Below are 56,743 nucleotides of genomic sequence, written 5' to 3' on the forward strand. Positions count from 1 at the left end.
TTTTTGTTATGGTCTTTCTTTTCCTCAGACCACGCGTATCTTTTTATCCAGGACTTTAAGGTATTTATTGAAATATTGTATTTATCGCATATATCTTGATATTTCATTCCTTCAAAATAATCCTGTTTTGCATTTTTTCTTATGTCATCCAACGACCACCACCTACTTATTTGTTTGTTTTATTTTTGAATGTTTTGGAAAGAAAAAAGAGCCTAGTGGCTCTATAAGAATAATTCATTTGCTTTTTTCTTTTCAGATTTTAACTCTTTATCAATTATACTTTTTAATTTTATGCACTCTTGGTAATTAGGTATTTGTAATCCATAAAGACTATCACTTGCATAGTAAATTAAATAACTATTAACCAATGGAAAAATGTCTTTATTATTTAGAATATTTAATGGATTATCATCTAATATATATTCTCCAACCAAAAGAGCTTTTACAAATTCTTCTTGGTCAGTCATGTTATCATCATATGTGTTATAATTATCTACTAAAGGAGAATTTTTGTTTTTTAGTAGTCTTAGTAAAACATGATATCTATATTCGTTAGCAAATCCGATGCAAACCTTAGAGCTACTCATCGATAGCCGAGATATATATTCGATGCTATTTCTTTCCCATCCTTTAAAAGCTTCATCAAACCTTTCGCCATGATCAGCAATTTTAGTAATCTCTTTATAAGATTTACTGTCAAATTTTCTTATATAGATTTCTTTGTTAATAAAATCTAAACCTCTCCTGATATTTAACTCTTTTTGATCGTAGTCTTTATAAAAGTCATCGTTGTAACTATTATTACAATAGTTGGTGAATTCTTCTATGAGAGAATAAATTATTGTATTTCTAAGCTCCTTATAATCAATATCATAACAAAAATCAAATACATTATAATACTTGGATATATTCTTGTCTTCCATCATCTTTAACAAATATTTGCTTTGCTTTTCTTTTGAATCAAAACAAATATAACTCGCTGCAAAATATTCTTGAAATGATTTGTGTGCCCATCTATATTCAACCCCATCCTTTATAAATAATGGTACTGAATGGATGATATCATAAATAAAATCATTTTCCTTGAAATATAAGCCTGTAACTGTGGTCTTTGCTTGAGCTATATTTTCAATAAATTCTTCTTTACAATAACTTACTCCCTTGTTCAATGTAATAATCCCTAATGCCCTTAGTAGTTTATGAAAATCTTCTATATCTAATTTGCTCTTTTTTTGATGCACATATGCCCCACCCTTTGTTCTATCATGATCTTCAAATAGTGCGTCATATACTTGTCTGTAAAATATTTGCTTCTTGTACGGAACTGTTCTTTTATACTCGAAAGCTTTATATAGTAGTGAAACCATTAGGGGATTTATTAGAAACTCCTCTATTATTTTAAGATTTTCTTCATTTTCAAGTTTCTCTATCAATTCACTTGATAGTTCTCCACTATTATCATATTTACGAATTAATTCATATGCCTCTTCTCTATTTAAAGGTTTTATATCAAATCTCTGAAAATCCGAAAAACAGCTAAGTGAATTTTCATCTCTAGAAGATATTATGAAGTTATTATTCAAGTTTCTAGAACTTGTAGCCTTTGAAATAAATTCCTGCAAATTTTCTGTGATTTCTTTTTTATTCTCATCTATTATTTCATCATATCCATCAAAGAAAAATATAAAACTCCCTCCCTCTATCAAATTCAAAATCTCTTCCTTACTGAAGTCTTCCTTTATTCCATTTATTTCATTCGTAATGAATTCAATTATCGAAGAATTTTTGACTAGTCTTCTTAATTCTACTAATATCGGAATACCTTTATTTTCTGTAATAGAACTTAAATATAGATACTTTAATATTGTTGATTTTCCCATTCCTGCGTTATCTACTAATAAAACTTTATTATACCTAGGTATAAACTCATCTCTAAATTTATTTATTCGAATATAATCATCACTATCATTATTAGGTGTAGATTTTAGGACTGTTAATGGAATATATAAATCATTTATTGTTTTTTGCTGATTTTTAAACACTATTGTACTCATATATAAATTATTATTATATGTCCTCTTAATATATTCATCAATATTATCCTTGATTAAAAATACTTTTTTATCTGCTATAATTTTATTTTGCCCACTTTCTAATAAGGGCTTGATGTATGTTTCAATAGCTTTCTTAGTGCATTCAGCTACAGTTGTAGTTGCAACCAGTTTTAATCCCTCATTAATTATAGTACTCATATAATTTCCCCCTTTCAACTTATGTATAACAATTCGACATAAAAAGGGAAAGTCCTTCTTTTTTAGATAAATACTTTTTAATAATAATTATTGCATGAAAAAAGAGCCTGGTGGCTCTTAACTTAACTATCTCATTCTTTAATATACTAATTTTCTGGGTAAGTCTTTCTATTACAAATAATTATTTCTTCTAATCTTCTAGCTCTCTTTTAATGCAATCCGTACATACAATTTCTTCATCATCCTCATAAAGAACATTTCCACATCCATTTACACAATCTCTTACATATCCTTCAAAACCACATTCTTCATTTTCACATTTCCCGATACCGTTTTCCACCCATAAAGTTTCACCATCGCACTCTGGACATATCCTTTCACATTCCATCTTTCTTATCTGCTCATTTTTAGCTTGACCCATGGCTATCACCCCCTTTCCTTTATATATTACTATAATAAAGGGGAAAATCCTTCTATAATCTTTCGACATATTATGACAATCTGAAGGATTTTAATTGAGTTGTAATTATATTAATAATGAGATTATAGTTGCTATTGCTACTGTAAATATTAGTATTGGTAATAAGCATCCACTTGGTCTTGTGTAATATCTACCATATCTACTTCTACCCCTATAATATCCTCCATGCTTATTCTTATATCTATGATATCTCATAAATCTCTACCTCCCTTATATATTTATACTACACAAGATGAAAGAGTCCTTCTTTTTTTTATATAAATATCTTTCTGATTTTACAAATGTGTATTTTTAACTATTAAATGAGGTTGCTCCACCGTTGAGGGAATCTACTTATTGAGTTGTTCTGTATATGTGTTTTTTGAAAGAAAAAAGAGCCTGGTGGCTCTTACTATTCTAAATCCTTTTCTGCTTGTTCTTTAAATCTTTCAAATTGTCTAAGTTTATTTTTAAGTATTCTTATTTCCTTTTCTAGTTCATCTATTTCATTTAATAATTCGTATGGAATTTCCACATCTCTATATCTTTTGTCATTTAGAAAAGCTAAAAAATCTTTTTCAAGCTCTGCTGTATAATATTTTTTCTTAATATTTGCTAATACTTCTTCTTTGCTTTTAATTTCATTTATTAATCTTTGTTCCATTTCTTCCAATGTTTCTTTTTTTATAGCGCTGTTTTCTTTTGACATAATATCATCCCCTTTCTCTTATATACTTCTACAGAAAAGGAGAAAGTCCTCTATTTATCTTTAATTTTTTATCGACAATTTCCGACATATACTATTTTATTTGTTTAATACTGCCTCTCTCTCTCTTATAACTTCTCTCCTGCATGCACTCCTTAACACTATCATAAGCTCCTGTTACAACTATATTTTTATGGCCCTTGAATGGACAACTAATGTAATTTCCTTTATCTTCATTATGCTTAGTTTCCTCTGCAAGCAATATAAAGCTGCATCCACAAATTTTACATCTATATGTTATATATTCTTTCATATCAGCAGCTCCTTTATTGGTTGATTATCATTTATGATAACATCTGTTTAGATTATATAAAAATCCCACCTGAGAAACTTGCCCCAAGCAGGATTTACTATATCTAGCTTTTATTTTAATTAGTAATTAGTTATAATTAATTCTTTATATTTCTTTCTTGCTTTCATATCCTTGGATACACTATAAGCTACTTCTACCTCTTTAATGTTGAAATCTTTATACCATTCTTTTGTACTTTCATGATCATTAATTGTTAACAAGAATTTACCTTCTAAGTTAATCAATCTATCTCTTAATAATAAATGATGTTCCTCTCCAAACTCACTCTCATATCCTGTGGTCTTAAAATAAGGTGGATCTATAAAGAAAAAGGTATTTTTTCTATCATACTTATCTATTACTTTTTCAAAACCTAGATTTTCTACATAAGTATTTCTAAGCCTTTCCTTTAAGTCACTTAATATATTTTTATAGAATATTTGCTGAGATGGTATTTTATTAGTCCCATATCCATAGTGCTGCCCTTTCCCTGCGAAAGACTGAGTTATTAAATATAAGAACCTTACTGCTCTATTTATTTCTGTTAAATATTCAATAGTATAGTTCTTATATTCCTCGAACATATCCCTACTACTCAATTGATATTCTAGCATTCTTTCTATTTCAGGAGCATGATACTTAATCATTTTAAATAGATTTATTAATTCCTTATCTATATCATTTATTACTTCAACTTTAGATGGTTCTTTCCCAAAGTATACCCATCCAGCGCCAAAGAACAGTTCTACATAACAAGTATGCTCTGGTATCATATCGATAATTATTTTTCTTAACTTGCTTTTTCCTCCCATTCGACAGATTGGTGGTTTTAACATATTAAACATCTCCTTTTTTTAATATTGGGTTAATAGATACACACCGCCCATCACATCAAAAGGAGTATTAAAAATCCCACCGGGGAACTGGTGAGACTTTTAGTGTAAATCCTTATTTAATTTTACTTTTCCGACACATGACCTTCTGAAAAGTTCCTACAATATCATAATATCACATTTAAAAGTCAAAAACAGGTACAAAACAGGTCCTTTTCAGGTAATTTATGGGTAATTTTCAGTCTTATAGTGTTTTGAACCTATTATAATAAGGTTCCAATATATTAGTAAGTAGTTCTATAGATTCCTTATTTACCTTTTTCAATCCTTCATAAGTAATATAATTCTGTCCCCTAAACTTATCATTGAAATTAATTTCTATATCTCTCCAAAACATGTCCTCAAAGTATTTACACTCTACTATATGTCTTTGCTGCTTAGTTAGCGCTCCTAAAGCTGCATCTATTTGTTCTTTTTCTATTTGGTATGGATATATTCTAGATTGGTCATCCTTTATCCATTCATTTAATAACTCTATTGCCATCTCTTTATTACTTATGGCAATTTCAACAGAACTTCCACCACTTCCTCTAGGCATTCCTGGTTCTCTTGATGTACCTAGTAATACATGAGAAAACGAATCAGGGTCCTCTATTGCCTTTTTAAATTGTTCTATTCTTAACAGTGTAGTTTCTATGACTGATTTCTTTCTTTTATAATCTCTTAGTGCTTTCTCTATTACTCTAATGTCCATATCCTACTCCCCTTTCCTCTCTGCCTCAATCTGTTTCATGACTATATCTATATTAAGCTTGGTACTATATATAAATTGCATATTTGACTCATATAAAGTCTCAGCTATATCTCTATTCATCTTCAACTCTGCTATCTTCTCATTTCCTCTACATAAATCAGATGTTATTGTAACTGGTATACCTTCTGCTCTTAGCAATAATATTTGTTTGCCTAATGCTACTCTATAATCTCTCTCAGCTATCGCCTTATTCTTTCCCCTCTCTTTTATAATTGTAATAGCTTTATTCAAGTCACTTCTTAGTTTATTTAATTCTATCTGTAGATCCTGCATATCCTCCCTCCCAAAAAAAGAAAAACCCAAGGACTTTTCCCTGGGCTTCTAGAGCCTCTAATATATTTAGTTAACTTTAATGAATATAATTCTTGTTATGCGACATAAAAATACCGTAAAAATCTTTTCAGAATAATACGGTATTTCAATTAAATATTTAGTTTTAATAATTATGATTTTAATAAAATTATGTGCAACGATATTAAATTTTAATTAATCTTGATATGTATATATCCGATTTATTAATCAATTCAGCTATACCAGATTTCTGATAAGGGATTAATTTATCTGCTTTTGAAATATCTATCCATTCTATCTCGGAGATTTCTTCCGGGTTTTTAATCAACATATTTCCACCAGTAACTTCGCCATACTCTTCATTTAAAAGCATTATGAATCGCCCAAAGTACAAACCAATATGTTAACGGGTATGCACTGCTACCATCAATAACATTTTCTCTTTCCTTATAGCTTCTCACAATGTTATACTGGTCACCATCCATAATAAACGGATTTTCATAATTCTTTCGCCACAATGGGAACAAAGAAAAAGAACATACGCTCTTAATTCTAAATTCTTTTATTGGACTAATTATATTTTCTTTGTGATCCCATGGGTTACCGTCAAAATCATAATAATTTACTTGAGCGGTATTTGTTTTAAAATCTACAATATACTCTGTTAAAGTTCTCCCCCACGCAGTTGCATTATAAGTTATCTTCGTCATCTGACTCATCATTGCAATAGATATAGTAACAGCCAATATATAACAGCCAATTGCCATCAATATCGCATATCTGAAATACCTTTTTAACTTTCCAGTTTTCATAAGCTTCTCCTTTTATTAATAAGCTGTAGCTTAAAACAGTTCCATGATTTCATATTTGTCAGTAGATTATATAAACAATCTTCTGGTTCGTATTTATCTACGCTTACGATCTATTTATTTGATATATTGTAGCATATATATTATATAACACCAATAAATTTATGGGAATATTTTACTTTCTAATACCGTATTATTCAGTTGTCAATGTTCAATATTTGAATCTTCATTTTCAACGCTTAAGCCGCATTAATAACATTTTGTTCATTGAATTATTTTAATTATCTTTCCTGGTATCGCATTTATTCTCAGTCTTACATCTTGGGCATATTATTTCTGCCTTTCCTTTTAGTTTTAAAAGCAACTTGCCACATTTAATACATCTTATCTTCTCCATAGCTGCCCCCTATTTTTTAAATAGTCTATCTTTACTATAAGTCCTCCCACATTTAGTACATACTAAAGCCCTATACTCCCTACCTCTTCTATTTACAATCATTACTTGCACCATATCCCCTAAGCATCTAAAGCAAAGCATACTCTCCCCCCTATTTAATTATTTTTAAACTTAAATCAGGATATTTATATTCAAATAGCTTTTTTTTAATTTTAAAATCTTTAGTTTCTACACCTTTTACATCAATTACCTCTGTAGTTCCATCATTGTTTACTACTACAAAATCAGCTACATAAGTAATAGATCTATGGGTTGTCCCATTTTTCCTGAAAGTAGGTTGTAATTCATATCTAGGTTGTAGCCCGAAGTCTTTAATCTCTCCTGCTTGCTTCAATATCTTTAATTGGCAGTAATATTCTGCCTCTCTCTTGCTATCAAATGTAATTCCATCTACTGTAGTTTTAACATTTCTATATTTACTTTTCTTTTTAGGTTTAGGAGACTTTTTATTTAAAAACTCTTGATACTCTTCTTCCGTCCATCTCATAATTAATTCCCCAGGATACTACTTGCTATATATTCTTTTAATAATGTCCCTCTAATTAACTTTCTCCATCTTTTCAATGCTTTCATTACTAATCATCTCCTTTGCCCTAGCTATAGCTCTCTTATATGTCCAATCAGGATTTTCTCTTAATAATCTTGCAGCTTCTTCTACTGCAGTTGTTATTTGTTTCTTAGTCATAATATCCCTCCTATAGAGCTTCATTCTTCTTAGTTCTCTCTGAATACTCTCTTCTTTTTCTAGCTGCTACATCTTCTAATTGTTCAGCAGTATAACCATCTGATCTCTGCTCAAAGTTATGAAATCTATTTTTTTTAGCTGATACTACCTTAGGTTGATTATTACTAGTACTTAATTTCATACCACCACTTCTATTCCAGTTCTCAAGTATACCTTTAACATATCTAAGAGATCTTTTGTTTGACTCTACCGCTATTTTCATAGCCCCCAATATCCATTCAGTAGAGTATAATTCCAATAGCTCTATAATCATTTCTTTGACAATACCATTAATGCTGCCAAATCCATTATCTTGAAATGATAGAGCAATTTTAGATATATCTTCACTACTAGGACCACTATCTTTAGTAGTTTTATCTAATATACTTTCATCTTCTTTAATTTCTTTTTCTTTAATATCATTTACTTTAGTTTTATTTACTTTACTTTGGGGATTAATGTTAACATTAATCTCTCCATTGTCTTGGTTAATGTCATCATTAATACTTACAAGAGATAAATTACTGTATGCATTAATTGTTTTCTCATCTAAAAGCAAGAATTCTTTTGCTATTTCTACCTTTTGTCTTCTTTTTACTGCTTCAAAATATCTCTTCTGGATACCACTAGAAGTTAATAATTTATGTTCATTAAATAGTCTTTCATCAAATAAACCCCATTTAACGCAATCATTAATGATTACATTTACTTCATTAATGTCTACATTAACTCTTTTAGAAAAAAGTATCTGTTCCTTATCAGTCCAATCGTAATAATATCCTTCGTTATATATTTTCATTAACAATTTTATTACAATAGAAAATCCAACCATTCCATGTTGAGCTTCTATTATTGCAACTTTGTCATCTTGATCTATATCTGTATCCAGTGGAAAGTAATCCAATCCTACCTTCTGTGGCCTTGCCATATAATCACCTACCTTTGAGAACTTTTTGGGGGATTTTCTCCCCCTAATCAATTATCTAAAATGGAGTATCTTCTCCAAATGGTGTATCTGAAAAATCTACATCATTCATATCACTTTGAATTTCACCAGTTTCTATATCTACTTCATCTATTACATCATCCATTTCTGCATCTGTTTCTGCTTTTTTAGCAGCTACAAGTTGTCTTGTTCTTTCACATACATCTTCATACATAAATTTAGTAATATCTAAGCTGCCTTCAAAACCAAACTCATCCAAAACTTGTCTTACAATTTCCAAATCATTTTTAGCTAGTGAAAATAATGCCTTAGCTTGATGCTCTGAGATATTTATTTCTTCTTTTTCTTCTCCATTATCAATTTCTTCTTTAGTTACTAATCCATTTATTCCAAATGCTCTTTTTAATACAAATACTTCTGCTACTTTCTGAATCATTGCTGAGGGATAACTCTTCCAGATACTCGTGTTTTTGTTATATTCATTAAATTCTACATAAGCTATAAAAGGTTTCTTTCCTTTTCTATCGCACCTGGACCATGCTCCTAAGATAGGTCCTCTATTAGCCCCAAACTTATGTGTTACTTTATATTCACTGGCATCTATTTCAAAAACATCTCCTTCTCTCACTACGAAGGACATAAGACCCTCAAAGTCCTCATTCATTTGTGCATACTTTAAATATCCATCCCTACTTGTCATAATTGTAGTTTGTCCACCAAACTTCATAAACCATATTTCTTTTTTAAATGGATCTAAATTATATTGGTTTGCCAAATACATAAACATATTCAATTCATCTGCAGTAGCTCCCTTTGCTACTGTATTTTTTATCAGCTCTACTTGCGAAGAATTAAACCCAGTACTTACTTGATTATTTATTCCCACTATATTGGTCATTCCTGTTCCCCCTTATTTTTTACTTAAATCTACTAATTGAAATTCCTTATATAATTCAATCAACATTAAATTAGCTCCACACTTGCAAATGCACCGTTCATATTTTTTTAGCTTTAAATTTATTTCACTTTTGCAAGTAGGACATTTCATGCTATCCTCTTAATTGCATTTCTAATATTTAATCTAGCTTCTGAGAAATTAATTTCTTCAATTCTCTCCTCGTTATCTACTGCTTTGAAAAACTCTTCTTCTGTTATCTCATCAGTCACAATAAATCCGTCATATTCCGATGCATATGCTTTTTCTATTAGATAGTAATTTTTATCTTGATCAACGACTTTAAGATAGGTTTTCCTCACTAAATCTATACGACTTCTTTTCAACTGTTTAAATTTCATGTATATTTCCTCCCAAATATGATATAATTAATCTATTAAAATATTTTTTAGTACCTTGAGCTTTTCAGATGGCCGTCTGAGAGCTCTTTTTCCTTTTTGGCTTTGTATCTCTTAATTCTTTTCAATATATCTGAATCACTTACTCCATAAATTTCCCCTATGGCTCTAAATGTTGTCCCTTGTTCTCTTAGAGAAATCATATCTTCAGTATCATTATCATTCAGTTTAAACTTTTCTTCTGATATAATTGAAAAAGCTTTTTCTGGTAATGTGTATTTTTCAGAACATATAGCTATCGTTAATGCTGCAATATTATACCTAAGATCTAATGCAGTTTCAGTCAAAATTTACACCTCCTACTTTTCTTCTAAGATATGTCTTAATAAATTTATCTCTATCTTCAATGTTGCAATCATCACTTCTTTAAAATGCCTTTCTCTAAGGTTTAATTCTGTATTTTCATCTTCTAATTCTTTGATCTGTTTTTGTTTATCTCTTAGATATGCATTTACAACTCTTTCACTCCTCACTCTTCTCCCACCTCTCTACAATAAATTGAATTTAACTCCCTTTCTATTGGTATCCCTATCTTTTTAACTTTGTTTTCCCACTCTTCCCATTTTTCTGCTGTATACTGGAAACCCCATTTATCACCATACTTTTCAAACATTTTTCTCCTAGCTTCATTGCTATCTTTAGCGAATACTGGCTGATAATGATTTTTTAATGGATGATCACCGCAAAATGTAAATATGAACTTTTTCATCATTTCTCCTCCTAACTGGTCCAAAATTCAGTATTAGATAATTTCACCGATAATTCCTTGTCTTCTTCATCTGTTCCATGGATAAAATAATCAAAATTATCTTCTTTAAATAGTTCTTCTATTTTGGTTACACAAATATTTATATTGTCAAAAATCAAATCACCCCTAGTTACATAGAAATCATACATTTCTCCTACTTCTATACAGTCAACTAAATAATTTAATTGGAATTCTAGATTATTTATGCTTAGAGCTTTTGCATATCTAACCCATAAACGATCTTCATCCTGTTTATAAAAAATTGATTTTATCATCTTAACACCTCTTTCTTACCCTTCACCCAATCAACTGGGATTTCTCCTGTTTCTTTAATGAGGTTCATAATACCTTCTGCTGCTGCTTCCTTCGTAACTTCCTCTTCAAAACAAAATGTAAGAGTATATTGTTTGTATGCGTCTAATGTTGGAATTGGATTTATATATCTAGATTTCACTTCTCTCCCTCCTTATCTAGAAAATACTACTGATAGCGCTGCACCTGCTAACTCTCTGACTTCTTTCGTTACTTGATCCCATCTGTGAGTCTCATGGTCTTCTATCATTCCATCACAAGCTATTTTGACCATACAGTTTTTTACATCTTCTACATCTGATGATTCCTTTTGCAAGACTAATACAGATTTTGCTATATCGTCTATACTAATAGGTGGTAGTATTTCCATACCTAAATTTGTTGATTGTCTTAAATGTTCGTATCCAAGCCATCTAGTTCCATATACTTCTGTCATATCAGCTACTACATCTCCATGAGGGACTGTAATCCCAGATTCATAATTCCCTAATGCTCGTACACTTACGCTTAACTTTTGTGATGCCTCTAATTGAGTTAAACCTGCAACATTTCTAGCTATTTGGTATATGTTTCTGCAACTTTCATTCATTGTTTTCACCTCCCACTATGATAAAATTTAATTAATTAATAAACTTATCTATTATCTATTCCTCACCTCCCTAGCCTCGTTTCTAAGTACTTTTTTTGCTACTCCTATGCAATCCTTACCTTGTCCTACTAAAATCCAAAATAGAACGATTAAAGGCAAGATAAGGATTGTCCCATCCACTCCAGTACTAACTATTTTTTCTATAATCTTTATTAGTGGATTTAACATTATTTTTCTTTTCCTTTCTCTTCTATTTCTTTAGCCTCTGCTACTCGGACCAAATTACCTAAAGCATTGAAAAGGCTTTTCTCTAATGCCTCATAATTTTCATCATAGGCAGCTGCTATTTCTTCTGTAACCAAATCTGGTAATCTACCCATAATCCCACCCCTTTCCATTTACTCCAATAGTTTCCGCTATTTTTGAATATATTTTTATGAGATAATTAAGTTGTACTAAGCTGTATGGTTGTTGTCTCTAGACAACGGTGTCCTTAAAAAAATAAACTGGCTTATTTCTATTTTATTTTTATTACAAAAGTCAATTAGTCTAGAAATAAATTTATTTCCTCCATTGACTTCATTTTTCAATACTCTATATACATATGAATAATCAAGTCCTAATTCTTTAGAAAATCTGTAAGATGTCCAGTTGTTTGTATTTATATAATCATTTATAGCTTCAACATTTATTAGTTCATTCACTATTTTCACCTCCCAAAATCCAACCATTGTTTTTAGACAACACTTGTTTAATAACAATATACCATAAGTATTGTTTTTTGACAACACTTATTTTGAAAATAATTTCACTCTTATTGTTTATTAACAATATATGTATTAACATATAGATATAAATAAAATATAAAAGGAGGGATAATATTGTCACAATTTAATAAAGAGGAATTCTCTGAATTACTGCAAAAGGCTCAAGGCAACAGATCGTTAAATCAATTCGGATTGAAATCTGGTGTTGATCCAGGATATATTTCAAGATTTATTAACTTGCTTAGAAACTCCCCTCCATCTCCTGAGATATTACAGAAACTAGCTGATGCAGCCCACAATGAAGTGACTTATGCTGACTTAATGCAATCCGCCGGATATATAGAAAAAGATATTGATAATAAAATTATAAAAGGCACTCCCGAAGAACAAGACATAGTCCCTGAAGAATTCACCAATGCTGATGAGGCTCGTGCATATGTAAATAAGCATCAGATATTTGGTTCTGGAGGATTTGATGCTGATAAATTAGATGATGAGGAGATTTTAGAGTTTGCTAATGCTTTGCTAGAACAAATGAAGATGGTTAGTTATAAATATAAAAAGTAGTAATAAATAAAATATAAAAATCGGAGTGCTAAAATATGAATGATAACAATCAATTATTTGAATTAATTAGTAAAATGTACGGTGAAATGCAAGAAGGTTTCGGAAAAATTAGAACTGAAATGCAAGATGGATTTAAAGAAGTAAATGAAAGACTAGACAGAGTGGAAAACAGAGTTACTATTATGGAGCAAGATCATGGAAAAAAACTAGATTTATTATTCGATGGATATAAGCAAAATGCTGAAATATTAGAAAGAATTGAAACAGAAGTATCTAAGCATGAAGAAGTAATAATTAGAAGAGTAAAATAGTAATAACCAAAATATAAAAAACTAATGTTATTACCAATGGCAGGTGATTATATGGATTTAATTTGGATAGATGAATATGTTGATGGAGTAATAGACTACTGCTATTCTAGAGATATTTTTGAAATATATAATACACTGGACATAAGCATAAAAAGATTAGATAAAGATGATCTACTCCTCCGGGGTAATGAAGCTCTTTATATTAGAAACTATTTTGGATTAGAAGTAGTTTTTATTAAGAATAATCTTCCTTATAAGTATGAAAAGTTTGTTTTATCTCATGAACTTGGACATGCTCTATTACATATAGAGATAGCTCAAGCTGCTTATAATAGTAAACTTATAAACAAGGGTAAGTTAGAAAAGCAAGCTGATTATTTTGCCTTAAAGCTGTTAGATATTGAGATAAATAATGTAAATTATGAAGGTCTTACAACAGATCAAATAGCAAAGAAATTTTACATCACTGAAAAAAGTTTAGGTTATGTTTAATAATAAAATATAAAATATATTTAGCTCAAATTTAGAGATTTGAGTCCTTTTTAAACCTTATGGTCGAACTGACATTCGACATATTTCGACATATTTTTTATTATTAATACTATTAAATGAGGGGGATAAAATTATGATTTATGGTAAAAAGATAAAGTTAAAAAAATACTTATTTAAAAACAAGAAAAGCTTCACTACTTTTTTAGAACAATTGAATTCATATGTGAATGATCAAAATGTTCAATATGAAATTGAATTATTTAATAATAATTATTCTATGGAGTTCAACAGTTTTGATACCTTAATCGAAGCTGTCAATGCCTCAAACATCATTTACTATTTAAAGATTTTTTTGATATCAGATAAATCACAGGCCCCTAACAAAATTGAATTAATTTATCATAACATGGATGATTTAAAGCATAAAACAAATATTAAATTATCCTCTAAGGATGCCAATTGGATAGAAACTACTGAGCAAGAAATTCTAGAATTATTAGAAGATAAGAAAAATTCCTGGAGTTTTCTCACTAATGACTTTATTACCATGTTAATGGCAGGTCTAATTTCAATTTTGTATTTCTTTGTATTCTTTAATGCAACAGACCTTAGCAATATATCTAACTTGCTTAAATTTATGATTATGTATTTATTTATATTCTTCGTTTATGAGGTGTTAATGCTGTCACTAATTCCAACTTTTAAGATTAAATGGAAATTACCACTTAATCCAGTTATTAAATACTTAAGGAACAAAATTACCGATAACATAGTTAATACTATTTTAAGTGGAATTACAGGAGCAATAATCACCATTTTTGTTGCTAGATTATTTCGCTGAGATAGATATAATAGTTTTTAATAATAAAATTAAGGGGGATATCAAATGAAAAAAAGAAGAATTACATCATTTATGCTAGCTGCAGTAATAGCATTAACACCTTCCAGTGCACTTACGCATAGTGGTAGAACTGACAGCTCTGGTGGACACAAGGATAACAAAAATAAAAGTGGTCTAGGTTCATATCATTACCATTGTGGTGGCAACCCTCCTCACTTACATAAAGATGGAGTTTGCCCTTATATTAGCTCCACTACTTCTACATCTACTACTAAAACTAGTACAAGCAGTACAAAAAAGACTTCTACTACATCTACCTCGACTAAAAAAGCAGAAATTAAGAAGGTCCAGGAAAAACTTAATGAATTAGGCTATGATTGTGGTACTCCTGATGGAGTTGCTGGAAAGAAAACAACTGCAGCTGTTAAGAAGTTTCAAGAAGATAATGATCTTGAAGCAGATGGGATTGTAGGATCTAAAACTAAAGATGCATTGGGGATATAAGCCTACTAGTTTAATGACTACTGACGAAAAATTCAGACATAATAATATTGTTTGAATTCTTCATAAAATTATAAAGGGGGATATTATGATACAAATACCACGAAGCTTTTTAGACGAAAATGAGTCTTATTTAGTTATACCAGTATTAAGGAGATTTTGTTCTAAATATAATCTTAGACAGTTCAATGTTAGAGAAGAATTACTAGATGAAATATTAGATTTTGCAAATATGAATGACAATAATAGAATTATTTTTTTAAACTGGCTAGAAGAAAGTCTAAAAGAGGGTAATAAACATATATATATAAGAGATATTTTTTCAAATAATGAGCAATTTGATGAACTAAAAAACCTTGAAACATGTGAAGAAATTTTAGCTACTATATATGAGGATTGCCCAAATAATTATATTTCAGAGGCCACACATGAAATTGAAATAAAGTTACAAAACTACCGTATACATCATCGTGATAACATAGTTCATAAATTATCTTTTAATTTTACTATAAAACTTCTTTGTGGTGATAGCATAATGGATGTTGGCAGATATATTATTTTTCCTGTTTTTATAGATGTTGACATTGAAAACAATTATATATCTGGAAGAGCAAAGCCTAAAACTAATTTATTCAAAAAAACTGATCCTACTAATGACACTTTAATTCAAAACTTAAAAGTTAGCAATAAAGAATTAATCATTGAAGCTATTAAAAAAATTAAGAATGATTTAGATCTAGAATTTAGAGATAACTATGAATCTCATACAATATTTAGGAATAAGCTATTTAATTTATTAAAGTATTATACATTTACACCTGATGAAATTCAGTGTAAAATTAATAGTATGACCAATAAAATTGATAATTTCATTAATGATGTATTTAGTGAGCTTGAAATTCCGTTATTAAGCAATTTCGATAACGCTAAAGAAGATTTAAATATTTTTATTGAGAAATTTATTTCAATAAATTATGATGATCAAACAATTTTTACAAAAGACCGTGATGCTTATCCTGTTAGGTTATCAGCCACAGATTCGGAGTTAACTAAAATTTCCGAAGCCAGTGCTAACAGGGAACCATTACAACACAAAGAAAAATACTTTGACAACAAGAAATCAATTGAAAGAGATGAAAGTTGTGATGGGATGATGTTGTGCTTCAATAGGAATAATACTAAATATTTCGGCAATAATCCTTTTGTAGTATCTTTAGAAGTAATACAGGGATATTTATCGCTAAAATTTCCCCAATATGTAGAAGAGGAGGATATTCAACATGTTTTATCCAGAGCTATCGAAGATAGTGAATGATTTGTTTTCAACTGAATTAATAGAAGAATTAGATGTTTGGTTCGCTTCTTTACCAAGAAACCATAAAGATAAAATTACAGCTTCTAAAATATCTATTAAGTTTGATATAGATTTTAATATTTCTATTATTCTATTAGAAGAATGCTGTGGAGTTGGTATTCTCAAAAAAAACTATGCAATTACATGTCCGATTTGTGAACATGTGCTAAAGATTTCTAGTGATGATAAATTATATGAAGATATAAGCAACATAGCATTTTGCTATAATTGTGATGAATCTAAATTAGGCTTTACATCAGATAATATATTAATATTATATAGTCTCATAAAAAACCCAACCAACAACCCAGATAAAGTAAAACTATTGACTAAAAAATATATTGAAGAATCAAAAAAACACAAAGGTATCAATACTTCTACTTTAACAGATTATTTATCTAAGAGCGATTGTAATCCAAATTCAATTTTTTACAATCCAAATGAGAAAGAAACGGAAGAATTAGCTACATTATTATCTAATTTAACAGGGACATTCGATAACACTACAGATAAAGGTAATGCTTTAGAGGATTTAGCTGAGTTCTTACTAAATATTGTCAAGCCTTTTAAAGTTTCAAGAATAATAAGGACCCCAACCAATCAATTAGATGTTGTAATAAGAAATCAGTTACCCCTTCCAGGGTCTATATTTCTTATCATGGGAACGCATTGTATCGCTGAATGCAAGAATGAAAAAGAAAAGCCTGATAATACTTACTATCACAAACTAATAAGTATTTTAAGATTAGCTAGTTCTAATTTCGGGATAGTTTTTTCTTTTTTACCTGCTGCAGCTACATGTAAAACAATTGCCCGTGAGACATACCTTCAGGATAAAACAATAGTTATTAATATTCATTATGAAGATTTCAAACTAATCATAGAGAAAAATATGAATTTTCTAGACATTATTGAAAGCAAAGCTTTAGATATCAAAATGAACTCAACAAAAAACCTCTATGAAACAACATTATTTCAAGAAAGTGGACATGTTAATATCTAATTTTAAAGCTACTTAAACCGTAGCTTTTTTTATATCCAAATTTCAATTTACTTTTCTTTTTGCTTCCAAACTAAATAGTATATGCTATAATAAGTAAAAGAACGCTTGTTTAGAAGGGGGATAATTTATGGCTATAACTGTTAGACAAATGAAAATAATTGATGGTGCTCCTCTAGCTGCAATATATACTAGAAAATCTAAAGCTACAGAGACTGGAGAATCAATTGAGAATCAAATAGCTAGATGTATAGCTCTATGCGATTATAAAGGCTGGGGATACATTGTTTATGTTGATTATGACTACAGCGGAAAAGATACAGATAGACCTGATTTTTTTGAGATGATAAAAAAGGTTAAGAACAGTGAGTTTGATTATGTTGTTGTATACCATATTTACAGATTTGCTAGAAATATGAAAGACTTTACTGTGTTAATGGACGAATTGCAGGATTTAGAAATAGGGTTTACAAGTATCAGTCAAGACTTTGATACATCTACACCTACAGGTCGAGCTGCAATGTATATGACAGCAGTTTTTGGACAACTTGGTAGAGAAGATACTGCAATGCAAGTAAGAGATAATATGATTTACCTTGCCGAAAAAGGCCGCTGGAATGGTGGTCCTATTCCCTATGGATTTGATACTTATTCTGAATTAATCGATTATAGAAATGATGAAGGAAAGAAAAAAGTTACTTATCTCATTAAAAATAAAAAAGAATCAGAGATAATCGAAATGTTTTATGAATGGTATCTAGCCTCTGATGGCTCTGTAAGAAGTATTACCACTAAAGCCAATGAGTTGGGTTATAAAACTAAGAAAGGCGCTTACTGGTCCCATAATCAAGTTTCAAGGATATTACAAAACCCTCTATACTGTATTGCTGATGAAGAATCTTATAATTATTTTAAAAGTAATACTGAAGTTAATATTGTTGATGATAAAGAAAAATATAATAGTGAAAATGGCCTTATGTATTACAACCGAAGAAGACAATATAAAAAAACTAGTAGATATAGAGAAGAATCTGAATGGATACTTTCGATAGGAGAACATAAAGGATTTATTCCAGGGGAAGTATTTACAAAAGTGCAATTAAAACTTAATGAAAATAAAAATACCGCTCCTAGATCTGGCCAAAGTTTAAGATCCCCTCTTGTTGGTCTAGTGAAATGTGGTCGCTGTGGTTCTAGTATGTCTATTTATGGTGGTACTAAGAATCCTAATGATAAGTCTAAAGGATATTATCATTATTTCAGATGTCTCACTCGTGAGCAAAAGGCTAGAATTTTATGCGATAATAGCAATGTCAGAGCGGATGTTTTGGAAGATTTAATCTTGTCCCATATTAGTGCCCTACTTGATAATGAAAACTCCTTAAAATCGATTTTAGAGGCCACAAATAATAATATTGCAGATAACATTGCCCCTCTTACTACTAAAAAGAAAAAAATAGAATCTGAATTAAGTAATATTGATGATGAAATAAATAATTTAGTTGAAGCTCTCTCTAAAAACATTCTTCCTTCACTTTTGATAAAAAGAAAATATAAGGACCTTGAAAATAAAAAGGTTGAGATTAGAAATGAATTAGAGAAAATCAATATTGAATTAAGTAATAATTATTATGTAGAGAAATATAATTTTGATACTGTAGCCAAACATATTAGAAATTTGAAGTATAATTATAGGCTTTTGAATTTTGAACAAAAAAAAGAACTTCTTTATAGTATTGTAAAGGAAGTTTCAATAAATAGAAATAAAGTTAAGCTGGTGTTGTACTTTCTGCCTGGGAAATCACTTCAAGAGTATAATGATTTGTCGGATTGCTTACGCAAGGACAAGGATTCATACTAGCGATAAGCATAAACTTTGATGGATATGTTAGACTTGAATTTGCCCTTGATATAGTAACGGTTCCGTCTTCCAAAGGCTGACGTAAAACTTCTAAAACAGATTTTGGAAACTCTGGCAATTCATCTAAAAATAGTACACCATTGTGAGCTAAAGAAACTTCTCCCGGCTTGGGGACTCTACCCCCACCTATTAAGGATATGGCTGAAGATGTATGATGTGGCGATCTAAATGGACGTTCATGCATAAGAGATTTGGACGAAAGTAATCCAGAAATACTATAAATTTTAGTTACTTCAATTGCTTCTTCAAAGGATAATTTAGGCATTATAGTAGGTAGGCTTCTAGCTGCCATAGTCTTTCCCGCACCCGGAGGTCCAATGATAAGTATGTTATGTGAACCTGCAGCAGATATCTCTAAAGCTCTTTTTAGACCTGCTTGTCCCTTTATATCCGAAAAGTCAATAGAATAATCAGTCCGTAATTCTGCAGAATTGGTACCATGGTTTTTATATGGGTCTATATGTAATTCATTGTTTAAATAATCAACTAATTGGCTTAATGTACTAACAGGAATTATATCCATATCTTCAATCATACTGCATTCATCTTTATTTCCATAGGGGATTATACATTTTGATACATCAAAGTCTCTCATAGAGATGACCATTGGCAGCGCTCCTTCAATGGGATTAATCTTACCATCTAATGATAACTCTCCAATAAAAATTATGTTTTCAAAATTCCCACCTTCTATAACTCCTGATGATTTTAGTAATCCCACAGCAATTGCTAAATCCATTTGTGACCCTTCTTTTTTAAGATTTGCTGGAGCTAAATTTATAGTAATCCTACTTAGAGGAAATTCGTATCCACTATTCTTGATTGCAGCTCTGACCCTTTCCTTTGACTCTTTTATAGATGTGTCTGCAAGCCCAACAATATTAAATACTGGTAATCCTCTCGATAAATCAGTTTCAACTTCAACAATGATACCGTTTAACCCCTGTAATACGCAAGTATTAATTTTTGAATACATAAAAAAACCTCTTTTCCATATGTATTTATCTTATTCCCTGGGTAATAGTGAAAATACGCAATTTTCCAATTATTATCAACAAAAAGCATTATCTATATGATTTATTTTTGTATTTCCTGTCATATAAACTTCAATTATGTCATACCTTGTTTGATAGTTATCTAACTGATTTTGTTGTAGATATATATATGAGCAATAGATAATCTTTTCTTGTTTTTTTCTATTTACAGCCTCATATGCATATCCATAGTTAATATTTGTCCTAGTTTTAACTTCAACAAATACTAATATATCTTTATACATAGCAATAATATCGATTTCTCCAATTTTATTTCTATAATTTACATTCAAAATATTATATCCTTTTGATACAAGATATGATTTTGCAATAACTTCCCCTTTTTTCCCTTTATCAATATTATTTGTCATATAATCTTCCTTTTTTTATATCTAAATTATATACATAAAATATTATCTCAGCCACAGCCTCATATAATTCAACAGGAATCTTTTCATTGATTTCTAGTCCAATCAAACTATTTACAAGTTCTTTATCTTCATATACAGTTATATCTTCCGCAACAGCTTTTTCAATTATATTTCTTGCTACAATTCCCTGCCCCTTTGCAATTATCTTAGGCGATGTTTCCCTATTATCATAAGCCAATGCTACAGCTTTTTCAAGATTTTCTTTGGATTTGCTTTTATTGTTTTCCATAATTTTATACCTTTAAATCTAATATATAAGTTGGATTAGGATTGGAGATCATAGTATCAAGAATTTGAACAATACTATCGGTTACAAAGTCAATCTTGTTTAAAACATATCCCAGTGAAGATATTTTTTCAACTAATAAATCCTCTGCTGATTGGAATAGTTCTAAATCCTCCCTTTTTATACTAATCTTTGCATTAATTAGGTCCCCTAATAATTGACAAGAAATGCTAACCTTACCAAGATTATTGGTATTTAAATTAATAAAGATATTAATATTTTCATTAGATCCTTTTTTCTTTCTTTTATCCTCTAGAAAAGTTAGTATGCCATCAAGATTTTCTTTTCTATGATGAATTGGTAAAAAAACAAGTGACAAATCACTATTCAGTTCTCTTAAAAAATCGATTTTATTTTCCAAACTCTTAAGTTCATCCTTTTGCTGTAAATTTGCATTATTACTTAAATTCCTTAATAATACTTGAAGTTCTTCTAATTCATTGTCTCTAAGTGGCATATAATCATTCAGGATGTCCTTGTCTTCTATATTTAATAAAGCTCTATCAGGTTGCATATTTTCTATTCTGTTAATTATTGTATTTACCTTTTTAAAATCATTAGCAAAATCAACAGGATTATTATTTAACTCTCTCAAATTTTTTACATTATTAAGTGAAGGTTTAATATTGTTTTTTATCAAAAAACTAGTTAATTTAAGAAATTCTTCTTCTTTATTAAAAATAATCTCATTATTAACATTTTCATTGTCGCTAGTCATCTTTTCAGTATTAATACTAGTATTAATTTCATCCCCCAAAAACTCTTTGACTATTGAACTAATCTCTTTCATATTTTGATAGTCATTTTTATTTGCTACTAGCATATATTTTATATCCTCTTTTTCTATAGGAATATAAGTATTCACTCTATTTAATTCAATTGTCAAAGGCCTTTTTGCTTCTATTTGAGAGTTAGATTCATTATTGATTTGGGGATTATTCTCTGAGTAGCCAATGTTCTTAGTATTAGGACTAACTAAAACTACTTTTTCTTCATCTTTAATATTTATCAATTGAAGTAATTTCTCAAGAATCTTAATTCCTTCGTTAAGTTTTTGCTCGGTAATAGAGTCATTATACTTCATTAGATTTTCTACTAGACCAATGGATAATTTAGTTTCTTTAATATTTATACTTTGAAGTAATTTAGAAATAGAGCGATTTTCTTTAAAATCAATCTGAAGGCTGTCATCTTCATTTATTGGTTTTAGATTAATTACACTATCTTTTATAGATTTAACTAAAAAGGAAATTTCATCGTTTGTATTCATCTTCAAATCTGTTTCAACTCTAGCCTGAATAGAACCATGACCCTTAACTTCAATAATTGCTATTTGATCTAAAAATGTTAAAATCTTTCCTTTTAAAATAGACCCTTCTTTTAATAAAAGATCTTTATTATTTAATAGTAAATTATTTAATAAGTGATTTTCAATTTTCAATGAAATCATCCTTTATTATCCTATTTTATTATATTCTTCAAAAATGTCAGTCTATGAATAGGAGATGGGCCAATTTCTTTTATATACCCTATATGTTCCTTAGTGCCATATCCTTTATGCTTCTGTAGATTATATCCCTGATACTGTTGATCCCATTCTATGCATAGCCTGTCTCTGAACACCTTTGCAATAATTGATGCACATGCTATTCCATGAGATTTGTCATCGCCTTTTATAATTGCTTCCTGTGGTATATTTACATCAATTGTTTCAGCATCAATGAGTAGAAAATCTACAGTCACACTTATTCCATTTCTATCCTTAAGATTTTCCACTGCCTTTTGCATAGCCAAACGAGTACTCTCTTTTATATTAATTTTGTCAATTACTGCTGAATCCACTCTACCAATTCCATATGCTAAAGAATTAGTCAATATTTCATCATATAGAGACTCCCGTTTCTTTTGTGTAAGTTTCTTAGAATCTTTTACACCGTTTATTCTTAACCCTCTAGGCATAATAATAGCACAGGCAATTACATCTCCTGCTAAACACCCTCTACCTACTTCATCTATACATGCAATAAAACTATATCCTAGCTCATAAATTTTCTCTTCGATTTCTAGCACACCAACAACTCCTATTCTTGGGGGAATTCTAGTGTTACATTTCCTATTATACCTCTTCTAAACTCGTCTAAAACAATATGGCTAACCTTAGTATAATCAATTTCTCCACCCTTAATAATGCAACCTCTTCTTCTACCAATGTCTTCCATTATATTCAAATATGATTTACCCTCAATTTCAATATTATAACGATTATTCAAAAGGTTTGGAAAATATTTTGTAAGTCTTTCTATTAACTTGAGAGCTAATGTTTCAATATCTAAAATCTCGTCTTTTATGGCTCCAGTTAAAGCTAAATTTATACCAACTTCTTTATCTTCGAATTTAGGCCATAGGATCCCAGGAGTATCTAATAATTCTAGATTCCCTTTTGTCTTAATCCATTGATTGGATTTTGTTACTCCGGGTCTATTGCCAGTTTTAGCACCTTTTTTACCGGAGAGAGTATTTATTAAAGTTGACTTCCCCACATTTGGTATACCCAATATCATTGCTCTTGTTGGTCTATTTATTACGCCACGCTTCTCGTAAGCTTTTCTTTTAGTATCTGTTGCTTCATAGGATAACTCAAGTAACTTATCAATTCCATTTCCCTCTAGGGAGTTTAAAAAACAAGTTTTTATTCCCTTGCTCATAAAGTGATTCTGCCACGCTTTATTTCCATCGCTACTAGCCAAATCCGATTTATTCAATATTATAATTTTGGGTTTCACTCCAAGTATAGAGTCTATAATAGGATTTTGACTGCTTATAGGTATTCTAGCGTCAATTAATTCAAAAACTACATCCACCATAGGAAGGCTTTTCTGTATAGATTCCTTAGTTTTTTTCATATGTCCTGGATACCAGTTTATATTCATAATCTCACCCACTTAAAAAAATTGGGACTATACAAGTCCCAATTATTAGTAATTTCTTTTCTCTTTAACTTTAGCTGCCTTACCTTGTCTGTCTCTTAGATAGTAAAGTCTTGCTCTTCTTACCTTACCTCTTCTAGTAACAACTAATTTTTCAATTCTTGGTGAATTCATTGGGAATGTTCTCTCAACACCTACTCCATAAGATAATCTCCTTACTGTAAATGTTTCTCCTACTCCGCCACCTTGAATTTTAATAACTGTACCTTCATATAACTGGATTCTCTCACGAGTTCCCTCAACAACTTTGTAATGAACTTGAACAGTATCTCCAACATTAAAACTAGGTAAATCATTTCTTAATTGCTCATCTTCTAACATTTTTATAATATCCATTGTATAGACCCTCCCTTCTCATTAGATGTTCTTGCTTAATTAGCAGAGGACCATCCCTAATTCCATACGATATGAATTATAGCATATGAATTAATTAATTTCAACTAATTTTTATCTTCTAATTGGCTATTTACTTTATCTAAAATAACCTTTTCTTCTTTAGTAAATATTCTATCTTTCAACAAATCAGGTCGTTTTTTTAAAGTTGCTTTTAAGGACTCTTCTCTTCTCCAACTTTTAATTCTTCCATGATTGCCTGATAGTAAAACCTCTGGTACACAGTGTCCGTTAAATTCTCTAGGTCTAGTATACTGAGGATACTCTAATAATCCATTATAATGGGAATCCTCTATAAAAGATTCATCCGTTCTAAGAACTCCAGGTAATAATCTTATAATAGAATCTAATAATACCATAGCTGGAATCTCACCGCCAGTAAGTACATAATCACCAATAGAAACCTCTTCATCTACATAGTTTTCAATAATTCTATTGTCTACTCCCTCATAATGACCACAAAGTAAAATTAGATGAGTTTCTTTAGATAGTTCATTAGCTAAACATTGATCAAAGCTCTTACCTTGTGGTGATAAGTATATCACCCTAGAGTTGGGACTTTTTACACTGCTAATAGCATCGAATATTGGCTCAGGTTGCATTACCATACCTGCTCCTCCTCCAAATGGATAATCATCAACCTTCTTATGTTTATTCTTGGAAAAATCTCTAATATTTATACTATTAATTTCAACTATATGTTCATCACAAGCTCTACCTATTATACTCCAGTCCAAAATTGTAGAAATAAATTCAGGAAATAATGTTAGGATATCTATTTTCATTCTATCATTCCTTCAATAGGGTTAATTATTATTTTTTTATCAACTATATTGACATCAATAATAAATTGTTTTACTGCAGGTATGAGATATTCCTTATTTCCTTCTATGTTTTTTATTACATAGACATCATTACTAGCACCTTGTATTACATCTTTTATGGTGCCAACTATATTTGATTCAATATCTATGACTTGAGATCCTACTAAATCATAAATGAAAAAATGGTTTTCTGGTAATTTAACTAGTCCTTCTTCATCAACAAAAATATAATTGTCCTTAAAAGAAAGAATCTCATTTATATCATTAAAACCATTAAACTTTAATATAACAAAGTTTTTATGGTACTTGACTTTTTCAATCTGAACTCTTATTTTTTCTTCACCAATATATGCGATCTTTAAAAAATCGAATCTGTTAATATTATTAGTCAAAGGGAATACTTTTACTTCACCTTTGATCCCATGAGTATTAATTATTTTACCTACAATTGTATAATCCATTTTTTCACCTAACTTATAATAGTAAGGGATTAGTCTCCTTATCCCTTACTGAATGATTTCAACTATAACTCTTTTATTGTCTTTAATAGCGGCTGCTTTCACAACAGTTCTTATGGCTTTTGCAATTCTACCTTGTTTTCCAATAATTTTACCCATATCCTCTGGAGCAACTTTTAGTTCAATCATAATTGATTGGCTACCTTCTATTTCATTTACTGTTACTTCATCAGGATTATCAACTAGGGATTTAGCGATAAATTCTACTAATTCTCTCACTACTATCACCTCCTAGATACTATTCCTCAGTATTTATTACAGTTTCATTTTCATATAGGCCATTTGTCCTAAATAATCTGTCAACAGTATCAGTTGGTTTTGCTCCATTTTTAATCCAGTTCATTGCTTTCTCATTATCTATCTTAACTGTTTTTGGTTCAGTTAATGGATTATAATACCCAATTTCTTCTATAAATCTACCATCTCTAGGAGCACGGGAATCAGCAACAACTATTCTATAGAAAGGACTTTTCTTAGCTCCCATTCTTCTTAATCTAATTTTAACCGCCATTATTTTCACCTCCTTATAATATTCATAATCTATTTAGAAAAAGGGGAATCCTAATTTCCCTTTCTTCTTCATTGTTTTTTCCATATCTGTAAACTTCTTCATCATTTTCTTTGTTTCTTTAAATTGTTTAAGAATCTTGTTTACATCTTGGACTGAAGTACCACTACCCTGAGATATCCTTTTTCTTCTACTACTATCAATAATATCAGGATTTTCTCTTTCTTTCTTTGTCATCGATTGAATTATAGCTTGTATTCTTGCAATATCCCTTTCGTTCACATCCAAACCCTTAAGAGCTTTTGTATTCATCCCAGGAATCATACCCATTAATTGATCTATGGGTCCTAATGATTTCATTTGTTCCAATTGGTCTAAGAAATCATCAAAAGTAAATTGCTGACTTCTTATCTTCTTTTCTAATTCAATCGCCTTTTTTTCATCAATATTAGCTTGAGCTCTCTCAATAAGACTGAGAACATCACCCATGCCTAATATTCTCGATGCCATTCTATCAGGATGAAATGGTTCTAACTGATCAAACTTTTCTCCCATACCAACAAATTTTATAGGCTTTTGTGTAACAGCCCTAATAGATAATGCTGCTCCACCCCTAGCATCTCCATCAAGCTTAGTAAGAATAACTCCTGTAATACCAAGTCTCTCGTTAAAAGACTCAGCCACATTAACTGCATCTTGACCTGTCATTGCATCTAGTACTAAAAGTACCTCATTCGGTTTAACAGCTTCGTGAATATTCTTTATTTCAGTCATTAATTCTTCATCAATATGAAGCCTACCTGCTGTATCGATCAAAATAATGTCATTACCATTCTTCTTACCATGTTCTAAAGCAGCCTTAGCTATATCTACAGGGTTCACCTTGTCACCCATGGAAAAAACAGGCACATTCACCCTTTCTCCTACTACTTCAAGTTGCTTTATAGCTGCAGGTCTATAAATATCACAAGCGACTAATAATGGTCTTCTATTTTGTTTTTTTAGATTAAAAGCTAATTTTCCCGTTGTAGTAGTTTTACCAGCACCTTGTAAACCACACATTAAAATTACGGTTGGCGGGTTTGAAGCAAAATTTAATTTCACTTCGCTTTTTCCCATTAGATTCGTCAATTCTTCATTTACGATTTTAACCACATGCTGCCCCGGTGTCAGGCTTTCCATTACCTCTGCACCAATAGATCTCTCTTTAACTTTTTTTATAAAGTCCTTTACTACTTTAAAATTAACATCCGCTTCCAGCAAGGCAAGTCTTACTTCTCTCATAGCTAAATCTACATCTTTTTCTGAAAGTTTACCCTTGCCTTTTAACTTACCTAAAGCATTTTGCAATTTCTCTGACAAAGATTCAAATACCATTAATCAACCACCTCCAGACTATTATCTAATATTCTTTTGCTAATTTTATTAATAATCAGAGCTTTCTCTTGAATTTCATCATTATCTTTTTCTTTAGCTATTTTTATAATATCCTCAGTAATATCAATTATATTTCTAATATCAGCATGACTATTAAAAAACTTTCTTACTAACCCTAGATTTTCTTCATATTGATAAAGCTTTTGTTCAGCTCTCCTTAAGAGATCAAAAATACCCTGCCTTGTTACATTAAGCTCATCGCCAATTTCTCCTAAAGAAAAATCATGTATGTAGTATAGCTCTACTACTTGATATTGTTTTTCACTAAGCAACTTTCCATAAAATTCGAACAAAGTGCCTATCTCCACAAGTTTCTCAATCATTATATCACCAACATAATAGTACTGTCAAGTGTTTTGCTTGACAGTACTATTTTAGTCTAAGTTTTCTATTTTGTCAATAGATTAATTAAATATTGCCTCCACAAAATCTTCTACATTAAATTGCTGCAAATCTTCTATACCTTCACCTACACCTACTAGTTTTACAGGAATCTTAAGTTCAGATTGCAAACCAATAATAACGCCACCCTTTGCGGTTCCATCCAACTTAGTCAAAGCAACTCCAGTAATATTTGTAACTTCTTTAAACACTTTTGCCTGACTAATTGCATTCTGTCCTGTTGTAGCATCTAGTACAAGTAATATTTCCTTTGTTGCATTGGGATATTCTCTTTCAACTACTCTAAATATTTTATTCAATTCGTTCATTAAATTAGACTTATTATGGAGTCTACCTGCTGTATCACAAATTAATATATCAGATTTTCTTGCTTTTGCAGCTTGAACACCATCAAATATAACTGCTGCAGGGTCTGCACCTTCTTTATGTGCAATAAATTCAACTCCAGCTCTATTACTCCATTCTTCTAATTGTTCAATTGCTGCTGCCCTAAATGTATCACCTGCAGCAATAATAACTTTTTTCCCTTGTTTTTTAAAATTGTTAGACAATTTACCGATAGTAGTTGTTTTTCCAACTCCATTTACACCAACAACTAAAATTACTGCTGGTGATGGTTCTGTCTTTAGTTCATTGTCATTAACTGATTCTAACATTAGTTTTCTAATTTCATTCTTTAATAAAGTTTTTATGTTATCTGGATCAGTTACCTTATCTTCTTTTACTTTTTGACGAAGATTATCAATTAGCTCCATAGTTGTGTTCATGCCAACATCTGCACTTATTAACACTTCCTCCAAATCCTCAAAAAGCTCTTCATCTATCTTTTTGTATGACTTAAGTAATCCATCTATTTTATCGGACATATCTTTTCTGGTCTTAGTTAATCCATTTTTAAGTTTTTCAAATAATCCAAGTTTTTTTTCTATAGGAGTTTCAGTTTCTATTGCTACTTCTTCAGAATAAGATATTTCAGTTGGAATATCCAAAATAATTTCATCTTCAATATCTAAAATTCCTACATTTATCTCTTTTTCAGCATCTCCTTTCGAGTCATCATCAGCCTTAATAGTTTCATTTTCATAAGTTTCATCTTCAAAATCATCATTTACTTCTTCACCAAAATCTTGTAATTCTTCATTTTCTACTAATTCTTCCTTTGTTTTCTCTTTTTTCTTAAACCATTTAAACATTATTTCCCCCCTAACTTGCTATTTCATTTTTATTATCTTTTAGTTTAACCGATATTAATTTTGATATTCCATCTTGCTCCATTGCCACTCCATATAAAATATCAGCAATCTCCATAGTAGTCTTTCTATGAGTTATTAATACAAATTGTGTATCCTGATAGAACATTTTCAAATAGTTTGTATATCTACTGATGTTGGCTTCATCAAGGGCAGCATCTATTTCATCTAGTATACAAAATGGAGATGGCTTCAATTTAAGAATAGAAAACAACAATGCTACTGCAGTTAAGGATTTTTCCCCACCAGATAATAATGATAAATTTTGTAATTTCTTTCCTGGGGGTTGAGCGTTAATATCAATTCCAGAATTTAAGATATCGTCAACATCATTCAGAACCAATTCGGCTTGTCCTCCATCAAAAAGAATTTTAAATATTTCTTTGAAATTCTCATTAATCATTCTAAAGCTAATTACAAATTGATCTTTCATTTTACTTTCCATATCAATAATGACTTCATTGAGATTTTCTTTTGCATTTAATAAATCGTTCTGTTGTTTTAAAATAAAATCTAACCTTTCATTTAAAACTTTGTATTCTTCAATTGAACCTAAATTTACTGACCCTAGTTCTTTTATTTCTCCCTTTAAGCGCCTAGTTTCTACTAATTCATCCTGAATGTTCTTTATTTCAATTTCATGATTTAAAGCCTCTTCGTAAGATAGTTCATAATCTTCACTAAGTTTTTTGTGATAGTTTTCATATTGAACTGAAATCCTAGCTAACTTTACATCTTGAGAGTTAATCGTTCTTTCAGTTTCATTAATTATTTTATTTATATCTCTTAATCGGTCTTGCTCAGAATAAAACCCTTTCATAAGTTTATCTTTATCTTTAATTAATTCTTCCAATTCTTCTTTTGTTTTCGCGACAACTATATTTAATTCTTCAATCTTATTATTTATGGAATATTTAACTTTAGATATTTCTTCAATTTTAACAATATTGCTTTGAATCTCCTTATCCTTTTCATCAAAGGATATGCTTATATTTTGTATTTCTTGTTTATTTTCTTCAATTTTTTCATTTAAATTTCTTAACACATTTTCTATATTGTGAAGATTGATTTTCATATCAGTTGCAAATTTTGCTTTATCTTCCCTAATGGATTTTTCCTCATTTAAAGAAGTAGATAATAACTGTATCTTTCCTTTCTGCTCCAAACTCTCTTCTTCTAAGCTTTTTACTAAATTTGATAATTCTTGTCTTTTAGTATTAAAATCATTTATTTCTAAACTTAAACTTGTTATTTCTTTCTCAGCCTTTTTTATTAATTCACTTATTTTATTAGCCTCACTAGTATGTTTTTCTCGTAGATTTTCAGCATTTATTATAGAATATTCTGTATCCTTTATCTTTTCAGTAATTTTGAAGATCTTGTTTTGTACATCTTTTATATTTATACTTAATGAGGTACTTTGCTTTTCTAACTCTTCCTTCTCCAAATTTAAATCCTCTATCTCCATTTCCAAAGCTTCAATTCTACTTTTTCTATTAATAATACTAACAGAATTACTAGCATAACTTCCACCAGTCATGGATCCACCTGGATTTAGTACTTCACCTTGTAATGTAACAATTTTATATTTGTGTTTATACTTATTAGCTAATTTAATACCATAATCCATATCTTCAACTATTATTGTTCTTCCAAGTAAATATTTGAATAATTCTTCATATCTTTTATCATAATCTATTAACTCAAATCCTAGCCCCAGTATCTTAAACTTTTCTCTATCTTGTGTACTAATATCTATTACATTTCCACTTATGACATTAAGAGGCAAACAAGTAATTCTACCTAGTTTGTTTTTCTTAAGGTATTCAATTGCCTTCTTTCCATGTTCTTCTGTTTCAGTAACCATATTCTGTACATTTGAACCTAAACTGATATCTATAGCTCTTTCAAATTTCTGTCCTACTTTAACTAGTTCCCCAACCACACCTACAAGGCCTTCCTTTAATCTAGAATCATCCTTAGAAGCTATAAGTAAAGATTTAACTCCTTTATAATATCCTTCATAATCTTCTTCCATGTTTTTAAACAATTTTAGACTAGATTTCTTGCTATGAAGATCTGAATTATTTATATTGATTTTTTTATTTACTGAATCAAAAATTTCATTGTTTTCTTTTTCTATTACTTGGATATTATTAAGCTCTTCTAATAAAGTCGACAATTCTTCTTTAAAGTTACCTTCAGACTGTGTTATCTCTAGCTTGTTTTCAAGAATCAATTTTTCTTCTGTTTTCATCTCATTGATTTCTTTTTCTAATTGAAATATCCTTTTTTCAATATTATCATTAAATGAAGAAATACTGTTCAATTCTGATTTTTTATCAGATGTATTATTATAAATTCTAATTACATTGTTTTTTTCTACTTCAATTTCCTTTTCTTTATCTAATATAAATTTTATATCTTTTTCTAATTCTAAAGTTTTTTCTATATAAATATTGTTCAATTTATTGTATTCTTCTTGGGTAATAGATTTTTCTTTCACTAACTCCAAATTCATCTCTTCGATTGCTTTTAGCCTATTCACTAATTTATCTTTTTCGTCCTTAATTCTCTCTAAATCTTTATTATAAAACTTTTCTTTTTCTTGAATTAAAGAAAGTTCATTTTTATTCTTATCAAGCTCACTAGAATTAGATAAATTTACACCTCGAAGACTCTCAATCTTTTCCTCTAGAGTCTCAATTTTATCCTTCAAAATGTTAAATTCATCTTCTATAGTCTGCCTCTCTAGACTATTCTTATTGATTTCTTCCTCTAAAGTTAATTTTTCTTTATTTATTTCTCCTATTTGTAAATCTATCTTTCTAATATCTCTAATAAATAAATTAATTTCTAATTCTTTTAATCTGTTATATAATTTTGTAAAGCAATTAGCTTTATGTGATTGAGCTTCTAAGTTTTGTAATTGACTAGATAATTCGGATACCAAATCTTTAATTCTTATTATATTACCCTCTGTCTTCTCTAGCTTTCTTTCTGCTTCTTCCTTCTTTGATTTATATTTTACAATACCAGCAGCTTCTTCAAAAATACTTCTTCTATCCTCAGGTCTATTACTCAGTATTTCCTCTATCCGCCCTTGTCCAATAATTGAATAGCCATCTTTCCCGATACCTGTATCCATAAATAACTCTCTAATATCTTTTAACCTACAGGAGTTCTTATTTATATAATATTCGGATTCACCTGATCTAAACATTCTTCTAGTAACAGCTACTTCCGAATAATCAACTGGTATTAGACCACTTTTATTATCAAAAGTAATAGTAACTTCTGCATATCCCAATGCTTTTCTTTTGCTTGTCCCAGCAAAAATTACATCTTCCATTTTGCTACCTCTAAGGTTTTTTACACTTTGCTCCCCCAAAACCCATCTAATAGCGTCAGAAATATTGCTTTTACCACTACCATTTGGTCCTACAATAGCAGTAATTCCATCTTTAATATTTATCTCAGTCTTATCAGCAAATGATTTAAATCCTTGTATCTCAACTTTCTTTAGTCGCAATTATAACACCTCTTAATGTTATTATAAGAAAAGCTTCTATTGAAACATTAAAATTTAATAAAGCTTTTCTTGAAACTCATTGACGGAAAGTTCATAATCTTGTAAAACACAAAGCAGAACTTTCCTATTCCTTATAACTAAAGGTTTCCAAGTCAGTTAGGAAACCTTTAATATTTACTTAAATCATAGAATTTTCTTTTAAATAAGATTCCATGAGTAATTTCATATCAATTTTATCATAAAATTCATCAATTGTAATACTAATGTAATCTATATCCATTTGCTTTGCATATATCTTTATCTTTTTAAATCTATAAATACTATACAAATATTCCGAATTACTTGATTTCTGTCCTGCTATTGATGAAATATTTCTACTATTAGCTTCTATTATTAACATTTTGCCTTTAGTTTCTATTCTATTTTTAGTAAAATAGTAATTTAGTAAAATTTTAAATATATTTGCTTCTACCAATTGTCCAAAAGCCGGATGGAAAGGTCCTGCTACTACATCTTTTCCTAATTGAATGTTTTCAGTTGGCTGTAATCCCATTCTAATAACATCAATATCATTTATTCTAAATAACATAAGCAATATAGAACATATATCAACAGCTTTCTCAACAGAAATTGGAGTATAATTTCCTTCTAAATATTGTTTCTCTAAATAAGTATCTTTTATAACTAAGGTAGGATATACTCTAACACAATCAGGAGATAACTTAAGAAATTCTTTACAAGTATATAAGGATTTTTCAATAGTGTCCGATGGTAAACCAACCATCATTTGTAATCCCATATTAAATCCAAATTCTTTAATCATTTTTACTGACTTATATACATCGTCAGCAGAATGTCCTCTTCCACTTTCATATAAAACAGTTTCATTTAATGATTGAACACCTAATTCAATTGTATCTACTAAATAATCTTTTAGATTCTTTAATATTATCTCATCAATACAATCTGGTCTAGTAGATAATCTAATACCATCAATTTTGTTGTTTATTTTGTACCTGTAAGGTACCTCAAGTAATTTTTTCTGTATATCTATATCTATTGCGGTAAAACTTCCACCATAAAAAGCTACTTCTACTATGGATTCAGGCTTAAAGGTAGAAAGATGTTCTTCAATAATATTAGATACATCCTCAGGGCTTACATTAGTAGACAGTCCTGTGATTTTCTTTTGATTACAAAAAACACAATCGTGTGGACAACCAAAGTGTGGTACAAAAATAGGGATTATATAGTGTCTACTCACTTATTTCACCCATTATTAATAGAGCCTCTTTTGCAGCCATTTGCTCCGCTTCTTTTTTATTTCTGCCTGAACCTGTACCTACGATTCTGTTATCTACTATTACCTCCATATGAAATATCTTATTATGATCAGGACCTTCTTCTCTGATTACCTTATACTCAATCTTAGACCTGGTTATTTTTTGAAGATTTTCTTGTAAATCAGTCTTGTAATCAGTAAACAAGGCACCTTTAGCAACTGCATGAACAATATCAGTTTCAAAATTTTCAATTAAAAGTCTATTTACAGTTTCAAAGTCACTATCCATATAAATAGCACCCGTTAGAGCCTCACTAGCATCCGCTAAAATTGATTCTCTCTCTCTTCCACCTGTAGATTCCTCACCCTTGCCAAGAAGAAGAAAGCTCCCCAAATTTATTTTTCTAGCTGCATAAGCCAAAGATGATTCACAAACTACTTTAGCTCTAATTTTTGTTAATTCACCTTCTGGGTAATTTGGGTACTTTTTATATAGATATTGACTTACTACTAAACTTAGTATTGTATCTCCAAGGAATTCAAGTCGTTCATTATTATCTGTAATCTTCATTTTATTCTCATTTGCATAAGAACTATGGGTTAATGCAGTTTCTAACAATTTTATATTCTTAAATTTATAATTAAAATTGTCTTGTAATGGCTCTAAAAATTTTGCAAGTTTTTTACCATCTTTCATATCGTTACCCCCAACTCATTGTGATAATTAGGGCTTAACCTGCCCTAGTTATCATTCATCTATAGAATTTGTAATATATTCAACAGCATCTCCAACTGTCTTAATATTTTCCATATCTTCGTCTTCAACTTCCAAACCAAATTCATCTTCAAGAGCCATGATCAGCTCAACTAAATCTAAAGAATCAGCATTTAATGTATCCTTAAATGAAGTATCCTTCTTTATTTCTTCCTCATTAATATTAAATTGAGTAGCTATTATTGTCTTAATTTTACTAAAAATCATTATTATCTCCCTCCAAAATATTATTATTGACTAATATATGCATATTTTCTTGAATTATATTTATTACATCTTTATCAACAAACTTTATCATTTGTTTTATTGCATTTTTTATTGCAAAAGCATCAGAACTTCCATGGGCTTTTACAATAGGTTTCTTTATCCCTAGTAAAGGTGCTCCACCATATTCTCTGTAATCCATTCTACTCTTAATATTCTTAAGTTCAGGCTTAAGCAACAAGGCGCCAATTTTTGTCCTTATATTTCTTGTGAATTCTTTTTTAAGTAAGGTAAACATGGAAATAGCCATACCTTCAGTTAGTTTTAAAACAATATTTCCAGCAAAACCATCACTAACAATAACATCAACAACACCATTTGGCAATTCTCTTGCTTCAATATTTCCTGTAAAATTCAAACTTGACTTTTCAATAATTTCATATGTTTCTTTAGTAAGAATATTACCCTTACCCTTTTCTCCCCCAATATTTACAAGACCAATCCTAGGAGAAGTAATTCCCATTACTTTTTCCATATATATAGAACCCATTAAAGCAAATTGATTTAGATATTCAGGTTTGCAGTCTACATTAGCTCCTGCATCAAGAAGTAGTGAAAATCCAGTTAAGGTTGGATATAATACCGTCAAGGCAGCTCTTTCAATGCCATCTATCCTCTTAACAATGAAAATTCCAGATGCTAATAAGGCACCAGTACTACCTGCTGAAATAAAGCCATCTCCCAATCCATCAGCTAATGCCTTACAACCAACTACCATTGACGAGTTCTTTTTTCTCCTTATTGCTATTGCAGGGTCATCATCATTGGTTATTACATCCTCAGCATTTAGAATTTCTATTTTCCCTTTTTCGTATTTATATTTTAATAATTCATTTTTAATTACATCCTCTTTACCAACTAATAAAACTTCAATATTGAATTCATTAACTGCATCAACGGAACCTTTGACAATTTCAATTGGACTATTGTCCCCACCCATAGCATCAATAATAATCTTCATAATTACCCTCCAATGCTGTGTATTTTAGCCTACTGATATTTAATATATATTAGACTTAATAAAAAATCAATATAAAATTAAAAAAAGATAGTGATATCACTATCTTTCTTAATTATTCAACTGCTATTACTTCTCTGTTTTTGTAATATCCGCATGATCTACATACTCTATGTGGTTGTTTAGGCTCATGACATTGAGGACATTCAACAACTGTAGCTTTGTTTAGTGTATAAGAAGAAGCTCTTCTCTTATCTCTTCTGGTTTTAGAAGTTTTGCGTTTTGGTACCGCCATTTAAAACACCTCCTTAATTCTTAGGAAAAAGATTCTTTAATTTTTCAAGTCTAGGATCAATATTTTCATGAATACAATCACATACTGTATTATTTAAATCTGCTCCACATTTAGGACATAATCCCTTGCAATCAGAACTACACAAGGATTTCATAGGTAAAGAAAGAACTACTTGGTTTAGCACATACTCCTTCGGATCAAAGAAATCAGTATCATAATAAAGTATTTCTTCATAACCTTCATCCTCGAATTGTATTTCTTCTTTTCCCTTTATAAGCTTTCCAGACAAAATAGTTTTAATTTTATTGATAGTAGGTGCAAGGCATCTATTGCATACTTCACTATAAGTAAAAGCAATCCTAATATCTACAGTTTTTTCTCCATCTACATTAAAGATTTCACCTTCATATTGTATCGGATCAACTATTACAATATCTCTTCCACCTAAATCTAATCTTTTAATTTCTAGATTCCCTTCAAAATGGAAGGATTCATTGGGTTCATCAAGAAAACTCGATAAATCAATTTTCATATTCTTCACCTCTTAAACTAACAAACATTATTATATACAAGGTGGCTTCATTTTGTCAAGAACAATATTATTTTGATACTAAAGATAAAGTATCTCTAGCTATCATCAATTCCTCATTTGTAGGAATCACCATTATCGTAACTCCAGTTAAATCTTTATTAAGTTGAGCCTCTTCTCCTCTTACATCATTTAACTCAGAATCTATTTTAATTCCTAAACACTCTAATCCTTCACAAATTCTTTCTCTAATATAGCCTGAATTTTCACCAATTCCTGCTGTAAATACTAAAGCATCAACTCTACACAGAGTTGCAACATATGCACCAACATATTTCTTAACTCTATTCACAAATACATCTAGAGCTAGCTTAGATCTTGTATCTCCTTCGTTCATTGCTATTTCTAAGTCTCTAAAATCGCTACTATGACCTGAAATACCTAATACTCCTGATTTTTTATTTAGCATATTATTAACTTCATCAAATGTCATATCTTCTTTATCCATTATAAATGGTATTATAGCTGGATCTATATCTCCAGATCTAGTTCCCATTGCTAATCCTTCTAATGGCGTGAAACCCATACTAGTGTCCATGGATTTTCCACCTTCTACTGCACATACACTTGAACCATTACCTAAATGACATGTAATTATGTTCAAGTCTTTAATATCTTTACCTAGCATTTCTGCAGCCCTATTTGCTACATATTTATGAGAAGTTCCATGGAAACCGTATCTTCTAATTTTATATTTTTCATAAAACTCATATGGTATTGGGTAAATATAGTTATCCGGTTCCATAGTTTGATGGAACGCAGTATCAAATACTCCAACCATTGGTGTATTTGGCATTAATTCTTGACAAGCTTCTATTCCAGTGATGTTAGGAGGATTATGTAATGGTGCTAACTCCACACATTCCTCTAAAACTTTCATAACCTTATCATCAATAATAACTGATGAAGCAAAAGTTTCTCCACCATGTACAACTCTATGACCTACGGCTCCTATTTCATCCATGGATTTAATAGCACCATGATTTTCATCAATTACTGCATTCAATACTAATCCTAATGCAACTTTATGATTAGACATAGGTTCTTCTATTATAACTCTTTCTTTGCCAGTAGTATCATGCTTGATTTTAGAACCTTCAATTCCTATCCTTTCTACTAGACCTTTACATAGTACAACTTCTCCATCCATATCTATAAGTTGATATTTTAATGAAGAACTTCCACAGTTAATTACAAGAATTTTCATATCTTTTCCTCCTATTATTTGTTTAATCTATATTTAATAATATTACATTTGTGTTAAAAAATCAACATGATATAATTAAAGAAAATATATTTTGGAGGTAACTATGACAATCTTAGGACTTATAACTGAGTATAATCCATTTCATTATGGTCACCTATACCATCTAGAACAATCTAAAATAAATACCAATGCTGATTTCTCTATTGCAATAATGAGTGGTTCATTTTTACAAAGAGGAGAACCTTCTTTTATAGATAAATGGACGAAAGCAAAGATGGCAATAAATAATGGTGTTGATTTGGTATTAGAATTGCCATTTGTCTTTTCATCCCAAAGTGCTGAAAATTTTGCCTATGGTGGAGTAAAATTAATGGATAGTTTAAATATTGTTGACTACTTATCATTTGGTAGCGAAGTTGGAGAACTTGAACCCTTACTTCAAATATCTAATATCCTATCTAATGAACCAGTATCTTATAAAGAAATGCTGAGAAATAATTTATCTACAGGTTTATCATATTCAGTATCAAGAAGCAACGCTATAGAAGAATATACGAATACATTCTCTACTGATAGTCAGTTTGATTATAAAGAAATCTTAAGCAAATCAAATAATATACTTGGAATAGAATATTTAAAAGCTATAAATAAAACCAATTCTAAAATAAAGCCAATTACAATAAAACGATCTGGTAGTTCTTATAATGATCTTGACTTATCTAATGGCCATGCAAGTGCAACTGGAATTAGAAATATAGTGAAAAAAAAAGGACTTAATTCTATTAAATCTCTGGTTCCAATAGAAACATATAATTGTTTAGAAGAATATTTATGCAAATATAATAATTTTAACTACTTGGAAAATTATAATCAGATATTGCTTTATTTAATCCTCTCAACGGAAAAAGAAAAACTTGAAGGCCTAATAGATATTGAAAATGGGCTGGAAAACAGAATAAAAGATCAAGGAGTTAAATCTAATAATATCAAAGAGATAATAAATAGTATTGTAACTAAAAGATATCCAAGAACTCGTATTCAAAGATTATTTGTCCATTTACTAAATAACCTATATAAAGATAATTTCGAACAATTATATAAATCTTATCCTTCATATATTCGGGTTTTGGGTGCTAATAAAAATGGAGTATTATTATTAAAAAAGATAAAAGAAAACTCTACACTACCTATTATAACTAAATTTGCTGATTATAAACATCTTGACAATAAAGAACTTGAAGATATTTTAATTTACGACAAAAAGGCAACTGACCTTTTTTTCTTAGGTCTAAATCATCCAACACTTTTGTCAAATATGGATTATTTGATTTCACCTTATATAAAATAATCCATTATTATCTCCCTATAAATCATATTTTTTTATATGAAAAATATATTAGTATGGGAGGAGTGAATATGAAAAACAATAAAAATATAAGAAGAGTTATATCCAAAATATTATTAGCTTTATTTATTATAGTAGTATTAATAGGTATTTTATCTAATCCTATGCTCTCTTTAAATAGTGCTACATCAGGATTATCTTTATGGTTTAATATTGTCATACCTTCATTGTTGCCATTTTTTATAATCTCTGAATTGCTTATAGATTTAGGTTTTGTTAATCTTATCGGAAGACTTCTCCACCCCATTATGAAACCACTATTCAATGTACCTGGCGAAGGTGCTTTCCCCTTAGCCATGTCTATATTGTCAGGTTACCCTGTAGGTTCTAAAATAACATCTAGACTTAGAGAAAAAAACTTAATCACAAAAGAAGAAGGTACTAGATTGATATGTTTTACTAGTACCTCCGGACCTCTTTTTATGTTAGGAGCTGTTAGTATTGGAATGCTAAAGGATCCATCACTTGCGCCTATGATAATAATTCCACACTATCTTAGTATATTAATATTAGGTTTTATATTTAGGTTTTATAAACCAAATAAAACAAGAAAAAATCATACTCTAAAAAATCATACTAAAAATAATATATTTGAAGAAATGCAAGATTTCTTCAGTACATGGATTAGGACAAATAAATCTTTGGGTTCTATGATAACAAAATCAGTCAAAGAAAGTATGGATACAATATTATTGATTGGTGGTTTACTAATATTTTATTCAGTCCTAATTGAAGTTCTACTTAATTTCAGTTTTATTAATAGTATTTTGATTCATTTAATTAATAGATTCTCCTTAAACATAAATATAATAAAAGGATTAATCTCAGGTTTTTTTGAAGTAACCACAGGATGCAAAAACATAGCATTAACCAATATCAATTTAATCAGCAAAATCCTGATTATTAATTTTCTAATTGGATGGGGTGGAGTATCTGTACATAGTCAAGCAATTAGTTTTATTAATAATACTGATATAAATAGTAAATTATATATAATATCTAAGTTCTTTCATGGAATCTTATCCTCATTATTCGGATATATAATATATATATTAAAATATAAGAATTACACCCAAACAACTTTCTTAGAAACTATTTATATCCCGAAGCAATTTGTGTTAAATGATTGGATTTATGTATTAACAAATTCAACAAAACTTGTACTAAGTATAAATCTTTATGTATTTATACTATCAATATTTATTTTCTTACTACATAGGAAGTTTGGAAAAGAACTTAGTTAGAACCCCTAAGTTCCTTTCTATTGTCATTTAATAATTGGATTAATTCTTTTAAATTTTCTTGGGTTTCCTGCATTAAGGTATCTGCATATTCCATGGCTCCCAATCTAATGTCCTTAGCATTACTTTGAGCCTTTGAAATAATTTCTTCTGCCCTTGAGTTTGCCTTCTTTGTGATTTCCTCTTGATCAACTAGTTCTTCTAATCTTGATTCTGTCTCTTGTAACAAAGTATCTGCATCTTTTTGAGCTTCTGCTAAAATTCTCTGTCTCTCTTCTTTAATCCAAGCAGCTTGTTTAATTTCGTCAGGTAGTTTAATTCTAATTTCCTTTACAATCTCTAAAACTTCAAACTTATCCACCATAACCTTACCAGAAAACGGTAAGCTTGTACCTGCCTCTACAATGTCCTCAATTTCATCAATTAGTCTTAAAACTTCCATATCTATTAGCGGCCCCCTCTAAATTTATTCTTCAAAGCTTGTTCTACTATTTCAGGAACAAAATAAGATACTTCTCCACCAAACATGGCTACTTCTCTAACTATACTTGAACTTAGAAAAGCGTGTTTACTATCAGATACCATAAAAAGAGTCTCTATCTCATTATTGATTTTTTTATTTACTAAAGCCATTTGCATTTCATACTCAAAATCTGAAACGGCTCTAAGACCTCTAATCATTGTAGTACATCCTTTATATGCAGCATAATCAGTTAACAATCCTGTAAAAGAATCTATCTCAACATTAGGAAATTCTTTAGTTACTTCTCTTAGAAAGTGAGTTCTTTCTTCTATAGAAAATACATTATTCTTTGATGGATTGTTTAAAATTGCAACTATCAAATGTTCTACTTTCCTTGAAGCCCTTTCTATAATATCTAAATGCCCATATGTTACTGGGTCAAAGCTTCCTGGATAAACAGCTTTCATATGCCTTCCTCCTTAATTGCTTATTTTATAAAATGATAATGACTTGCTACCATACTTTCTATAATCATATTTTATAAATCTGTTTATATTGTTTTCTAAGTCCAATTCACTTTCGTGCTCAATTATTATCATACCATCTTCTTCTAAGATGCTCTCTGAATCTATTAAATCTAATAATGTAATAAGAAGATTTTCTTGTCTAAATGGAGGGTCCAAATATATATAATCAAACTTTAGTTTATTTGCATTAAAAGACTTTATAGCTAAAAATATGTCAATTTTCATAATAATACTTTGATCAAGTAATTTAGTATGCTTTAAATTTTCTTTTATAATATCAATACTCTCACTATAGTTATCAACAAAGTAACATAGTTTAGCACCTCTACTAAGAAATTCAATTCCAATAGAACCAGAACCTCCAAATGCATCTAGTACTATACTATCATCGTCAATATATCCTAAAATATTAAATAAAGATTCTTTAATCTTATCTTCAGTAGGTCTAACAGACTTACCTTTTGGTGCGATTAATTTGTGTCCTTTCCTTAAACCAGCTATAACTCTCAAATATTTGCCTCCTCAAAACTATAATAATTATTTTATCATATATTACCCATTTTAAAATAATAATTAATTAAAAGTCAAATTTTCCTGTGAATTTATGAATTTTTTTTGAATTTCATTCTTTAGATTTTTATATTTTTCATCTATTAGATTCGAATCATTATTTAGTATTATAATAGCTTCTTTTTGTGCAATCTTTAAAATGCTCATATCTGTAATTAGATTTGCCACCTTGAGTTCAGGTAATCCATGCTGTTTAGTGCCAAAAAATTCTCCTGGTCCTCTTAACTCTAGGTCCTTTTCAGAAATCTTAAACCCATCAGTAGAACTTTGTAATATCCTCATTCGCTCTCTAGCAATCGGATTATTACTTTCATTAATAAGAATACAATATGATTGATATTTTCCCCTACCGACCCTTCCACGAAGCTGGTGTAATTGTGCCAAACCAAATCTTTCAGCATTATAAATAACCATAATATTTGAATTCGGAACATTAACTCCTACTTCTATAACTGTAGTAGATACTAGTATATCAACTTTATTATCTTTAAATCCCTCCATAACTTGATCCTTCTCTTTAGAACTCATTTTACCATGTAATAAAGCAATATTAAAATCTTCGAAAATATTATTTTTTAGATTTTCATATATCTCTTCAGCTGATTTAATAGTAAGTGTTTCACTTTCTTCAATTAATGGACATACAATATATGCTTGTCTCCCTTCTTCTATTTGTTTCCTTACAAATTTATTAATTCTATCTATCATTTCAGGTCCAACAGCATAAGTTTCAATTTCTTTTCTACCTGGAGGTAATTCATCAATTATAGAAATATCTAGGTCACCATATAAAATTAAAGCTAGTGTCCGTGGAATAGGTGTTGCTGTCATTACTACTACATCAGGATAATTTCCCTTTTGAGCCAGTACCGCTCTTTGCTTTACCCCAAATCTATGTTGTTCATCTGTAATAGCCAAACCTAATCTATAAAATTCCACATTTTCTTGTATAATAGCATGTGTACCAATTAATATATCTATAAATCCTTCTTTTAGATTATATAGAATCTCCTCTTTTTTCTTGATAGGAATACTTCCCACAAGAAGTTCACATTTAATATTGTAGTCTGAAAATAATTTGCTAATAGATTCAAAATGTTGCCTAGCTAATATTTCAGTAGGAGCCATCATTACAGCTTGATAGCCTGATAAAACTGATTTATACATTGCAATGACTCCTACAACTGTCTTCCCTGAACCTACATCTCCCTGTACCAATCTACTCATCTGTGTATCTTTTTCCATATCCTCTTCAATTTCTCTAATTACATTATTTTGTGCATTTGTAAGTTTAAATGGTAATTTATCAATAAACACATTAACTTCTGAAGTTCTTTTAAATTTTATTCCACTATTACTACTATAGTTCTTATTCTTAATAATAAAAAGTCCCATTTGAAGTGTAAATAATTCTTGAAAAGAAAGTCTTTTTCTAGATTTCTCTATTAATGATTTATTAGAAGGAAAATGAATATTCATAATTGCTTCCTTAATACCCAGGAGACTATATCTTTCTATTATATCTAAAGGTAGAAATTCATTGACTAAATCAAGATATTCATTAATTGCAAAGCTAATTATTTTTGTGATTTCATTATTTGTTAGTCCTTCAGTTAATGGGTAGACTGGCATAATCCTTCCTATCTTTTCCATTGCATTTACCTTCTCTACAATTGGATTCATTATCTGAATTTCTTTACCTATTTTATTTATCTTACCATTTACAATAAGTTTTTCTCCAATTTGAAACTTGTCCTTTAAATACTCTTGATTAAACCATACTAAATACGCTGTCCTAGAATTATCCTTTACAGGAACTTTTAAAATAGAAAGGTTCTTCCTAGGTCTAATAATACTTCCAGGACCAATGACTTCAATCTGTAAGCTTGCCTTCTCACCAATCTTACACTCTAATATACTCATAAAATTTGACCTATCATCATATTCTCTAGGAATAAAGTATAATAAATCTTCAATGGTGTTGATATTTAGTCGTTTTAACTTGTATGCTTTTTTGGGTCCTACCCCTTTTATGTACTGAATATTCATAGATAGGGAATCCATATTAATACCTCCTTATGTAAGAGTAATTAACATATATAAAAGAAAAACCCTACCAAAAGTAGGGAATTTATTCTACGGAAAATATATAGTAATATAACGGTTGGCCACCAAATACTACTTCAATATCAATATCAGTATATTCCTTAGATAAATGATTTTCTAAATCATTAGCCAAATCCTCAGCTAGATCACTTCCATATATAATTGTAATCAAAGAAGTATCTTCATCAATCATATCTTCTAGAAGCTTCATAGCAACCTCATTAATTTCTTTACCATTTGAAACAATATCACCCTCAGAAATACCTATGATATCATCTTTTTCTATTTTGTTATTATTGAATTCTGTATCCCTAACAGCATAGGTAACTTGACCAGTTTTTACATTACTAATTGCTTCTTTCATCTTACAAACATTTTCTTCATCAGATTTCGTTTCATCAAAAGCTAACAATGCTGAGATGCCCTGAGGAATAGATTTTGTTGGAATAACAATAATATTTCTAGAACTTAGCTCTCTGGCTTGTTCTGCTGCTAAAATTATATTGCTATTATTCGGTAATATAAAAACATATTCACTATTGGTGTTTTCAATTGCATTAAGTATATCCTCAGTGCTAGGATTCATTGTTTGCCCACCAGATACTAGAATATCAACATTTAAACCCTTGAAAACTTCATCTATTCCTTCACCTACAGATATAGCTATAAATGAAAATTTCTTTTTAGGTTCTATGTTTTTAATCTCATTTATTTTTTCCAGCTCAGATTTTAATAGTACTTCTTCATGCTGGTATCTCATATTATCAATTTTAATATCAGATAATTCCCCTATAGCAACTGCCTTCTCAAGAACAATACCAGGATTATTTGTATGAACATGAACTTTTATTAGTCCTTCTCCACCAACTACCATTAATGAATCCCCTTGGATTGACAATTCATCTCTAAAAGAATCAATATCACTAAATTCTGTATTAATAATAAATTCTGTACAATATGCAAACTTAATATCATCAGTATCTATATATTCACGTTGAAGAATATTTTTAGATTCAGCCTTGCTTTCTTGTGGCTTAACTTCAACCTCTACTACACCTGATAAGGCATTATATGCTCCTGTTAACACATAGATAAATCCTTTTCCACCTGCATCAACAACTCCAGCTTGCTTTAAGACTGGAAGCATTTCAGGAGTTTTATCAAGGACTATTGATCCTTTATCAATTATCTTTTTTAGAAATGCTAAAATATCTTTTTCTTCTTTACAAATAGATAATGCATAGTCACCACATTCTCTAGCTACAGTTAGTATTGTTCCTTCTGTTGGTTTCATAACAGCCTTATATGCAGTATCAGCTGCCTGTTTCAGCGCATTTGCAATAATCTTAGTGTCTACAGTGTCATTACCATTTAAGCCATTGGCAAACCCTCTAAATAATTGTGATAATATAACTCCTGAGTTTCCCCTTGCCCCCATTAGTGAACCATGGGATGTGGCTAATGCAATTTTCGAAACACTATCCTCATCAATACTAAGGCCTTGTTTAATAGCAGAATTCACTGTAAGTGACATGTTTGTACCTGTATCTCCATCAGGAACAGGAAAAACATTTAAGGAGTTTACCTCCTCTTTATTATCCTCTAGGAACTTTGCTGCACCAATAAGTGCCTTTTTCAGCATTGCTCCATCTAGAATCTCTATTTTCAATTATAGTACCTCCTTAAACTACTTTTCAACTCTAATTCCTTGTACATGTACATTTATTTTGTCTATTTTCATACCAGTTAAATTTTCCACATTAAACTTAACCCTATCAATTATATTTTCAGCAACTACAGAGATTCTCACTCCATATTCCAATATAACATGTAGATCAATAGTTAATTTTTCATCCTTTGAATACACTTTTATGCCTTTAGACAAATAATCCCATTTTAAAAGCTCAAATAAACCGTCTGTCGCATTTTTAGAAGCCATACCCACTATACCATAAGATTCCATAGCAGATATACCTGCAAGAGTAGCTATGACATTGTCATCTATGCTAATTATTCCATACTGAGTATTGGTTTTGGCTGGCATAAGTAATCGCCTCCTTATTTTAAATATACCATATTCTTTATTTTACCCTAAATAATAAAATAGTTCAACTAAATACTATTATTATATTTGGTAATAATACATTTTAGTTGCATTCTCATATGTCTTTATGTTAGAATATAATGTGTTATTATTGAATTGTAGAAATATACTTTTTAGTATTTTCAGTAGTAGATTAAGGAGGTGTTTTTCATGGCGAAGGTTTGTGAAGTATGTGGAAAGGGAAAAGTATTTGGTAACAAAGTTACTTTCTCAAATAAAAAGAGTTCAAGAAGCTGGTCCCCTAACATTAGAACAGTTAGAGCTGTCGTTAAAGGCGCAACAAAAAGAGTAAATGTATGTACTAGATGTTTAAGATCTGGGTATGTTGAAAGAGCATTATAGTTTTCAAATAAAAGAAGTTTGAGTAAGGCTTGCCATCAGCTAATGGAAGCCTTATTTTATTTTAAGAATTAATGCTCCCATTATTAATAAAGCAATCCCTATTAGTATCAAAAGTACTTCAATAGGAATAAAATATATTATTATTAATAAACCAACAGCACCTAAAGTTATACCTATTATTTTTTTTGATTTGATTCTATATCTATACAAAAATCTTTTCACAGCAAGCACCCCCACAACTATCTAATACATTCTATTCAAATCCATTATTATTAGTTACAAAAAAACTTAGGAATACTCTCCTAAGTTTAATCTTTTGATATAAATATTAAGGCTTTTCCTTTATGAATACTAATTCTACCTTTCTTGTCAATTACTCTATTGCTAATACCATAAGTTGAACCAAATTCTATTTCAGTATTATTTAAATTATAGTAAAAACCAGATAGTGATACAGTAATCCCTCCATCTGTAATAGGAATTACAGATACAAAACAGTCTACTACATAATCTAATTCTATATAATCATCTATTAAATATATAATATTATTATCATCTACAATTTTTCCCTTAATCCCTTTGTTATTCAAGTAATCTAACAAAAATATATTAGCCGTTGTATGATCCTGCCTCGTACCAGTTACACCAATCATAGTAATTTCATTAAACTTTCCTTCAATTAAGTACTCCAATGCTAACCCAGTATCAGTAGTATCTTTAACAGTAGAATACTTTTCTATGGGTATATTGTTATATTTAATGAAATCTAATGCTTCCTTGTTAATAGAATCTAAATCACCTATTACTAGGTTGGGTACTGCATTCACATTAACTAGGTGATTCATTCCACCATCTGCACATATAACAAAATCAGAGTCCTTTAGTAGCCCTTCCAATCTACTATAATCTGTAATAGTCCCACTGGAAATAATTAAACCTTTCATTTATATCATCCTTCTTTAGTTTGTTATTATTGCCTTCTGTAATGGTTTCCATATAATTGCAACCACAAAACACGAAATAATTAATTCTGGAATTAAATAATAAGCATTATACTCCATTGAATAAATCCATGGATTTTTATCACCAGCATATTCAGCGAAGAAAACCACACCTGCTAAAACATGCGAGAGCATTCTCCCAAGTATTCCAATAAGTATAGCTAAAAATACATTAGCATAACCTTTTAAAGAACTTTTGTCTTTTATATAATATGCAATTCCGGCTAGGCCTAACAAACCAAAAGCTAATGGATAATCTAAAATAAACTGAATTGGATGATAAAAATAAGGCTTTAGAATAAATTGTAATATTCCATAAGTACTTCCTATTGCTAATCCTGGAACTATACCCCAGCGAATAGCAAATAGCATAATCGGAATCATACTTCCTGCAGTAACTGATCCTCCCATAGGCGCCTCATAAAGCTTAATATAGCTTAATATTGTAGATAGAGCAATCATCATGCCACCTTCTGTTAACATCTTAACATTCCATCTTTTTTCCACTTAAATTCCCCCTTTAAATTAAAAAAACCCATCACTAATGTAGGTAATGGGTATCAAAGGCTAATACACACTTCCCTACGCTAGTATTACCTAGTTCAGGTCATAAGGGTCGGGATAAATCCACTCTCAGCCATTTGGCTCCCCTAGTGTTGAATTTTTTATGTTTATTTAATTTCATTATAACATATATGTTTTTATTTACAAGTTTTTAAATTCTCTAGTTCTACTTTCTACATCTTTTGAACCAAATATGTCTGAGCCTACTACAAGTAAATCAGCACCATATCCAAGTATTTCCTTAGCATTGTCAAGTTTGACTCCACCGTCTACTTCAAGAATTATATTCAAATTTCTTGCATTTATTATATCTCTTAGTCTTTTTATTTTGTTTTCCATAGCTTTAATAAAAGACTGACCACCAAAACCTGGATTTACGGTCATAATTAGTATTAAATCTAAGTCATCTAACACATACTCTATATTCTCCAAGGGAGTGGCTGGATTCAATGATACACCTGCCATAACACCATAGGACTTAATTTCTTGTATTGTCCTATGAAGATGAACAGTTGCCTCTTCATGGACAGTTATTATATCAGCACCAGCTTCAACAAAATCTTTGATATATCTCTCAGGTCTGTCTATCATAAGATGAACATCAAAAGGAAGCTTTGTTACATTTCTAAGTTTCTTAATCACTGGTGGTCCAAATGTAATATTAGGTACATAAATTCCATCCATTACATCTAAATGAATATAGTCTGCTCCACCTTTTTCTATTTTTATAATTTCATCCCTCAAATTAGCAAAATCAGCTGAAAGCAAAGAGGGTGCAATTTTTGCCATATTAGTACCTCCTAATATTTTTAATTTCTTCAAGAAATAGTAGATAATTTTCATATCTATCTTTGTTAATATTTCCTCTTTCAACCTGTTCTTTTACTGCACAATCAGGTTCATTTAAATGCAAGCAGGAAATAAATCTACATTTTTCTCCATATTTTTTTATCTCCCTAAAGTAATCTCTTAACTCTATTTCAGCCTCAATGAAATCCACATTTAAAGAACTAAAACCTGGAGAATCTAGCACAAAGGTATTTTCATGTAAATCTAATAATTCAACATGTCTGGTTGTATGCTTACCTCTTTTTGTTTTAGAACTTACATCTCCCGTCTCAAGTTTAAAATTCGAATTAATAATATTTAATAAAGATGATTTACCTGCCCCAGATGGTCCCGCGAAAACTGATATATTATTATTCAGAAGCTCTTTTAATTCTTCAATACCAACTTTGGTTTTTGTACTAGTTTTTATTACTTTATATCCTGCAGCTTCATATCTTTTTTCCATATCTATAGCTTTATCTTCTGCTAAGTCGACTTTATTTAAGCAAATTATTATTTCTAAGTTTTCATGTTCTGCCATGATCAGAAACCTATCCAATAGCCAAGTGCTAATATCAGGTTTTTTAATACTCATCACTATTATAGCTTGGGTTATATTAGCTACAGTTGGCCTAACTAGTTGTGATTTTCTAGTATATATCTCTTCAATATAGCCAGAATTATCTTCATCACTAATTCTAATCCTTACCTTATCTCCTACTAAAGGAGTTATATTTTCTTCCCTAAAATTACCTCTAGCTCTACATTCAACTACACCTTCTGTTGTTTTTACATAGTAAAACCCAGCAATGCCCTTAATAATTATTCCATCAATCATAAAAGCCTCCTATTCATTTTTAGGAATCGTAGTTTGATATATATCATCATAATATATATCGAAGGTAGAACCAACCTTACCTTGTAAGGTTATTACAGCTTCACCGTCACTGACAGAATGTTTTTTATTATAAACAACTATGCTTACACCATCTTGATTTCTAATAACTTTTATTTGTGTCTCTTCTTTTTCTTGCAGTGGTGTTAAATTGAAAGTTATTGAACTCTCTTCATTGTTCTCATTTCCATCATTATCTCCACCAATGTCTCCTGTTCCTTCACTAGGCCCACTACTTACATATAAATCAACAGCAGTTTTCGTCTCTAATTCTGTACCTTGATCATAGCTTTGCCAAGTTACAATTCCCTTTTCTATATCTTCACTAGGCTGTTCTTTGATTTCTCCTTCTACTAAATCTAATTCGGTCAATTTAGCTCTAGCTGACTCTATGCTTTCACCCACTAATTTTGGCATTATAACTTGTTTAATCTCTTCTCCCTTACTAACTACAAAGACAATTCTAGTACCTGGTTCTACCATAGCTCCACTCTCTGGTTCTTGACTCATTATTACATTCTCTGGTATATCATCTGAGTGCTTATACTCAGGATTTCCCATTTTTAAATCTGCATCTTTAACCAATTCCTCTACATCTGCCAAATCTTTGTTGACAAAACTAGGAACTTTAATTAGATTATCTCCTTCACTAACAGTGACTTCTATCTCATAGTTTTTCTTTACTTTTGTATCTGGGTCTACTTCCTGAGATATAACTTCTCCTGCTTTAAATTGACTATTCTTAACCCTAGCTTTTACAGAAAATCTCAATCCTAACCCTTCAATTTCTTCTCTAGCTTCATCTTCTTGTAAACCAATTACAGATGGAACTATTATTTCTGGACTATCAAAAAAGTTCTTTATCCTATATGCACCTATCCATATACTAGCTGCAGCTAAAAAAGCAAGAAGTATACCTAAAAAAATAACCTTACTACTACCATCTTTTTTATTTGACTTTTTATTATCTTTACTATTTTTCATTTTATCAACATCCTTTATATTTACTGCTGGCATTACCTTAGTATGTGAGTCAAAATTATTGGTATCTTCATATGAAAAATCTTCTACATTGTTTTTAATCTTATTTAAATCCATTATTAACTCAGTAATATTGCTATATCTGTCTGCCTGTCTCTTTTGAACACACTTTAATATAATAAGTTGAAAACTATCAGGTATTTGACCATCTAACTCTTTCGGAGGTACTATATCTTCTTGTACATGTTTTAATGCAACTGTAATAGGGCTCTCACCTTGATATGGTAACTCACCAGTAACCATTTCGTACATAACAATACCCAATGAATATATGTCAGATTTCTCATCAGTGTATCCACCTCTAGCTTGTTCTGGGGAGAAATAATGAACAGAGCCTAATACATTAGATGTGGTTGTAACAGTAGAGCTTGTAGCAGCTCTAGCGATGCCAAAATCAGTAACCTTAATCCTTCCATCATCAGTTATCATTATATTGTGTGGCTTTATATCTCTATGAACTATATGATTTTTATGTGCATGTTGTAAAGCCCCAGCGATTTGATTTGTATAATCCAAGGTGGATTTCATAGATAACTTTCCACTCTCTCTAATAATTTCTTTTAGAGTTTTACCTTTTATATATTCCATAACTATATAATGAATATTATTATTCCCTTCAGTTTCAACACCAACATCATAAATATTAACTATATTTGGATGGGATAAGCTAGCTGCAGCTTGTGATTCTCTTTTGAATTTTCTAACAAATTCTTCATCATTTACAAATTCGTCTCTCAATATTTTAATTGCAACAAATCTATCAAGCAACTGGCATTTAGCCTTATATACTAATGCCATCCCGCCTCCACCTATTTGCTCTAATATTTCATATCTTCCACCTAAAATCCTGCCTATCATTGTTTCACCTCATTAATTAATTTGATTGCAACAGCAGTAATATTATCAAATCCACCCTTGTCATTGGCCTTAGTTGCAAGTTCTACACAAGCTTTTTGTATATCTTGTGCTCCATTAAATGTATCGTAAATCTCAAATTCTTTTAACATATTAGATAAACCATCACTACATAAAAGTAATATATCCCCTTGATTATATTTTCTAAAAAACAAGTCCATTTCAATGATACTACTAGAACCAACAGCCCTAGTTATCATGTTCCTTTTAGGATGAGTTTTTGCTTCCTCTCTGGTAATGCTTCCTGTTCGAATAAGCTCATTTACATAAGAGTGATCTTCAGTTACTTGGATAATTTCTTTATCCTTAATTAAATATGCCCTACTATCTCCAACATGTCCTATGCAAATCCTATCCTCTAATATGTAAGCTAAGGTAATAGTCGTACCCATACCCTCATATTTTTTATCTTCCAGTGATTTCAAGTAAATTTTTGTATTTGCCTCCTCTATTGATTCTTTAATTAATTTGGTTATTATCGCATCACTAATTAAATCATCCTTAGCTTTTAAAAAATTCCTTTCAATAACATCTAATGCCATGGAGCTGGCTACTTCCCCTGCCTTATGGCCCCCCATGCCATCTGCCACTACATATAAAGGCAGTAAGGAATCTTTTGAAGCATAAAAAGCGTCTTGGTTACTCTCTCTATTTTTCCCAATATCTGATATTGCACCACTGACCATAATACCACCCCATTAAAATCTTTTTAGTTATCATTTTCAGTTACAGACCTTCTAAGCTGTCCACAGGAAGCGCTAATATCTCCTCCCATTTCCCTTCTTATAGTTACTTGAATGTTGCTTTTACTTAATTCCTTTTGAAATCTCTCTATATTAGCTCTACTTGGCCTGTCCTTCTTAAATTCATGTATTGGATTTAAAGGAATTAGATTAATATGGCAATTAATTCCCTTTAAAATCTTCATTAGTTCCTTAACATCTATGTCTCTGTCATTTACATTGTCTATTAGAGTATATTCGAAAGTAATTCGTCTACTTGTATTTTTAGAATAATATTCACAAGCTTTCATCAGCTCAGCTATTGAATACCTATTAGCTATGGGCATGATTTTTTTTCTATCAGTATCAAATGGAGAATGTAAAGATATTGACAAAGTAATGGGTATGTCTTCCTTAGCTAAATCATAAATTCTAGGAACAATTCCACATGTAGATAGTGTAATATTTCTATGGCTAATATTATGACCTTTTTCATCATGAATGATATTAATAAACTTCAAAGTATTATTATAATTGTCTAATGGTTCACCACTTCCCATTAGTACAATATTCGATATGTCTTTATTTAAGTCCTTTTCTATCATATAAATTTGGTTTAGCATCTCAGCTGGAGTTAGATTTCTTAAAAGCCCTTCCTTAGTTGATGCACAGAAAGAACAACTCATCTTGCAGCCTACTTGAGTTGAAATACAAGCAGTTAATCCATGATTGTACTCCATTGCTACAGATTCAATTATATTATTATCTTGCAAAAGGACCAAATACTTTGTAGTATTATCTAATTTTGACCTAAATTTCTGAAATATTTCTACCTTATTGACTTTGTAATTTTGAAATAAGTAATTTCTTAGTTTTTCAGGCAATACCTGTAATTCTTTTATATCTATCTTTTTATTTCTATGAAAATATGAAAATAATTGTTCTCCACGAAAGCTTTTTTCATCTAATGAAATCATTAATTTTTTCAGTTCATCTAAAGACAAACTATTTAATTCTATTTTATCCAAATCATCACCTCAATGCTATCTAATATAATATTATACATAATAAATCAATATAATTCTATCTTTCTTTTATCATTTTGGCTATATAAAAACCATCAGTCCCATGGATATTAGGATAAAGTTGTATATAACCAGAATTTAAACTATTTAAATTATCCTTGTTTGTAAATTTACTCTCTATTTCTACTAATTTGAAATTTCTATTTTCCTGTAAGAATCTATTTACTAAGTTTACATTTTCATCTCTTTCTATGGTACAAGTACTATAAACCAATATTCCACCAATTTTAATATATTCTTTTACATTATTTAAGATAGTATATTGCAAATCAGCAAGCTTTTCAATATCTGCTTCTTTCCTATTCCATTTTATTTCAGGTTTTCTTCTAATTAATCCTAAACCTGAGCAAGGTGCATCTACTAAAACATAATCAGCAATATTAAACATATCTTCATCCCTTTTAGTTGCATCTGATAAATCAGTCTGAATAATATCTATGCCTAACCTATTTGCATTTTCTTCAATGAGCTTTAATTTATGTTTGTAAATATCTCTACTATAGATTTTCCCTTTATTATTCATTATTTGTGCAAGATGAGTAGTTTTGCCACCTGGAGCACTACATATATCAATAATAACAGACCCTGGTAAGGGATCCATTACCTGCCCAACTAAAGTACTACTTTCATCTTGGATAAAAAAATACCCCAATTTAAACTCTTCAAGTTCTGTTATCCTATTTGGATTATCTATTATAAGTGAATCTTTTGCATATATAGACTCTTCTATAATTAAGTTCTTCTTCATTAATCTTTCTCTTAATTCATCCTTATTAATCTTCAAGGTATTTACTCTAATATTTAACTTTGGACTCTCATTATTCTTCTTACACAATTCTTCTGTGAATTCTTCTCCAAATTCTCTTACCCATCTATCTACCATCCACTTTGGATGGGAGTATTTAATTGAAATATAGTCAATTTTGTTACTCACATTAATTTTCATATATTCATCTTTATTATTACCAATATTTCTAAGTACACCATTAACAAATCCAATGGATCCCTTGTGTCCGTGTTTTTTAGCTAAGTTTACAGATTCATTAACTGCAGCACTATTGGGTATTTTATCCATGAAAACTAGTTGATATACTCCAATCCTTAGTATAATCAAAATAGCAGAATGTATTTTCTTTAATCTAATCTTAGATGCTTTTGAGATTATATAGTCTAAATATAGCTGATTTTCCAATACTCCATAGGTAATTTCTCTAATCAAGCTTTCATCTTTACTACTCAATTGTTCTTCTAAGTTTTTATTAATTGCTATATTAGAAAAAGCTTCTTTAACAAATATATCATATAATATATTAAATGATACTTCTCTAGCAGATAAAACCATATAAACACTCCTATTAACTTAATTTAAATTTAAAAAAGGAGGAATAATCCTCCATAAAAGTCTAATCTCTTCTCCTGTTTGTCATAGCTAGCAATCTAAGTAATTCACCTATTGCTACTAATGTAGCTGCCACATAAGTTAATGCAGCTGCCTTTAATACTTTTTTTGCTGGTTTGATTTTGTCCATCTCCACTATTCCATTTTCTAGTTGTAGTAAAGCTCTATTACTTGCATTAAATTCTACAGGTAATGTAATAATTTGAAAAAGTACAACAGATGAAAATAGTATAATCCCAAAGGTTATGAGATTTCCCCAAGATATGAGGGTACCAATTATTAATAATACCCAAGCAAATCTAGAGCTTATATTTGCAATTGGTGCAAGATTGTTTCTCAGAAGCAAAGGCAAATATCCCTCAGAATGTTGTATAGCATGACCAACTTCATGAGCTGCTACACTCATAGAAGCAATACTATTGCCACCAAATATAGTAGTTGATAGTCTAACAACCTTTGATCTAGGATCATAATGATCTGTTAATTTTCCTGATACCTGCTCTACTTTAACATCATAAAGTCCATTTCTATCTAATATCATTCTAGCAATCTGCCCACCAGTATACCCTGTTCCACTTGGTACATTAGAATATTTACTAAATGCAGAATTAATCTTTAGCTGAGCATAGGAAGCAAAAAGAATTGCAGGAAGTACATATATAAACCAAGAAGTATCCATATAACCTACACGATATCCAAGCATTCTTATTCTCCTCTCTATTTTATTCTAGTATAATGTTTGTTTCTATAGAATTTCCCTTTAAATATTCTGATACTCCCATCCTTTTCTTTCCAGGAAATTGTAACTCTTCTATTATTATTGTCTTATCTGAAGTATTTACATAAATCCCTTCATTATTCACCTTAACTATTTCTCCATTTTTACCATCTTTAAATTTATTAATTAAACTCACTTTATGAATTTTTATTATTTCTTCTTTATATTTGGTATATGCAGATGGCCATGGTTTTAATCCCCTTACTAAGTTGTAAATATATTGACTACTATCATTCCAATTTATTCTACCCATCTCTTTATACAGCATAGAAGCATAGGTAGATAAATCATCGTTTTGCGGAGTTTTTTTTATCACACCACTCTTTAGACCTTGTAATGCTTCTATTATTAGTTTTCCACCTAAATCTGATAGTTTGTCATGGAT

75 protein-coding genes, 1 pseudogene and 1 riboswitch (2 of these 77 cut by a window edge) are annotated in these 56,743 nt (G+C 30.0%); of the genes and pseudogenes, 11 read left to right on the top strand and 65 right to left on the bottom strand.

Going from position 1 to position 56,743, the window contains the following annotated elements; translation table 11 throughout:
• From RIN63_RS06880 to RIN63_RS07005, 26 genes are all read right to left on the bottom strand, one after another.
• On the bottom strand, positions 1-152 hold the start of the coding sequence (locus tag RIN63_RS06880) for a hypothetical protein (RefSeq protein WP_310443969.1). The gene continues 559 nt to the left of window position 1, outside the view; the window shows 152 of its 711 coding nt (coding positions 1-152); its start codon is at positions 150-152; its stop codon lies off the left edge, out of view.
• Between the two features lie 69 nt (positions 153-221).
• Entirely contained in the window at positions 222-2,252 is a 2,031-nt protein-coding gene (locus RIN63_RS06885; RefSeq protein ID WP_310443970.1) for an NACHT domain-containing protein, read from the bottom strand.
• A gap of 190 nt (positions 2,253-2,442) precedes the next feature.
• Complete coding sequence (locus RIN63_RS06890; RefSeq protein WP_310443971.1) at positions 2,443-2,673, bottom strand: hypothetical protein; 231 nt, start codon at positions 2,671-2,673, stop codon at positions 2,443-2,445.
• Positions 2,674-2,778: 105 nt separating this feature from the next.
• Positions 2,779-2,928, bottom strand: coding sequence for a hypothetical protein (locus RIN63_RS06895; RefSeq protein WP_310443972.1), 150 nt, complete (start codon positions 2,926-2,928; stop codon positions 2,779-2,781).
• Positions 2,929-3,124: 196 nt separating this feature from the next.
• The gene (locus RIN63_RS06900) at positions 3,125-3,421 is read right to left on the bottom strand and encodes a hypothetical protein (RefSeq protein ID WP_310443973.1); all 297 of its coding nucleotides are present in this window, start codon (positions 3,419-3,421) and stop codon (positions 3,125-3,127) included.
• A 91-nt stretch (positions 3,422-3,512) separates the two neighbouring features.
• Positions 3,513-3,731, bottom strand: coding sequence for a hypothetical protein (locus RIN63_RS06905; protein WP_310443974.1), 219 nt, complete (start codon positions 3,729-3,731; stop codon positions 3,513-3,515).
• A gap of 119 nt (positions 3,732-3,850) precedes the next feature.
• Positions 3,851-4,606, bottom strand: a complete 756-nt coding sequence (locus RIN63_RS06910; protein WP_310443975.1) for a DNA adenine methylase — start codon at positions 4,604-4,606, stop codon at positions 3,851-3,853.
• Positions 4,607-4,847: 241 nt separating this feature from the next.
• Positions 4,848-5,357 (bottom strand): hypothetical protein, encoded by a 510-nt coding sequence (locus RIN63_RS06915; RefSeq protein ID WP_310443976.1) that lies wholly within the window; start codon positions 5,355-5,357, stop codon positions 4,848-4,850.
• A 3-nt stretch (positions 5,358-5,360) separates the two neighbouring features.
• Entirely contained in the window at positions 5,361-5,690 is a 330-nt protein-coding gene (locus RIN63_RS06920; protein WP_310443977.1) for a hypothetical protein, read from the bottom strand.
• 202 nt (positions 5,691-5,892) lie between these two features.
• On the bottom strand, positions 5,893-6,081 hold the full coding sequence (locus tag RIN63_RS06925; RefSeq protein ID WP_310443978.1) for a hypothetical protein: 189 nt from the start codon (positions 6,079-6,081) through the stop codon (positions 5,893-5,895).
• Entirely contained in the window at positions 6,068-6,520 is a 453-nt protein-coding gene (locus RIN63_RS06930; RefSeq protein ID WP_310443979.1) for a hypothetical protein, read from the bottom strand. Before RIN63_RS06930 ends, RIN63_RS06925 begins: the two co-directional genes overlap by 14 nt.
• Before the next feature lie 403 nt (positions 6,521-6,923).
• Positions 6,924-7,055 carry a hypothetical protein gene (locus tag RIN63_RS06935; protein WP_310443980.1) on the bottom strand — a complete coding sequence of 44 codons (132 nt, stop codon included), beginning with the start codon at positions 7,053-7,055 and terminating at the stop codon, positions 6,924-6,926.
• A gap of 10 nt (positions 7,056-7,065) precedes the next feature.
• Positions 7,066-7,461, bottom strand: coding sequence for a DUF1064 domain-containing protein (locus RIN63_RS06940; protein WP_310443981.1), 396 nt, complete (start codon positions 7,459-7,461; stop codon positions 7,066-7,068).
• Positions 7,462-7,512: 51 nt separating this feature from the next.
• Positions 7,513-7,659 (bottom strand): hypothetical protein, encoded by a 147-nt coding sequence (locus RIN63_RS06945; protein WP_310443982.1) that lies wholly within the window; start codon positions 7,657-7,659, stop codon positions 7,513-7,515.
• A 10-nt stretch (positions 7,660-7,669) separates the two neighbouring features.
• Positions 7,670-8,626, bottom strand: a complete 957-nt coding sequence (locus RIN63_RS06950; protein ID WP_310443983.1) for a Lin1244/Lin1753 domain-containing protein — start codon at positions 8,624-8,626, stop codon at positions 7,670-7,672.
• Between the two features lie 55 nt (positions 8,627-8,681).
• Positions 8,682-9,542, bottom strand: coding sequence for a phage recombination protein Bet (gene bet / locus RIN63_RS06955; protein WP_310443984.1), 861 nt, complete (start codon positions 9,540-9,542; stop codon positions 8,682-8,684).
• 146 nt (positions 9,543-9,688) lie between these two features.
• Positions 9,689-9,940 carry a hypothetical protein gene (locus RIN63_RS06960; protein WP_310443985.1) on the bottom strand — a complete coding sequence of 84 codons (252 nt, stop codon included), beginning with the start codon at positions 9,938-9,940 and terminating at the stop codon, positions 9,689-9,691.
• Positions 9,941-9,987: 47 nt separating this feature from the next.
• Positions 9,988-10,284 (bottom strand): hypothetical protein, encoded by a 297-nt coding sequence (locus RIN63_RS06965; RefSeq protein WP_310443986.1) that lies wholly within the window; start codon positions 10,282-10,284, stop codon positions 9,988-9,990.
• Between the two features lie 12 nt (positions 10,285-10,296).
• Positions 10,297-10,470 (bottom strand): hypothetical protein, encoded by a 174-nt coding sequence (locus RIN63_RS06970; protein ID WP_310443987.1) that lies wholly within the window; start codon positions 10,468-10,470, stop codon positions 10,297-10,299.
• Positions 10,467-10,706: a hypothetical protein gene (locus RIN63_RS06975; protein WP_310443988.1), complete on the bottom strand. Its 240-nt coding sequence runs from the start codon at positions 10,704-10,706 to the stop codon at positions 10,467-10,469. The genes RIN63_RS06970 and RIN63_RS06975 overlap by 4 nt, the downstream gene beginning before the upstream one ends.
• Positions 10,707-10,717: 11 nt before the next feature.
• A complete protein-coding gene (locus tag RIN63_RS06980) occupies positions 10,718-11,020 on the bottom strand; it encodes a hypothetical protein (protein ID WP_310443989.1) in 303 nt (100 codons plus the stop codon).
• Positions 11,017-11,199 (bottom strand): hypothetical protein, encoded by a 183-nt coding sequence (locus tag RIN63_RS06985; protein WP_310443990.1) that lies wholly within the window; start codon positions 11,197-11,199, stop codon positions 11,017-11,019. Before RIN63_RS06985 ends, RIN63_RS06980 begins: the two co-directional genes overlap by 4 nt.
• 12 nt (positions 11,200-11,211) lie before the next feature.
• Complete coding sequence (locus RIN63_RS06990) at positions 11,212-11,646, bottom strand: helix-turn-helix transcriptional regulator (RefSeq protein ID WP_310443991.1); 435 nt, start codon at positions 11,644-11,646, stop codon at positions 11,212-11,214.
• Between the two features lie 51 nt (positions 11,647-11,697).
• A complete protein-coding gene (locus RIN63_RS06995; RefSeq protein WP_310443992.1) occupies positions 11,698-11,874 on the bottom strand; it encodes a hypothetical protein in 177 nt (58 codons plus the stop codon).
• A complete protein-coding gene (locus tag RIN63_RS07000; RefSeq protein ID WP_310443993.1) occupies positions 11,874-12,026 on the bottom strand; it encodes a hypothetical protein in 153 nt (50 codons plus the stop codon). The genes RIN63_RS06995 and RIN63_RS07000 overlap by 1 nt, the downstream gene beginning before the upstream one ends.
• A 75-nt stretch (positions 12,027-12,101) precedes the next feature.
• Positions 12,102-12,350, bottom strand: coding sequence for a hypothetical protein (locus tag RIN63_RS07005; protein ID WP_310443994.1), 249 nt, complete (start codon positions 12,348-12,350; stop codon positions 12,102-12,104).
• A 177-nt stretch (positions 12,351-12,527) separates the two neighbouring features.
• Between RIN63_RS07005 and RIN63_RS07010 the strand changes: the two genes are divergently transcribed.
• The 8 genes from RIN63_RS07010 (at position 12,528) to RIN63_RS07045 (ending at position 19,340) form a co-directional block, all read left to right on the top strand.
• Entirely contained in the window at positions 12,528-12,980 is a 453-nt protein-coding gene (locus RIN63_RS07010; protein WP_310443995.1) for a helix-turn-helix transcriptional regulator, read from the top strand.
• 35 nt (positions 12,981-13,015) lie between these two features.
• Positions 13,016-13,291, top strand: a complete 276-nt coding sequence (locus RIN63_RS07015) for a hypothetical protein (RefSeq protein WP_310443996.1) — start codon at positions 13,016-13,018, stop codon at positions 13,289-13,291.
• A 24-nt stretch (positions 13,292-13,315) separates the two neighbouring features.
• Positions 13,316-13,783: an ImmA/IrrE family metallo-endopeptidase gene (locus RIN63_RS07020; protein WP_310443997.1), complete on the top strand. Its 468-nt coding sequence runs from the start codon at positions 13,316-13,318 to the stop codon at positions 13,781-13,783.
• Positions 13,784-13,916: 133 nt separating this feature from the next.
• On the top strand, positions 13,917-14,624 hold the full coding sequence (locus RIN63_RS07025) for a hypothetical protein (RefSeq protein WP_310443998.1): 708 nt from the start codon (positions 13,917-13,919) through the stop codon (positions 14,622-14,624).
• Between the two features lie 45 nt (positions 14,625-14,669).
• Positions 14,670-15,128 carry a peptidoglycan-binding protein gene (locus RIN63_RS07030; RefSeq protein WP_310443999.1) on the top strand — a complete coding sequence of 153 codons (459 nt, stop codon included), beginning with the start codon at positions 14,670-14,672 and terminating at the stop codon, positions 15,126-15,128.
• An 85-nt stretch (positions 15,129-15,213) separates the two neighbouring features.
• Positions 15,214-16,440: a hypothetical protein gene (locus RIN63_RS07035; protein WP_310444000.1), complete on the top strand. Its 1,227-nt coding sequence runs from the start codon at positions 15,214-15,216 to the stop codon at positions 16,438-16,440.
• Positions 16,406-17,482, top strand: coding sequence for a hypothetical protein (locus RIN63_RS07040; RefSeq protein ID WP_310444001.1), 1,077 nt, complete (start codon positions 16,406-16,408; stop codon positions 17,480-17,482). Before RIN63_RS07035 ends, RIN63_RS07040 begins: the two co-directional genes overlap by 35 nt.
• A gap of 148 nt (positions 17,483-17,630) precedes the next feature.
• Complete coding sequence (locus tag RIN63_RS07045) at positions 17,631-19,340, top strand: recombinase family protein (protein ID WP_310444109.1); 1,710 nt, start codon at positions 17,631-17,633, stop codon at positions 19,338-19,340.
• Here the strand turns inward: RIN63_RS07045 and RIN63_RS07050 are convergent.
• The 22 genes and pseudogenes from RIN63_RS07050 to RIN63_RS07155 all read right to left on the bottom strand — a co-directional run.
• A pseudogene (locus tag RIN63_RS07050) lies at positions 19,318-20,376 on the bottom strand (YifB family Mg chelatase-like AAA ATPase); the annotation flags it as partial. The gene RIN63_RS07045 and the pseudogene RIN63_RS07050 sit on opposite strands and share 23 nt — an antisense overlap.
• Positions 20,377-20,451: 75 nt before the next feature.
• The gene (locus RIN63_RS07055; protein WP_310444002.1) at positions 20,452-20,805 is read right to left on the bottom strand and encodes a YraN family protein; all 354 of its coding nucleotides are present in this window, start codon (positions 20,803-20,805) and stop codon (positions 20,452-20,454) included.
• Entirely contained in the window at positions 20,795-21,094 is a 300-nt protein-coding gene (locus RIN63_RS07060) for an EscU/YscU/HrcU family type III secretion system export apparatus switch protein (protein ID WP_310444003.1), read from the bottom strand. The genes RIN63_RS07055 and RIN63_RS07060 overlap by 11 nt, the downstream gene beginning before the upstream one ends.
• A 4-nt stretch (positions 21,095-21,098) precedes the next feature.
• Complete coding sequence (locus RIN63_RS07065; RefSeq protein WP_310444004.1) at positions 21,099-22,592, bottom strand: hypothetical protein; 1,494 nt, start codon at positions 22,590-22,592, stop codon at positions 21,099-21,101.
• A gap of 20 nt (positions 22,593-22,612) precedes the next feature.
• Positions 22,613-23,221, bottom strand: a complete 609-nt coding sequence (locus RIN63_RS07070; protein ID WP_310444005.1) for a ribonuclease HII — start codon at positions 23,219-23,221, stop codon at positions 22,613-22,615.
• Between the two features lie 11 nt (positions 23,222-23,232).
• On the bottom strand, positions 23,233-24,081 hold the full coding sequence (ylqF, locus tag RIN63_RS07075) for a ribosome biogenesis GTPase YlqF (RefSeq protein ID WP_310444006.1): 849 nt from the start codon (positions 24,079-24,081) through the stop codon (positions 23,233-23,235).
• A 45-nt stretch (positions 24,082-24,126) separates the two neighbouring features.
• On the bottom strand, positions 24,127-24,474 hold the full coding sequence (gene rplS / locus RIN63_RS07080; RefSeq protein ID WP_310444007.1) for a 50S ribosomal protein L19: 348 nt from the start codon (positions 24,472-24,474) through the stop codon (positions 24,127-24,129).
• Positions 24,475-24,578: 104 nt separating this feature from the next.
• On the bottom strand, positions 24,579-25,316 hold the full coding sequence (gene trmD / locus RIN63_RS07085; RefSeq protein WP_310444008.1) for a tRNA (guanosine(37)-N1)-methyltransferase TrmD: 738 nt from the start codon (positions 25,314-25,316) through the stop codon (positions 24,579-24,581).
• Positions 25,313-25,816 carry a ribosome maturation factor RimM gene (gene rimM, locus RIN63_RS07090; protein WP_310444010.1) on the bottom strand — a complete coding sequence of 168 codons (504 nt, stop codon included), beginning with the start codon at positions 25,814-25,816 and terminating at the stop codon, positions 25,313-25,315. The genes trmD and rimM overlap by 4 nt, the downstream gene beginning before the upstream one ends.
• A gap of 45 nt (positions 25,817-25,861) precedes the next feature.
• A complete protein-coding gene (locus tag RIN63_RS07095) occupies positions 25,862-26,092 on the bottom strand; it encodes a KH domain-containing protein (RefSeq protein WP_310444011.1) in 231 nt (76 codons plus the stop codon).
• A 19-nt stretch (positions 26,093-26,111) separates the two neighbouring features.
• Positions 26,112-26,384, bottom strand: a complete 273-nt coding sequence (gene rpsP, locus RIN63_RS07100; RefSeq protein ID WP_310444012.1) for a 30S ribosomal protein S16 — start codon at positions 26,382-26,384, stop codon at positions 26,112-26,114.
• A gap of 33 nt (positions 26,385-26,417) precedes the next feature.
• Positions 26,418-27,758, bottom strand: a complete 1,341-nt coding sequence (ffh, locus tag RIN63_RS07105) for a signal recognition particle protein (protein ID WP_310444013.1) — start codon at positions 27,756-27,758, stop codon at positions 26,418-26,420.
• The gene (ylxM, locus tag RIN63_RS07110) at positions 27,758-28,111 is read right to left on the bottom strand and encodes a YlxM family DNA-binding protein (protein WP_399324488.1); all 354 of its coding nucleotides are present in this window, start codon (positions 28,109-28,111) and stop codon (positions 27,758-27,760) included. The genes ffh and ylxM overlap by 1 nt, the downstream gene beginning before the upstream one ends.
• 111 nt (positions 28,112-28,222) lie before the next feature.
• The gene (ftsY, locus tag RIN63_RS07115; protein WP_399324490.1) at positions 28,223-29,413 is read right to left on the bottom strand and encodes a signal recognition particle-docking protein FtsY; all 1,191 of its coding nucleotides are present in this window, start codon (positions 29,411-29,413) and stop codon (positions 28,223-28,225) included.
• A gap of 10 nt (positions 29,414-29,423) precedes the next feature.
• Positions 29,424-33,002, bottom strand: a complete 3,579-nt coding sequence (gene smc / locus RIN63_RS07120) for a chromosome segregation protein SMC (protein ID WP_310444015.1) — start codon at positions 33,000-33,002, stop codon at positions 29,424-29,426.
• Between the two features lie 178 nt (positions 33,003-33,180).
• The gene (locus RIN63_RS07125) at positions 33,181-34,266 is read right to left on the bottom strand and encodes a radical SAM protein (protein ID WP_310444016.1); all 1,086 of its coding nucleotides are present in this window, start codon (positions 34,264-34,266) and stop codon (positions 33,181-33,183) included.
• Positions 34,259-34,981, bottom strand: a complete 723-nt coding sequence (gene rnc / locus RIN63_RS07130; protein ID WP_310444017.1) for a ribonuclease III — start codon at positions 34,979-34,981, stop codon at positions 34,259-34,261. Before rnc ends, RIN63_RS07125 begins: the two co-directional genes overlap by 8 nt.
• A gap of 51 nt (positions 34,982-35,032) precedes the next feature.
• Complete coding sequence (gene acpP / locus RIN63_RS07135; protein WP_310444018.1) at positions 35,033-35,266, bottom strand: acyl carrier protein; 234 nt, start codon at positions 35,264-35,266, stop codon at positions 35,033-35,035.
• On the bottom strand, positions 35,256-36,284 hold the full coding sequence (gene plsX / locus RIN63_RS07140) for a phosphate acyltransferase PlsX (RefSeq protein WP_310444019.1): 1,029 nt from the start codon (positions 36,282-36,284) through the stop codon (positions 35,256-35,258). The genes acpP and plsX overlap by 11 nt, the downstream gene beginning before the upstream one ends.
• Before the next feature lie 112 nt (positions 36,285-36,396).
• Positions 36,397-36,576, bottom strand: coding sequence for a 50S ribosomal protein L32 (gene rpmF, locus RIN63_RS07145; protein ID WP_310444020.1), 180 nt, complete (start codon positions 36,574-36,576; stop codon positions 36,397-36,399).
• A gap of 13 nt (positions 36,577-36,589) precedes the next feature.
• Complete coding sequence (locus tag RIN63_RS07150; protein ID WP_310444021.1) at positions 36,590-37,108, bottom strand: DUF177 domain-containing protein; 519 nt, start codon at positions 37,106-37,108, stop codon at positions 36,590-36,592.
• 67 nt (positions 37,109-37,175) lie between these two features.
• A complete protein-coding gene (locus tag RIN63_RS07155; RefSeq protein WP_310444022.1) occupies positions 37,176-38,372 on the bottom strand; it encodes an acetate kinase in 1,197 nt (398 codons plus the stop codon).
• A gap of 103 nt (positions 38,373-38,475) precedes the next feature.
• On the opposite strand from RIN63_RS07155, the gene RIN63_RS07160 reads away from it, so the two are divergent.
• Both RIN63_RS07160 and ylbJ read left to right on the top strand, forming a co-directional pair.
• Positions 38,476-39,720 carry a nucleotidyltransferase gene (locus RIN63_RS07160; protein ID WP_310444023.1) on the top strand — a complete coding sequence of 415 codons (1,245 nt, stop codon included), beginning with the start codon at positions 38,476-38,478 and terminating at the stop codon, positions 39,718-39,720.
• Positions 39,721-39,788: 68 nt separating this feature from the next.
• Positions 39,789-41,021, top strand: a complete 1,233-nt coding sequence (gene ylbJ / locus RIN63_RS07165; RefSeq protein ID WP_310444024.1) for a sporulation integral membrane protein YlbJ — start codon at positions 39,789-39,791, stop codon at positions 41,019-41,021.
• Here the strand turns inward: ylbJ and RIN63_RS07170 are convergent.
• From RIN63_RS07170 to RIN63_RS07195, 6 genes are all read right to left on the bottom strand, one after another.
• A complete protein-coding gene (locus RIN63_RS07170; RefSeq protein WP_310444025.1) occupies positions 41,014-41,460 on the bottom strand; it encodes an ATPase in 447 nt (148 codons plus the stop codon). The genes ylbJ and RIN63_RS07170 overlap by 8 nt on opposite strands.
• Before the next feature lie 5 nt (positions 41,461-41,465).
• Positions 41,466-41,948 carry a pantetheine-phosphate adenylyltransferase gene (gene coaD / locus RIN63_RS07175; protein ID WP_310444026.1) on the bottom strand — a complete coding sequence of 161 codons (483 nt, stop codon included), beginning with the start codon at positions 41,946-41,948 and terminating at the stop codon, positions 41,466-41,468.
• A 12-nt stretch (positions 41,949-41,960) separates the two neighbouring features.
• On the bottom strand, positions 41,961-42,518 hold the full coding sequence (gene rsmD / locus RIN63_RS07180) for a 16S rRNA (guanine(966)-N(2))-methyltransferase RsmD (RefSeq protein ID WP_310444027.1): 558 nt from the start codon (positions 42,516-42,518) through the stop codon (positions 41,961-41,963).
• 63 nt (positions 42,519-42,581) lie between these two features.
• The gene (recG, locus tag RIN63_RS07185; RefSeq protein WP_310444028.1) at positions 42,582-44,642 is read right to left on the bottom strand and encodes an ATP-dependent DNA helicase RecG; all 2,061 of its coding nucleotides are present in this window, start codon (positions 44,640-44,642) and stop codon (positions 42,582-42,584) included.
• Positions 44,643-44,709: 67 nt separating this feature from the next.
• Positions 44,710-46,353 (bottom strand): DAK2 domain-containing protein, encoded by a 1,644-nt coding sequence (locus RIN63_RS07190; protein WP_310444029.1) that lies wholly within the window; start codon positions 46,351-46,353, stop codon positions 44,710-44,712.
• 18 nt (positions 46,354-46,371) lie between these two features.
• On the bottom strand, positions 46,372-46,728 hold the full coding sequence (locus RIN63_RS07195; RefSeq protein WP_310444030.1) for an Asp23/Gls24 family envelope stress response protein: 357 nt from the start codon (positions 46,726-46,728) through the stop codon (positions 46,372-46,374).
• A 210-nt stretch (positions 46,729-46,938) separates the two neighbouring features.
• Between RIN63_RS07195 and rpmB the strand changes: the two genes are divergently transcribed.
• Positions 46,939-47,130: a 50S ribosomal protein L28 gene (gene rpmB / locus RIN63_RS07200; protein ID WP_310444031.1), complete on the top strand. Its 192-nt coding sequence runs from the start codon at positions 46,939-46,941 to the stop codon at positions 47,128-47,130.
• Between the two features lie 51 nt (positions 47,131-47,181).
• On the opposite strand, the gene RIN63_RS07205 is transcribed toward rpmB, so the two are convergent.
• The 11 genes from RIN63_RS07205 to fmt form a co-directional block, all read right to left on the bottom strand.
• Positions 47,182-47,352 carry a hypothetical protein gene (locus tag RIN63_RS07205; RefSeq protein ID WP_310444032.1) on the bottom strand — a complete coding sequence of 57 codons (171 nt, stop codon included), beginning with the start codon at positions 47,350-47,352 and terminating at the stop codon, positions 47,182-47,184.
• A gap of 86 nt (positions 47,353-47,438) precedes the next feature.
• A complete protein-coding gene (locus RIN63_RS07210; RefSeq protein ID WP_310444033.1) occupies positions 47,439-48,074 on the bottom strand; it encodes a thiamine diphosphokinase in 636 nt (211 codons plus the stop codon).
• A 15-nt stretch (positions 48,075-48,089) separates the two neighbouring features.
• Entirely contained in the window at positions 48,090-48,638 is a 549-nt protein-coding gene (gene thiT, locus RIN63_RS07215) for an energy-coupled thiamine transporter ThiT (protein ID WP_310444034.1), read from the bottom strand.
• A 55-nt stretch (positions 48,639-48,693) separates the two neighbouring features.
• Positions 48,694-48,793: riboswitch (TPP riboswitch) on the bottom strand.
• A gap of 43 nt (positions 48,794-48,836) precedes the next feature.
• The gene (rpe, locus tag RIN63_RS07220) at positions 48,837-49,484 is read right to left on the bottom strand and encodes a ribulose-phosphate 3-epimerase (RefSeq protein ID WP_310444035.1); all 648 of its coding nucleotides are present in this window, start codon (positions 49,482-49,484) and stop codon (positions 48,837-48,839) included.
• A 1-nt stretch (position 49,485) separates the two neighbouring features.
• Positions 49,486-50,361, bottom strand: coding sequence for a ribosome small subunit-dependent GTPase A (gene rsgA / locus RIN63_RS07225; protein ID WP_310444036.1), 876 nt, complete (start codon positions 50,359-50,361; stop codon positions 49,486-49,488).
• Between the two features lie 9 nt (positions 50,362-50,370).
• Positions 50,371-52,317, bottom strand: coding sequence for a Stk1 family PASTA domain-containing Ser/Thr kinase (gene pknB / locus RIN63_RS07230; protein WP_310444037.1), 1,947 nt, complete (start codon positions 52,315-52,317; stop codon positions 50,371-50,373).
• Entirely contained in the window at positions 52,314-53,060 is a 747-nt protein-coding gene (locus tag RIN63_RS07235) for a Stp1/IreP family PP2C-type Ser/Thr phosphatase (RefSeq protein ID WP_310444038.1), read from the bottom strand. The genes pknB and RIN63_RS07235 overlap by 4 nt, the downstream gene beginning before the upstream one ends.
• Before the next feature lie 23 nt (positions 53,061-53,083).
• Positions 53,084-54,124, bottom strand: coding sequence for a 23S rRNA (adenine(2503)-C(2))-methyltransferase RlmN (gene rlmN / locus RIN63_RS07240; RefSeq protein ID WP_310444039.1), 1,041 nt, complete (start codon positions 54,122-54,124; stop codon positions 53,084-53,086).
• A gap of 55 nt (positions 54,125-54,179) precedes the next feature.
• A complete protein-coding gene (rsmB, locus tag RIN63_RS07245) occupies positions 54,180-55,523 on the bottom strand; it encodes a 16S rRNA (cytosine(967)-C(5))-methyltransferase RsmB (protein ID WP_310444040.1) in 1,344 nt (447 codons plus the stop codon).
• 61 nt (positions 55,524-55,584) lie between these two features.
• Complete coding sequence (locus RIN63_RS07250; protein WP_399324505.1) at positions 55,585-56,283, bottom strand: zinc metallopeptidase; 699 nt, start codon at positions 56,281-56,283, stop codon at positions 55,585-55,587.
• Positions 56,284-56,302: 19 nt separating this feature from the next.
• Positions 56,303-56,743 carry the end of a methionyl-tRNA formyltransferase gene (gene fmt, locus RIN63_RS07255; RefSeq protein ID WP_310444041.1) on the bottom strand. Its footprint extends 489 nt past the window's final position, so only the last 441 of its 930 coding nucleotides appear in the window; its start codon lies off the right edge, out of view — the gene reads right to left on this strand; the stop codon is at positions 56,303-56,305.

It is taken from the genome of Tissierella sp. (genome assembly GCF_031460495.1).
Lineage (GTDB): Bacteria > Bacillota > Clostridia > Tissierellales > Tissierellaceae > JAVKTS01.

Excerpts from the sequence above, each read along its gene's own strand:
- RIN63_RS06885 (WP_310443970.1), bottom strand. The coding sequence starts at position 2,252 with ATGAGTACTATAATTAATGAGGGATTAAAACTGGTTGCAACTACAACT.
- RIN63_RS06890 (WP_310443971.1), bottom strand. The coding sequence starts at position 2,673 with ATGGGTCAAGCTAAAAATGAGCAGATAAGAAAGATGGAATGTGAAAGG.
- RIN63_RS06895 (WP_310443972.1), bottom strand. The coding sequence starts at position 2,928 with ATGAGATATCATAGATATAAGAATAAGCATGGAGGATATTATAGGGGT.
- RIN63_RS06900 (WP_310443973.1), bottom strand. The coding sequence starts at position 3,421 with ATGTCAAAAGAAAACAGCGCTATAAAAAAAGAAACATTGGAAGAAATG.
- RIN63_RS06905 (WP_310443974.1), bottom strand. The coding sequence starts at position 3,731 with ATGAAAGAATATATAACATATAGATGTAAAATTTGTGGATGCAGCTTT.
- RIN63_RS06910 (WP_310443975.1), bottom strand. The coding sequence starts at position 4,606 with ATGTTAAAACCACCAATCTGTCGAATGGGAGGAAAAAGCAAGTTAAGA.
- RIN63_RS06915 (WP_310443976.1), bottom strand. The coding sequence starts at position 5,357 with ATGGACATTAGAGTAATAGAGAAAGCACTAAGAGATTATAAAAGAAAG.
- RIN63_RS06920 (WP_310443977.1), bottom strand. The coding sequence starts at position 5,690 with ATGCAGGATCTACAGATAGAATTAAATAAACTAAGAAGTGACTTGAAT.
- RIN63_RS06925 (WP_310443978.1), bottom strand. The coding sequence starts at position 6,081 with ATGCTTTTAAATGAAGAGTATGGCGAAGTTACTGGTGGAAATATGTTG.
- RIN63_RS06930 (WP_310443979.1), bottom strand. The coding sequence starts at position 6,520 with ATGAAAACTGGAAAGTTAAAAAGGTATTTCAGATATGCGATATTGATG.
- RIN63_RS06935 (WP_310443980.1), bottom strand. The coding sequence starts at position 7,055 with ATGCTTTGCTTTAGATGCTTAGGGGATATGGTGCAAGTAATGATTGTA.
- RIN63_RS06940 (WP_310443981.1), bottom strand. The coding sequence starts at position 7,461 with ATGAGATGGACGGAAGAAGAGTATCAAGAGTTTTTAAATAAAAAGTCT.
- RIN63_RS06945 (WP_310443982.1), bottom strand. The coding sequence starts at position 7,659 with ATGACTAAGAAACAAATAACAACTGCAGTAGAAGAAGCTGCAAGATTA.
- RIN63_RS06950 (WP_310443983.1), bottom strand. The coding sequence starts at position 8,626 with ATGGCAAGGCCACAGAAGGTAGGATTGGATTACTTTCCACTGGATACA.
- bet (WP_310443984.1), bottom strand. The coding sequence starts at position 9,542 with ATGACCAATATAGTGGGAATAAATAATCAAGTAAGTACTGGGTTTAAT.
- RIN63_RS06960 (WP_310443985.1), bottom strand. The coding sequence starts at position 9,940 with ATGAAATTTAAACAGTTGAAAAGAAGTCGTATAGATTTAGTGAGGAAA.
- RIN63_RS06975 (WP_310443988.1), bottom strand. The coding sequence starts at position 10,706 with ATGAAAAAGTTCATATTTACATTTTGCGGTGATCATCCATTAAAAAAT.
- RIN63_RS06980 (WP_310443989.1), bottom strand. The coding sequence starts at position 11,020 with ATGATAAAATCAATTTTTTATAAACAGGATGAAGATCGTTTATGGGTT.
- RIN63_RS06990 (WP_310443991.1), bottom strand. The coding sequence starts at position 11,646 with ATGAATGAAAGTTGCAGAAACATATACCAAATAGCTAGAAATGTTGCA.
- RIN63_RS06995 (WP_310443992.1), bottom strand. The coding sequence starts at position 11,874 with ATGTTAAATCCACTAATAAAGATTATAGAAAAAATAGTTAGTACTGGA.
- RIN63_RS07000 (WP_310443993.1), bottom strand. The coding sequence starts at position 12,026 with ATGGGTAGATTACCAGATTTGGTTACAGAAGAAATAGCAGCTGCCTAT.
- RIN63_RS07015 (WP_310443996.1), top strand. The coding sequence starts at position 13,016 with ATGAATGATAACAATCAATTATTTGAATTAATTAGTAAAATGTACGGT.
- RIN63_RS07020 (WP_310443997.1), top strand. The coding sequence starts at position 13,316 with ATGTTATTACCAATGGCAGGTGATTATATGGATTTAATTTGGATAGAT.
- RIN63_RS07025 (WP_310443998.1), top strand. The coding sequence starts at position 13,917 with ATGATTTATGGTAAAAAGATAAAGTTAAAAAAATACTTATTTAAAAAC.
- RIN63_RS07030 (WP_310443999.1), top strand. The coding sequence starts at position 14,670 with ATGAAAAAAAGAAGAATTACATCATTTATGCTAGCTGCAGTAATAGCA.
- RIN63_RS07035 (WP_310444000.1), top strand. The coding sequence starts at position 15,214 with ATGATACAAATACCACGAAGCTTTTTAGACGAAAATGAGTCTTATTTA.
- RIN63_RS07040 (WP_310444001.1), top strand. The coding sequence starts at position 16,406 with ATGTTTTATCCAGAGCTATCGAAGATAGTGAATGATTTGTTTTCAACT.
- RIN63_RS07045 (WP_310444109.1), top strand. The coding sequence starts at position 17,631 with ATGAAAATAATTGATGGTGCTCCTCTAGCTGCAATATATACTAGAAAA.
- RIN63_RS07055 (WP_310444002.1), bottom strand. The coding sequence starts at position 20,805 with ATGACAAATAATATTGATAAAGGGAAAAAAGGGGAAGTTATTGCAAAA.
- RIN63_RS07060 (WP_310444003.1), bottom strand. The coding sequence starts at position 21,094 with ATGGAAAACAATAAAAGCAAATCCAAAGAAAATCTTGAAAAAGCTGTA.
- ylqF (WP_310444006.1), bottom strand. The coding sequence starts at position 24,081 with ATGAATATAAACTGGTATCCAGGACATATGAAAAAAACTAAGGAATCT.
- rplS (WP_310444007.1), bottom strand. The coding sequence starts at position 24,474 with ATGGATATTATAAAAATGTTAGAAGATGAGCAATTAAGAAATGATTTA.
- trmD (WP_310444008.1), bottom strand. The coding sequence starts at position 25,316 with ATGAAAATAGATATCCTAACATTATTTCCTGAATTTATTTCTACAATT.
- rimM (WP_310444010.1), bottom strand. The coding sequence starts at position 25,816 with ATGGATTATACAATTGTAGGTAAAATAATTAATACTCATGGGATCAAA.
- rpsP (WP_310444012.1), bottom strand. The coding sequence starts at position 26,384 with ATGGCGGTTAAAATTAGATTAAGAAGAATGGGAGCTAAGAAAAGTCCT.
- ffh (WP_310444013.1), bottom strand. The coding sequence starts at position 27,758 with ATGGTATTTGAATCTTTGTCAGAGAAATTGCAAAATGCTTTAGGTAAG.
- ftsY (WP_399324490.1), bottom strand. The coding sequence starts at position 29,413 with ATGTTTAAATGGTTTAAGAAAAAAGAGAAAACAAAGGAAGAATTAGTA.
- rnc (WP_310444017.1), bottom strand. The coding sequence starts at position 34,981 with ATGAAAGATGGTAAAAAACTTGCAAAATTTTTAGAGCCATTACAAGAC.
- acpP (WP_310444018.1), bottom strand. The coding sequence starts at position 35,266 with ATGATTTTTAGTAAAATTAAGACAATAATAGCTACTCAATTTAATATT.
- plsX (WP_310444019.1), bottom strand. The coding sequence starts at position 36,284 with ATGAAGATTATTATTGATGCTATGGGTGGGGACAATAGTCCAATTGAA.
- rpmF (WP_310444020.1), bottom strand. The coding sequence starts at position 36,576 with ATGGCGGTACCAAAACGCAAAACTTCTAAAACCAGAAGAGATAAGAGA.
- RIN63_RS07150 (WP_310444021.1), bottom strand. The coding sequence starts at position 37,108 with ATGAAAATTGATTTATCGAGTTTTCTTGATGAACCCAATGAATCCTTC.
- RIN63_RS07155 (WP_310444022.1), bottom strand. The coding sequence starts at position 38,372 with ATGAAAATTCTTGTAATTAACTGTGGAAGTTCTTCATTAAAATATCAA.
- RIN63_RS07160 (WP_310444023.1), top strand. The coding sequence starts at position 38,476 with ATGACAATCTTAGGACTTATAACTGAGTATAATCCATTTCATTATGGT.
- ylbJ (WP_310444024.1), top strand. The coding sequence starts at position 39,789 with ATGAAAAACAATAAAAATATAAGAAGAGTTATATCCAAAATATTATTA.
- RIN63_RS07170 (WP_310444025.1), bottom strand. The coding sequence starts at position 41,460 with ATGGAAGTTTTAAGACTAATTGATGAAATTGAGGACATTGTAGAGGCA.
- coaD (WP_310444026.1), bottom strand. The coding sequence starts at position 41,948 with ATGAAAGCTGTTTATCCAGGAAGCTTTGACCCAGTAACATATGGGCAT.
- recG (WP_310444028.1), bottom strand. The coding sequence starts at position 44,642 with ATGGATTCCCTATCTATGAATATTCAGTACATAAAAGGGGTAGGACCC.
- RIN63_RS07195 (WP_310444030.1), bottom strand. The coding sequence starts at position 46,728 with ATGCCAGCCAAAACCAATACTCAGTATGGAATAATTAGCATAGATGAC.
- rpmB (WP_310444031.1), top strand. The coding sequence starts at position 46,939 with ATGGCGAAGGTTTGTGAAGTATGTGGAAAGGGAAAAGTATTTGGTAAC.
- RIN63_RS07210 (WP_310444033.1), bottom strand. The coding sequence starts at position 48,074 with ATGAAAGGTTTAATTATTTCCAGTGGGACTATTACAGATTATAGTAGA.
- rpe (WP_310444035.1), bottom strand. The coding sequence starts at position 49,484 with ATGGCAAAAATTGCACCCTCTTTGCTTTCAGCTGATTTTGCTAATTTG.
- rsgA (WP_310444036.1), bottom strand. The coding sequence starts at position 50,361 with ATGATTGATGGAATAATTATTAAGGGCATTGCTGGGTTTTACTATGTA.
- pknB (WP_310444037.1), bottom strand. The coding sequence starts at position 52,317 with ATGATAGGCAGGATTTTAGGTGGAAGATATGAAATATTAGAGCAAATA.
- RIN63_RS07235 (WP_310444038.1), bottom strand. The coding sequence starts at position 53,060 with ATGGTCAGTGGTGCAATATCAGATATTGGGAAAAATAGAGAGAGTAAC.
- rsmB (WP_310444040.1), bottom strand. The coding sequence starts at position 55,523 with ATGGTTTTATCTGCTAGAGAAGTATCATTTAATATATTATATGATATA.
- RIN63_RS07250 (WP_399324505.1), bottom strand. The coding sequence starts at position 56,283 with ATGCTTGGATATCGTGTAGGTTATATGGATACTTCTTGGTTTATATAT.